Source organism: Pseudomonas koreensis (assembly GCF_012986595.1).
Lineage (GTDB): Bacteria > Pseudomonadota > Gammaproteobacteria > Pseudomonadales > Pseudomonadaceae > Aquipseudomonas > Aquipseudomonas koreensis.
Genome location: NZ_JAAQYM010000005.1, coordinates 114,794 through 172,310, shown reverse-complemented (window position 1 = coordinate 172,310; position 57,517 = coordinate 114,794). Strand labels below are relative to the sequence as shown.

Sequence of the window (57,517 nt, the reverse complement as noted above, 5' to 3'; positions counted from 1 at the left end):
CCTGTACCTGCTGACACAGGATGGCTGTGACCTGCTGCAGGTCGCGCAGCAGCAGATGCTCAACTGGAAGGCTCCAGCCTGAAATCGAGTGATCGTATCGCTCTTATGCACTCCGTGAGAGCGATCAAAAGAACGGTAATCAACCATGGGAGCAACCATGAGCAAATTCTTTGATGAGCTGATGGAAAGCGTTGTCGAGATGGACGAGATCTTACGCAAAAAGCATCGCGATTCAGACTCGAATGCTGATACGAGCGTTTTGACGTTTCAGCAAAAGCAGGCTCATTACGACAAGGTTCGCCGATCAAACTATTTGGCCAGCCTACGCATTGAAGGTTTTGAAACCACCCCTGCCGATGCTGAAAAGCCACTTTCCTCACGCATGCAGGTTCTCGAAAAGTACCGGCAAAAACCGGGCTGACTAAAGGAAGCGCTAACGTTCAAGTGGTAGTATTCTAGCTATATGAACCGAAAACAGATGGAATAATGCCACTTAACTTCGTTTTTCACGGGTCTTACGGCAAACAGCATCCTTCATCTTAAGTGCTATTATTCTGGCAGTTAAGGTTAAAAAATGAAGGAATACTGCCACATGGCCAAGAAAACAGCGCCGCTCTTGCCCTCTACTGCTCGACTTTTGGTCGACCTTGGTGAACGACTGAAGCTGGCTCGCCTACGCCGCAAATTGACGGCCAAGCAGGTCGCCGAAAGGTCAGGCATGTCGCTAACAACCTTGCGCCATCTGGAGTCAGGTGGATCAGGCGTAACCATCGGGGCCTACCTGTCGGTCATGCAAGTGATGGGGCTGGAAAAGGATCTGAACAAACTGGCTGCAGCCGATGAAATGGGTCGCCAATTGCAGGATGCGCAGTTAATGCCAGCAACACGATCCGCAGCGAAAAAGCCCCAGCGAGTACGAGCAGTCAGTGCGGCAAAAAAGGGCGCATCCGAAAACGTCGAGACTTCAAACGTTATCGATGCCGCCACTACCACGAAAATTCCGGCTGACTTCCCATTCAACACACACTCACTCTCCAGCCTTTTGAACAAGAAGAAAAAGGCCGGGCCGCCAACAGGTGAAGAATGACGCTGATTGCTGTTTATGCAGACTGGGAATCCTTGAAAGGCGCCAGACGCCTCGGATTTCTACACGCAAGGAAAACACGCAACACCAACGTGTTCGAATTTGAGTACGACCCTAAGGCGTTGGCCGATCCCGAGTTGAGCTTCATAACTCTAGACCCGCGCATCGGCCCCTTCGAAGGCCGCCAATTCCCCGGCGAACATCAGAGCCGCTTTGGCGTCTTTGCAGACTCAAGCCCCGATCGTTGGGGCCAACTGCTGATGAAACGCCGCTTGGAAAGGGACATTCGCGACGGCTTGCTTCCCAGCAACAGCAAGTTGTTTGAATCCGATTATCTGCTTGGCGTGCACGACCTGTTCCGTGTCGGCGCCCTTCGCTACAAACTCAATGACGAAGGCAACTTCCTCGACGACCGCGACGGCGTAGCCGCTCCACCCTTTGTCGAGCTACGCGCTTTAGAGCAGGCAAGTCTCGCCCTGGAAAACGATAGGGACAACACAGCCATCAATGGCCGCGAATGGCTAAGAATGCTCATCGCACCTGGCGGCTCGCTGGGCGGCGCCAGACCGAAAGCCAGCGTCGTCGACGAGTTCGGTCAAATGTGGATCGCTAAATTCCCAAGTACGAGAGATGACTACGATGTCGGTGGTTGGGAATTTGTAGTAAACGCTTTGGCGGTCAACTGTGGTCTACGCGTTGCGACCGGCATGGCCCGACGCTACGCAAGCGATCACCACTGCTTCCTGGTGAAGCGTTTCGACCGAACCGAACGCGGCGGCCGACATCACTTCGCATCAGCCATGACCATGACCAACCGCGTCGACGGCGACGACGCCTCAACCGGCGCCAGCTATCTAGAGTTGGCGGAAGTAATCATGCAACACGGCTCGGACCCCAACACCGACCTCCGTGAACTCTGGTCGCGAATCGTCTTCAACATCCTGGTCTCCAACACCGACGACCATCTACGAAACCATGGATTTATTCTGGATCCTGGTCGGGGGTGGCGGTTGTCGGCAGCGTATGACATGAATCCGGTGGCGCATGCGGATGGGTTGAAGCTGAACATCACGGACTCTGACAACGCCTTGGATTTGGAGTTGGCGAGGGAAGTGGCGGAGTATTTTCGAGTTAGCCGCTCGGATGCTGAAAGCATCATTAAGCATCTTCAAGAAGTGGTTAGCCAATGGCCGAGATTGGCCGCGGCAATTGGGTTGTCCAGGCAAGAACAGGAAACCATGATGCCTGCATTCAAGAATTGGTGATCTTGATACGAATAGTCGAGCATTCAATTCTATGTAATCCAGATAAAACCTTACGAGTACTTCTAGCCTGAAGAGAAAATACAACCACACTCCTACCAAATACCGCGTCATTAGCTCCATCAGCGATACTGATTGATCATGGCGCGAGCCCTCTCGATCAAACCGCCAGATCACTCATAACGCCAATGGAGCCGATGAATTGACGCTTAACGTGCTCGCGGGAAGAATAATTTCGAATTGGATTTGAGAAAACCGAAATCTATAACTACCTTTAGTCTTAGGAATCAGTCCATCAAGCTTAGCTTTGAATCTTACTGACATTTGAAAAGTGCACTGAAGGTAAATCCACCGAATCATCCATTAGACTTCTGACTTTAATTTAAACCGTTAGCAAAATGGAATTTTGAAATGGCATTTAAAAAACAAACAAATGTAACGCTTTCAGTTACGACGCCTGAGTCAATGCTACATGATATAAGAACAAAAAAGATCGAAGGTCCTTTAGCGAGACAAGCTGATGTTTGGAGGGAATATACAGACAAAGCGCTAGAAAAACCGGACGTAGCTATAAGACTTCCTACCGGCAGTGGGAAAACCTTAGTTGGAATTGTGCTTGCTGAATGGCGCCGGAGAAAATTTCAAGATAGAGTCGTATATTTGTGCCCAACAAATCAATTAGTACACCAAGTAGTCAAACAAGCCCGTGACATTTATGGAATTGAAGTCGCTGAATTCACCGGCGCCAAACAAGACTATTCATTTGAGTCAAAGAATTCGTATCGACGAATCGAAAAAATCGCCATTACATCCTATAGCGCCCTATTCAATACAAACCCGTTCTTTGAAAACCCGGACGTAATAATCCTAGATGACGCCCACTCCTGCGAAAACTATATCTCTTCAATGTTCTCCCTGCTTATCGACAGAAAAAACAACTCGAGCACTTACAACGCTCTAGTAACTTTGCTCGACGGCCACAAAGATACACCCGATCTAACAAGAGCTCAAAGAGAACTAGACCTTCAATCTCTTAGCTGGCTGGAAAAAATACCTACAACTACATTCTACAAGTTAAAAGATCAAATCATAAATCTATTAGATATCGAAACAACGGACAACTCATTATATTATCCATGGTCATTATTAAGAGATCATATTCAAGCCTGCCACTGCTATATTTCAGCAACTCAAATTTTAATTAGACCAATAATTCCTCCAACCCATACTCACGTTCCTTTTAGTAACGCAAAGCAAAGAATTTACATGTCAGCCACCTTGGGGAATGGCGGAGATCTAGAGCGGATAACTGGCAGAGCTAATATTTATAGATTGACTCCAGAATCTCAAACTGATGAACAAGGCATAGGAAGACGCTTCTTTATCTTCCCTGAAGTTTCACATGATGAGACCAAGACAGAAGACTTGATCGAGAAATCTTTATCTATCTTTGGTAGAGCTTTGTTTATAACGCCTAGCGACAGAGCAACCGAAGACAGGAAGCAAAAGATACAAAGACTTGGGAAATACACACTATTCGGTGCAAAAGAGATTGAGGCATCAAAAGAGGATTTTACAAGCTGTACTTTTGCAGCTGCCGTAATTGCAAATAGATATGACGGCATGGATTTCCCTCATGACGAATGTCGTCTGCTAGTGTTAGAGGGACTTCCAAAGTCTGCCAACTTACAAGAAAAGTTCTTAATGTCAAAAATGGGATGTGGCGTACTATTAAATGATCGAATTCAAACTAGGATCGTACAAGCTGTAGGACGCTGCACTAGGGCCAATAGTGATTACGCGGCTGTTGTTGTAAAAGGCAACGAATGGTTAGATTATTTGCTAACAAAGGATAACACCCAATATCTTCATCCTGAAATACAAGCTGAAATTGACTTTGGAGAATTTCAATCATCTGCGGAGATCTCTGACATAGTGGAAAATCTCCTAGCATTTAGATCTCAAAATGATGAGTGGGTTGAAGCGAACGACTCCATCGTTCAAAACAGGAGTAGTAAAACTCGCAAAATTCCCTTAGAAATGGCGGAGCTAGAAAAGTCAGTGGCGTTTGAAATCAAATACTTAAATCATCTATGGAGGGCTGATTATCTTTCTGCATTTGATGAATGTAGGAATATCTTGGGAGTAATAAAACACCCTAACTTAAAGGGGTACAGGGCATTATGGAATTATCTTGCTGGTTCGTGCCTGAGCATGGCATTCGAAGCAAAACAGATTTCTGAAGATACTAGTAAGGATTACTACGCAGAAGCCATGAAAGCGACCATGGCTATTCTATGGCTTGTAGATCTAGCAAAATCCGCCGGAGTAGAACTATCTCAATTCAACACCCAAGATCCTTACCTTCCCAAAACAGTTGAGCGCCTAGAAAATCACCTGCTTAGTTTTGGCGTAAAAAATAACAGTCGATTCAATAGAAAACATTCCGAAATAATAAGTGCCTTGGCAAGTTCGGAAGCACAAAAATTTGAACAAGGTCAATTTGAATTAGGATTAATGCTTGGCTGCGAGGCAGGTAACACTGAACTCAGAGCAGCACCAGATCCTTGGTGGCTGCTTAGCAATGACTTGTGCATCGTATTCGAAGATCATACAAACGCTACTAATGATGTTCTGTCAGTGGAGAAAGCACGACAGGTATTTTGTCACGACAACTGGATTAGAGAAAATGTGGGTGGTGTACACGAAGGGACGGAGATAATAAAAGTACTGATTACGCCCGTGAACTACGTATCGCCCGGAGGGGTTGAACACTTAAAAGATGTTTTCATCTTGAAGCCTGACGCATTCAGGGATTGGGCCGCCCGCGCACTAGGAACCATAATTGAGATTAGAAAATCCTTAAGACAAGAAGGCGACCTAGATTGGCGGGCCCAAACAATGGCTACATTAGAGGCGCAACAATTAACTCCTCTTTCGATAAGAGATTTTTTCAAAACTAGAAAAGCTCAAAGCGAGTTAAAAGAACAATAGTTCCCTCACTTACAAAAAAGCCGCCCCAAGAGGCGGCTTCTTCATTCACGACAGATCTTACAACTTAGGCCCAGCAGCCTTGATCGCGTCGCTCACTTCGAACTTCTTGAAGTTCTCGATGAACAGACCGGCCAGGGCCTTGGCAGCCTCGTCGTACGCAGCCTTGTCAGCCCAGGTGTTGCGAGGGTTGAGCAGGTTGGTTTCAACGCCCGGTACGGCCAGTGGCACGTCGAGGTTGATGGTGTCCAGGTGCTCGGTGGCGGCACCGATCAGCGCGCCGCTCTGGATCGCTGCGATCACTGCACGGGTGGTCGGGATGTTGAAGCGTTTGCCGACGCCGTAGCCACCGCCGGTCCAGCCGGTGTTGACCAGGTAGACCTTGGAGCCGAAACCACGGATGCGCTTGATCAGCAGCTCTGCGTATTCGCCAGCCGGACGCGGGAAGAACGGTGCGCCGAAGCAGGTGGAGAAGGTCGACTTGATGCCGCTGCCCGAACCCATTTCAGTCGAGCCCACCAAAGCGGTGTAGCCGGACAGGAAGTGGTAGGCCGCTTGTTCTTCGTTGAGAATCGACACTGGCGGGAGTACGCCGGTCAGGTCGCAGGTCAGGAAGATCACAGCGTTTGGCTCGCCGCCCAGGTTCTTCTCGGAACGCTTGGCAACGTGCTCCAGCGGGTAGGCCGCGCGGCTGTTCTGGGTCAGGCTGACATCGGCGTAGTCGGCGTGCTTGGCGTCGTCGATGACGACGTTTTCCAGCACGGCGCCGTGCTTGATGGCTTTCCAGATGACCGGCTCGTTCTTCTCGGACAGGTCGATGCACTTGGCATAGCAGCCGCCTTCGATGTTGAAGACAACACCTTCGCCCCAGCCGTGTTCGTCGTCACCGATCAGGTAACGGCTTTCGTCGGCCGACAGGGTGGTTTTACCGGTGCCCGACAGACCGAAGAACAGGGTCACGTCGCCTTCTTCGCCGATGTTGGCAGCGCAGTGCATTGGCAGCACGTCAGCGGCCGGCAGCAGGAAGTTCTGCACCGAGAACATGGCTTTCTTCATTTCACCGGCGTAACGCATGCCGGCAATCAGCACTTTCTTCTGCGCGAAGTTGATGATCACGCAACCGTCGGAGTTGGTGCCGTCACGCTCAGGCACGCACTCGAAGTTAGCCACGTTGAGCACTTGCCACTCTTCACGACCGGCCGGGTTGTACTGGGCCGGGTTGATGAACAGGCAACGACCGAACAGGTTCTGCCAGGCAGTCTGGGTGGTCATTTTCACGGCCAGGTAGTGATCTTCAGCCGCACCTACATGCACATGGGAAACAAAGTGCTCTTGCGCGTTGTTGAACGCCTCGACACGAGCCCACAGCGCGTCGAACTTGTCGGCCGGGAACTTGCGGTTGATCGGGCCCCAGGCGATAGCGGCCTGGGTGGAAGGCTCTTCAACGATGAAACGATCGACTGGCGAACGGCCGGTGCGATGACCGGTGCGAACGACCAGAGCGCCGGTATCGGCAAGCTCGCCCTCACCGCGTTGCAGGGCTTCTTTAACCAGATCATCAACACTCAGATCGGTGTACACGGCGTTATTGGCTTGCGTCATGAGGTTCCCCGTCGGCCAGTGGCCGAGTGTGCTCCAAACGTTTTGTAGTAGAAAGTCGTGCACTACTACCGCGAAAAAAGTGGGCCGGATTATGCCAGAAAAGCCCAAAAAGAGTAGGGTCCTCCCGTCGTAACGGCGAAATTCCGTCGTTACGCAGTGAATTTACCTGCGCTGAACCGTTTTAGTGCCGGGTATCTGACGGCGTGTCGACGCCTGCGCCAGCGAACAATTGAGCAATATCGGCCGCATCGAACAGATAACGCTGGTTGCAGAACTGGCAATCGATCTCGACTTCGCCACCGCGTTCGACCACCAGTGCCTGCGCATCTTCCAGACCCAGGCTGACCAGCGCATTGCCCGAGCGTTCCCGCGAGCAGCTGCAACGGAAGCGCAGGTTCTGCACGTCGAACAGGCGCACCTGCTCTTCGTGATAGAGGCGATGCAGCACGGTTTCGTTGTCCAGGCTGAGCAATTCATCGGCGGTCAGGGTGCTGGCCAGCGCAGTGATGTGCTGCCAGCTGGCGGCGCGCTCTTCTTCATCCTTCAGACGGTCGGCCGGCAACTGTTGCAGCAGCATGCCACGGGCACGACGGCCGTCGGCGAACAGCTTGAAGCGGGTGCCGACCTGTTGCGACATGACGAAATAATTGGTGAAGCATTCCGACAGGGTTTCACCGTCCAGGTCGACGATGCCCTGGTAACGCTGGCCGATCGTCGGATCGACGGTCAGGGTCAGGTCACCGCCCGGCATCAGGTCGGCCAGGGTGGCATCCGCGGCGATCTGCTCGGCGTTGTAACGCGCCAGACCACGGATCTCCCGCTCGCTGGAGCATTCGATCATCAGCAGCGGAATCGGGCCTTCGGAGCGCGCCTGCAAAATCAGCAAACCGTCGAATTTCAGGGTGCCCACCAGCAACGAGGCAGCCGCCATCAGTTCGCCCAGCAACTGCGCGACCGGCTCCGGGTACGGGTGCTTGGCGAGAACTTCGGCGTAGCTGCGTTCCAGCGCCACCAGTTCGCCGCGAGTGTCGCTGTCATCGAAGATGAAGCGTTGGGTGTAGTCGGTATCCGGGAGATCAGTCATAGGTCTGGGTATCTGAATTGATGACAAAATGGTTACAAAAGATGAAAATCCCGCGCTTCTCCGCACCCATTTGGTGCGAAACGTTCAGCCACGGGAGGCATTTTATGAACAATCCGGGTTTGTTCCAATCTAGGTGGAACCTCGGCCGGCTGGTTCTGTGCAATGTAGTGCCGTTGGCGCTACTGGCTTTCTGGTTATGGCCTACGGGCCAGATGCTGTGTGTGATTTTCGACGAGTGGCTGTTCCGCTCACTCAATGCACCGCTAGCCAGCAACCCCATATGGCTCCACATCTGGGCAATTGCAAGTCTGCGTCCGTTCGACATCCTCGTCGGGCTGATCCTTCTGACGCTGCTGATCAAGGGTGACTGGGTGTTCAAGGCGATTGACGTGCGTCGCGCCTTCTTCGGTTTTCTCTCGATTCTGCTGCTGATGGTGGTGATTCGCGCACTGTTTTCCAAATTCGCCGACTACATGGATTGGCAGCACAGCAGTCCATCGATGGTACTGGAAGGCGCGGTGCACCTGAGTGACTACTTCCCGCATCTGGAAAAAGCCTGGGAGCTGAAAGATCGCTCGAGCCAGAGCTTCCCCGGTGACCACGCTTCGGTGCTACTGATCTGGGCGTTGTTCATGGGTGTGTTCAGCCGCACGCTCGGTCAGTTTCTGATCATCTGGGGGCTGGCGCTGCTGTTCATGCTGCCGCGCCTGGTGGCCGGTGCGCATTGGGGCCAGGACGATTACATCGGCGGCATGCTGCTGGCAGTGTGGGCGTTGGGCTGGGGTTACTACACACCGTTTGCCTGTCACGCGGCGAATTTCTGGCTGAAGGTGACCGCCCCGATCTTCGCGCTGCTGGGCAAGTTGCCGGTGGTGTCGCGGATGAGTGTGGTGTCCGCCGCAAACTGACAGTTGTGTGAAGACCTGTGGCGAGGGAACTTGCTCCCGCTTGGCTGCGTAGCAGTCACTGAACCAGTCGACTCGGTTGTACTTTGAAATACATGATCGACTGGGTAGGGAGTCCTTGGGCCTCCAGCGGGAGCAAGCTCCCTCACCACAATGGTTTGCCGTGCTAGTCAATCGCTGTTGCTGCTGCCACGAAACTTGAACAGATCTCGCCGCTGCTTCTTGCTCGGTTTGCCGTCGGTGCTCACGCCCAACGCGCCGGCCTTGCGCATCGCCGCAGCCGCTTCACGCTTGGCTACACTGGCCTCGGTCTCGGTATATAGCGTCTGCGCCTCGGGTGCGCCGCGCCTCACGATCGACAAGGCTTCAACCTTCACCGTGCGCACTTCAAACCCGGTGCGAATCTCGAATTCGTCGCCAATGCGTGGCTCTTTGCCAGGCTTGCAGCGCTCCCCCCGACAATGCACCTTGCCACTCTCGATGGCAGCTTTGGCCAAGGCCCGGGTTTTATAAAACCGCGCCGCCCACAGCCATTTATCGAGACGGACCTTGTCGTCCTCTTCGCTTTTTTGTGCCATGGAATTTCCTCATTCTGAAATATTGATGAACTGTACTACCGTTTCTGTCGTGCCATGAATTACGCCGTCCCGGATTACAATGCGCACCAGCCGACACCCGCTTGAGGCGTCGGCGATCCGGGCCGTAGATATCTGTCGCCTTTTAACCATTATTCTGCGTGAATACCGCGAATTCGGCCGTACGCGGCCCGAGCGGTTTCTGCCGGTTGAGTACCTTTGAAGACATTTGACCATTTGACCGTTGTCGGTCTGCGCGAGTGGGTGGCGCTCCCGGATCTGGGAGTCGCCGGCTTGCGCGCGAAAATCGACACCGGCGCCAGCACCTCCAGTCTGCACGCCACCGACATCGAGCCGTTCGAACGCGACGGCGAGAAGTGGGTGCGCTTCACCGCGCACCTGGGCACGGTGGTGCAGTTGCGTCATCGGCGCTGTGAAGCGCCGCTGGTCACGCGTAAAACCATTAAAAGCTCCAACGGTCATACCCAGGAACGCTACGTGATCAGCACGACGCTGGCCCTGGGTGATCGGGTCTGGCCGATCGAGTTCACCCTCGCCTGCCGCAAGTCCATGCGCTATCGCCTGTTGCTCGGTTCCAAAGCCTTGATCGACGGCCACCTGGTGGTCAATCCAGGCGTCAAATATGTACAAGACAAGCCGGTGTTCCCGGTATCTACCTCCTCCACAGGTGTTGCATGAAGATCGCTGTGCTGTCGCGGAACCCGCGTCTGTATTCCACCCGTCGTCTGGTCGAAGCCGGCACCGAACGCGGGCATGAAATGGTCGTGATCGACACCTTGCGCGCCTACATGAACATCGCCAGCCACAAGCCGCAGATCCACTACCGCGGCAAACCGCTGGAAGGCTTCGATGCGGTGATCCCGCGGATCGGCGCATCGGTGACGTTCTACGGCTGCGCGGTGTTGCGCCAGTTTGAAATGATGGGGGTGTTCCCGCTCAACGAATCGGTGGCCATCGCCCGTTCGCGGGACAAATTGCGTTCGCTGCAACTGCTGTCGCGTCGCGGCATCGGACTGCCGGTGACCGGGTTCGCCCACTCGCCGGATGACATTCCCGACCTGATCGACATGGTCAACGGCGCGCCGCTGGTGATCAAGGTGCTGGAAGGCACTCAGGGTATCGGCGTGGTGCTGTGCGAAACCGCGACGGCGGCAGAGTCGGTGATCGAAGCGTTCATGGGCCTGAAGCAGAACATCATGGTCCAGGAATACATCAAGGAAGCCGGCGGTGCCGACATTCGCTGCTTCGTGGTCGGCGACAAGGTGATCGCGGCGATGAAGCGTCAGGCCAAACCGGGAGAGTTCCGCTCCAACCTGCACCGCGGCGGCAGCGCCAGCCTGATCAAGATCACCCCGGAAGAACGCATGACTGCCTTGCGTGCAGCCAAGGTCATGGGCCTGGCCGTGGCGGGTGTGGATATCTTGCGTTCCAACCACGGACCGCTGGTGATGGAAGTGAACTCGTCGCCGGGGCTGGAGGGGATCGAGACCACCACAGGCAAGAACGTGGCGGGGATCATCATCGAGCACCTTGAGAAGAATGGCGGGCCGAACATGACTCGCACCAAGGGCAAAGGTTAAAAGCAAAAAATCGCAGCCTTCGGCAGCTCCTACAGGGTACGCAATCCCATGTAGGAGCTGCCGAAGGCTGCGATCTTTTTTAGGCTTTAAACCGCGTCCCGCGGCAACATCAACCCCAACGGCAACCTCACTCGCGCCTCCAGCCCTCCCCCAGAACGATTGCGCAGCTCGACATTGCCGCCATGCATCGAAGCAATCCGCTTCACGATCGCCAGGCCCAACCCGGTGCCCTTGCCGCCCCGGGCACGGTCACCACGGGTGAACGGGTTGAAAATCGCCTCCAGCTCCGACGGATCGATCCCCGCGCCACGGTCCATCACGCTCAGCACTACATAGGGCGCGCTGGTGTCACCGGACACATAGGCCGCGACCTCGACACCGCTGCCGGCATGGTTCAAGGCGTTGCCGATCAGGTTATTGAGCAGACGCTTCATCGACACCCGACGCAATGGGAACGGCTGGATCGGCTCCAGGCGCAAGCGCACTTTTTCTTCGCTCTGGTTGTACGGCGCGGCCACCTCACGCACCAGATCGCTCAGGTCCACTTCTTCCACCGACTCGTCGCGACCATCGCGAATGAAGGCGAGGAACTGGTCGAGAATCGCGTCCATGTCTTCGATGTCGCGGACCATATCGTCGGTCAGGTCGTTGCGATCGCCCATCAGCTCCAGCGACAGGCGCAAGCGGGTCAACGGCGTACGCAAGTCATGGGACACCCCCGCCAGCATCAGCTCGCGCTCGCGCCCGGCCTGTTCGACGTCTTCGGCCATCTGGTTGAAGGCGCGATACACCTCGGTCATCTCGCTCGGTGTGTCGCTGATCGGCAGGCGCACGCTGCGACCCTGGCCGAGTTGCCGCGCGGCATACACCAGACGCTTCAAGGGCTGGTTGAGCTGACTGACGAAAATCCACGCGGACGCGGTGGACAGCAAGCCGATGGCGAGGAACCAGCCGAGCACGTTCCAGATTTTCTGGCCGCGCAGCGGATGCGGGTACAGCGGCACTTTCAGCCAGCCATCACCGAGGCTCGGCGCACGCACCCAGAGCGCCGGAGGCGAGTGCATGCGCAAGCGCACTTCGGTGTCGGCACCCAGCTCCGCCTGCATCTGCCGCTGATAGATTTCACTGTACGGCCAGTGCTGTTCGCCTTCCGGCACACCGGCACCGACCACCCGGATCAGGGTCGCGGCATCGGCGATCTTCGCGCGGTTTTCTTCGTCGGCAGCCCAATAGGCGCGCAGCGTCAGGGCGACGCCGTGGCTGTATTGGCGATCGACCAGCACGTCCTCGTTCATCAACAGATAAACCAGGGTCAGCGCCTTGGAAAAAAGCACGACAATGAGCACCAGCCACAGGGTGCGGGAGAAAAAACTTTGGGGGAACCAAACGGGGGTTTTCATCGATAACCGTTACACACTTGCAGGAGCGAGCCATGCTCGCATATTGCGGATTGCGAGTCTGCGGGCAAGGCCATTGGACCACCCTGCAGACCCGCTCCTACAAATCACCGATCACTTGGTGGCAGTGCCATCCGGTACAAACACGTAGCCCACGCCCCAGACCGTCTGGATGTAACGCGGTTTCGACGGATCGGGCTCGATCATCCGGCGCAGACGGGAAATCTGCACGTCGATGGAACGCTCCAGAGCATCCCACTCACGGCCACGGGCCAGGTTCATCAGTTTGTCGCGGGTCAGCGGCTGACGCGCGTTCATCACCAGGGCCTTGAGCACCGCAAACTCACCGGTGGTGAGCATGTGCACTTCGTCGCCGCGTTTCAGTTCACGGGTCGCCAGCGACAAGACGTAATCACCGAAAGTGACATTTTCGTCCTCGCTGCCCGGCGCGCCCGGCACCGGCGCGGCCTGACGACGCAGCACCGCCTTGACCCGAGCCATCAGCTCGTCCGGGTTGAACGGCTTGGCCAGGTAGTCATCGGCGCCGAGTTCCAGGCCTTTGATGCGGCTCATCTCATCGCCTTTGGCGGTGAGCATGATGATCGGAATCTGATTGTTCGCGGCCCGCAGACGACGGCACGCGGTCAGGCCGTCTTCGCCCGGCAGCATCAGGTCGAGGACGACCAGATTGAACACTTCACGCGACAGCAGACGATCCATCTGCTCGGTGTTCGGTACGGTGCGGGCGCGGTAGCCCTTGCTGACGAAAAAACGTTCCAGCAGGCTGCTCAAACCCGGATCGTCGTCAACAATAAGAATTTTTTCGCCTTCAGCATTATTTACAGTGCTGCTCATTGGATGCTCCTTTTAGCTCGGCGCGCATTATGGCGTAGCTGCCGTTATACGCACCGTGTGCATTGTTAGCAGATTTTTCCTTCACTGCCAGAAAACCGGGGTTTATGCCTACAGACTGCAACGCCCCCGAATGACAGAACGCTGGTTATAATGCGCGGCGTTTTGTGCCAGGCAACGTCTGAATCGTTACCGCAGGTGGCCGCGATTTTTTCTGGACCTGCGCAGTAATTGTTCGATTTCACCGGTCAATGGGGAGCCTTTTGACCCAGGCAGCGGCAATTTTCTAGCCGCTCAACCAGACTCCGGGCCTTTATTTCCGTGCCTGCGAGCCTGCTTTCACACTATGTCAGGTGGTTTTATGGACAGCATCAACAGCCGCATCGCCGAGGAACTCGGCGTACGCCCGCAACAGGTCGAAGCGGCCGTCGCGCTACTCGATGAAGGCTCTACCGTTCCCTTCATCGCCCGTTACCGGAAAGAAGTCACCGGCAGCCTCGATGACACCCAGCTGCGTCATCTGGAAGAGCGTCTGCGCTACCTGCGAGAACTCGACGAACGGCGCATCAGCATCCTCGCCAGCATCCAGGAACAAGGCAAACTCACACCGGCCCTCGAGCGCGACATCAAGCTTGCCGACACCAAGACCCGCCTCGAAGACTTGTACCTGCCGTACAAGCAGAAGCGCCGCACCAAGGGCCAGATCGCCCTGGAAGCCGGCCTCGGCGAGCTGGCCGACGGCCTGTTCAACGACCCGAACCTGACCCCGGAAGCCGAAGCCGCACGTTTCGTCGACGCGGAAAAAGGCGTGGCTGATGTGAAGGCGGCGCTCGAAGGCGCCAAGTACATCCTGATGGAACGCTTCGCCGAAGACGCCAGCCTGCTGGAAAAACTGCGCAACTTCCTCAAGCAGGAAGCGATCCTCAGCGCCCGGGTGATTGCCGGCAAGGAAGAAGAAGGCGCCAAGTTCCGCGACTACTTCGAACACGACGAACCGCTGAAAAGCATGCCGTCGCACCGTGCACTGGCGATTTTCCGTGGCCGCAACGAAGGCATCCTCAGCTCCGCGCTGAAAGTCGACGACGAGCTGCCGGGCACCATGCACCCGTGCGAGGGCATGATCGGCCAGCAATTCGGCATCCAGAACCAGAACCGCCCGGCCGACAAATGGCTCGGTGAAGTGGTGCGCTGGACCTGGAAGGTCAAGCTCTACACCCACCTGGAAACCGACCTGCTCGGCGAGCTGCGCGACGGTGCCGAAACCGAGGCGATCAACGTCTTCGCCCACAACCTGCACGACCTGCTGCTGGCCGCGCCGGCCGGCCCGCGCGCCACCCTGGGCCTCGACCCGGGCCTGCGCACCGGCTGCAAGGTCGCGGTGGTCGACTCCACCGGCAAACTACTCGATCACGCCACGGTTTACCCGCATGTGCCACACAACAAGTGGGATCAGACCATCGCCATCCTGGCCGCCCTGTGCGCCAAGCATTCGGTTGACCTGATCGCCATCGGCAACGGCACCGCCAGCCGTGAAACCGACAAACTGGCGATCGAGCTGATCAAAAAATATCCAGCGATGAAGATGACCAAGGTCATGGTTTCGGAAGCCGGCGCATCGGTGTACTCGGCGTCGGAACTGGCGGCCAAGGAATTCCCGGATCTGGACGTGTCGATCCGTGGCGCGGTGTCGATTGCCCGTCGCTTGCAGGACCCACTGGCCGAGCTGGTGAAGATCGATCCGAAATCCATCGGTGTCGGTCAGTACCAGCATGACGTGTCGCAGCTGAAACTGGCGCGCGGTCTGGATGCGGTGGTCGAAGACTGCGTGAACGCCGTCGGTGTCGATGTGAACACTGCCTCGGTGGCACTGCTGGCGCGGATTTCCGGCCTCAATGCGACCCTGGCGCAGAACATCGTGACGCACCGTGACGAACACGGCGCGTTCAAAACCCGCGCGGCACTGAAGAAAGTCGCGCGTCTGGGCGAAAAAACCTTCGAACAGGCAGCCGGCTTCCTGCGCGTGATGAACGGCGACAACCCGCTGGATTCCTCGGCGGTTCACCCGGAAGCCTATCCGCTGGTGCAACGCATTGCTGCTGAAACCGACCGCGACATTCGCTCGCTGATCGGCGATGCCGCGTTCCTCAAGCGTCTGGACCCGAAGAAATTCACCGACGAGACCTTCGGTCTGCCCACCGTCACCGACATCCTGCAGGAACTGGAAAAACCGGGCCGCGACCCGCGTCCGGAGTTCAAGACCGCCGAGTTCCAGGAAGGCGTCGAAGACCTCAAAGACCTGCAATTGGGGATGATTCTCGAAGGCGTCGTCACCAACGTGACCGCGTTTGGCGCGTTCGTCGACATCGGCGTGCACCAGGACGGTCTGGTGCACATCTCGGCGCTGTCGGAGAAGTTCATCAAGGATCCACGCGAAGCGGTGAAGGCCGGTGACGTGGTGAAAGTGAAGGTCATGGAAGTCGATATCCCGCGCAAACGCGTTGGCCTGTCGATGCGCATGAGCGACACCCCGGGCGAGAAGATCGACGGTGCCCGCGGCTCGCGTCCGGGTTCGGCGCCACGCCAGTCTTCGGGCAACGCGCCGCGCAAGGAAACGCCTGCAGCGGCACCGGTGAACAACGCCATGGCCTCGCTGTTCGCCAACGCCAAGCAGTTGAAGAAACGCTGATGGACATTCCCGCCGGGCTCGTCGAGAGCGCGTTTTTCAAGCTGTTGGGCTGCCGCCTGCACAGCCTGGAAACCGGGGTGGCGCAAGTCGCCCTGGCGCTGGAGCCGGAACTGCGCAATCGCGGCGGCAAGTTGCACGGCGGCGCGCTGTTCAGCCTGGTCGATATTGCCATGGGACTGGCCTGTTCCAGCACCCACGGCTTCGATCAGCAGAGCGCGACCATCGAGTGCAAGATCAACTATATCCGCGCCGTGTCTGACGGCGAGGTGCTGTGCACGGCTCGAGTGATTCACCCGGGCCGCCGCACGCTGGTGGTCGAAGCCGACGTGATGCAGGGCGACAAACTGGTCGCAAAAGCGCAAGGCACGTTCGCTGTCCTGTAGCTTGTCGTCATCAATTTGAGTTAATTTCGGCGCTGTGTCTGCGGCGTCGAACTTTTCCGCACGCGCAATAGCCAGATTCAAGGAGTGAAGTTGGCAATCGGCACGGGCCGTCACGGCTCAAAAACCAGGCGAAAACGCCAGTTTCAACTTCACCCTTGTAGACCGTCCTGCCCACCCCCATATTGGGGCGACTGACGCGTGAAGGAATCCAAATTGAGCGAACTTCTCAACCGCCGCCTGGCTCTGCTCGGCGAGCGCGCCAACCTCTCTCTGCTCGAACAGTGCCTCCACGGTATCGAACGTGAATGCCTGCGCGTGACCAGCGAAGGTCGACTGGCGCAAACGCCGCACCCGGAAGCCTTGGGTTCCGCGCTGACCAATGAACAGATCACCACCGACTATTCCGAGTCGCTGCTGGAATTCATCACGCCCGCCCTGCCCGACCCGGCAGACACTCTGGCGAGCCTGGACAAGATTCATCGCTTTGCCTACAGCAAGCTCGGCAGCGAGTACCTGTGGAGTCCATCGATGCCGTGCCCGTTGCCGGCCGAGGAAGACATCCCGATCGCCTATTACGGCACCTCCAACATCGGTCAGCTCAAGTACGTCTACCGCAAGGGCCTGGCCCTGCGTTACGGCAAGACCATGCAGTGCATCGCCGGGATTCACTACAACTTTTCCCTGCCGGAAAAGCTCTGGCCGCTGCTGCGCGAAGCCGAGGGTTTCGTCGGCACCGACCGCGATTTCCAGTCGTCGTCCTACATCGCGCTGATCCGTAACTTCCGGCGCTACAGCTGGCTGCTGATGTATCTGTTCGGCGCCTCGCCGGCACTGGACGCAGGGTTCCTGCGCGGCCGTTCGCACCAATTGGAACAGCTGGACCCGGACACCCTGTACCTGCCGTACGCCACCAGCCTGCGCATGAGCGACCTCGGTTACCAGAGCAACGCCCAGGCCGGCCTGACGCCTTGCTACAACGATCTGGCGAGCTACACCGACAGCCTGCGCAAAGCCGTGGCCACGCCGTACCCGCCGTACGTTGAAGTCGGCACGCACCAGGATGGCGAGTGGGTGCAGCTCAACACCAACATCCTGCAGATCGAAAACGAGTACTACTCCAACATCCGCCCGAAACGCGTGACCTACACAGGCGAGCGGCCAATCCAGGCGCTGATGGCCCGGGGCATCCAGTACGTCGAAGTGCGTTGCCTGGACATCAACCCGTTCCTGCCGATGGGCATCGACCTGACCGAGTCGCGCTTCCTCGACGCGTTCCTGCTGTACTGCGCGCTGAACGACAGCCCGCTGCTGACCAATACGTCGTGCGGCAACGCCACCTCGAACTTCCTCAGCGTGGTCAAGGAAGGTCGCCGTCCGGGCCTGCAGTTGCAACGTGATGGGCAGCCGGTCGAATTGAAGGCATGGGCAGCAGAGCTGCTGGAACAAATCGCCCCGCTCGCCGCGCTGCTGGACCAGAGCCATGGCGGCGATGCGCACAGCAAGGCGCTGGACGCTCAGTTGGCCAAGGTCAGCGATCCGTCCCTGACGCCTTCGGCGCAGGTGCTGGCCGCGATGGCCGAACACAAGGAAAGCTTCGCGCAGTTCTCCCTGCGTCAGAGCCAGGCGCATGCCGAGTTCTTCCGCCGCGAACCGTTGCCGGCGGATGATCAGGCGAAGTTTGAAGAACTGGCGCGTTCGTCGCTGCTGGCGCAGGCTGAGCTGGAGCAAAACGAGGTGGGCGATTTCGACGTGTTTGTCGGGTCGTATCAGGCGAGCATCCTTGCCATCAGCAACTGATCTGGAAGTACACAATCTTGTGTGTGGAAAGAATCCTGTGGCGAGGGGATTTATCCCCGTTGGGCTGCGAAGCAGCCCCAAATCCTGAACACGCGGTATGTCCGACATACCGTGCAGGATGGTTTACGACTGCTGCGCAGCCGATCGGGGATAAATCCCCTCGCCACAAAAGCACCACGTGCCCTGGATCTTGATCATTCCCACATTCTGAGTGGGAACGATCCACTCCCCTCCTTAGATTTTTCCGCTCATAAGCTAAGTCTAAAAAGTTATTTATTTTTAGTTTCTTAGATCATTTAGTCTCCTTTCACGCCGGTCATCGGTTGCCTGATTTGGAGCACTCCCCCATGAAACTGAATTTCCCGCTTCGCCTGCTGGCCGTGGCCTCTCTGGCTGCTGCAAGCTTTCTGGCGCAGGCCGCCGACCTCACCGTCGCTTACCAGACCACCGTTGACCCGGCGAAAGTTGCCCAGGCCGACGGCGCTTATGAGAAAGCCACCAAGGCCGACATCAGCTGGCGCAAATTCGACAACGGCGCCGACATCATCGCCGCCATCGCCTCCGGTGACGTGCAGATCGGCTACCTCGGTTCCAGCCCGCTGACCGCAGCCATCACCCGCAAAGTCCCGGTGGAAACCTTCCTCATCGCCACCCAGATCGGCGCCGCTGAAGCCCTGGTCGCCCGTGACGGTTCCGGGATCAAGACACCGCAGGATCTGATCGGCAAGAAAATCGCCGTGCCGTTCGTGTCCACCGGACACTACAGCCTGCTCGCGGCGCTGAAACACTGGAACATCGACCCGTCGAAAGTCACCGTGCTCAACCTCGCCCCGCCAGCGATCATTGCCGCGTGGAAACGTGGTGACATCGACGCCACTTACGTGTGGGACCCGGCGCTGGGCGTCGCCAAGGAAAACGGCAAAGTGCTGATCACTTCCGGCGAGCTGGCCAAGTTCGGCGCACCGACTTTCGATGCCTGGATCGTGCGCAAGGACTTCGCCGAGAAGCACCCGGAAATCGTCACTGCGTTTGCCAAAGTCACCCTCGACGCCTACGCCGACTACCGCAAGGATCCGCAAGCCTGGCTCGCCGATCAGTCCCATGTCGACAAACTGGTGAAACTGTCCGGCGCCAAGGCCAGCGACATTCCGCTGCTGCTGCAAGGCAACGTCTACCCGTTGGCCGCTGATCAAGTGATCACCCTCGGCGCGCCGACCACCAAGGCCATCACCGACACCGCCGCGTTCCTCAAGGAGCAAGGCAAGGTCGAAGCGGTGCTGCCGGATTACGCGCCGTACGTCAGCGCCAAATACATCACCAACTGATCGGGAGTTAACTGCGATGGCCTTGCTACAGCTGGAGCGCATCAGCGCACAGTATCCCGGCAGCCCTGCACCGGTGCTGGCGGACATTTCCCTGACCCTCGGGCCTCAGCAGTTGCTGGTCGCCCTCGGCCCGTCCGGCAGTGGCAAAACTTCGCTGTTGAACCTGATTGCCGGTTTCGTTGAACCGAGTGCCGGGCGCATCATCCTCGATGGCGTGCCGGTCAAAGGCCCGAGCGCCGAACGTGGCGTGGTGTTCCAGGACGACGCGCTGCTGCCTTGGCAGGATGTGTTGGCCAACGTGGCTTTCGGTCTGGAACTGGCCGGCGTCGTCAGAGACAAACGCGAAAAGATTGCTCGCGAGATGCTCGCGCTGGTTGATCTCACAGGGTTTGAAAGTCGCCGCATCTGGCAGCTCTCCGGCGGCCAGAAACAGCGCGTCGGCCTGGCCCGCGCACTCGCCGCCGACCCGCGCGTGCTGCTGATGGACGAACCCTTCGGCGCCCTCGACGCGTTCACCCGCGAACAAATGCAGGAGCTGTTGCTGCAAGTCTGGCAGCGCACCGCCAAACCGGTGTTCCTGATTACCCACGACATCGAAGAAGCGGTGTTCCTCGCCACTGACCTGATTCTGCTCGCGCCAAATCCGGGGCAGATCGTCGAGCGCCTGCACCTGGATTTCGGGCAGCGTTACGCCGCCGGTGAGTCGGCGCGGGCGATCAAGTCCGACCCGCGTTTTATCGAAACCCGCGAGCACGTGCTGAGCAAAGTGTTCTCGCAACGCAGTGCCGTTCAGCGGCAGGAGCGCGCATGAGCAGTTACGACGTTTCCGCTGCGGCGGTGAAAAGCCCTTCGGTGGTGATTCCCGTGCGCCGCCGCCTCAGCACGCGCTGGATCAGCCTGCTGACCTTGTTCGCTTTGTTGGTGATCTGGTGGGCGGTGACCGCCACCGGTTTGATCGAACCGCTGTTTCTGCCGCCGCCGTCTGCCGTGCTGCAAAAAGGCTGGCTGCTGGCGACCAGCGGCTACATGGATTCGACGCTGTGGCAGCACTTGGGCGCGAGCCTGAGCCGCATTGGCCTGGGCCTCGGTTTCGCGATTCTGACCGCCGTGCCGGTGGGCATTGCCATCGGCGCCAACCGCATCGCCCGTGGTGTGCTTGACCCGCTGATCGAGTTCTACCGGCCTATCCCACCGCTCGCCTACCTGCCGCTGATCGTGATCTGGTGCGGCATCGGCGAGTTGTCGAAAGTGCTGCTGATCTACCTGGCGATTTTCGCCCCGATCGCGATTGCCACCGCGACCGGCGTGCGCACCGTCGACCCGGCGAAACTGCGCGCGGCGCAATCGCTCGGTGCGACCCGCGCACAACTGATTCGCCATGTGATTCTGCCGAGCGCCTTGCCGGACATTCTCACCGGTGTGCGCATTGGTCTGGGGGTTGGCTGGTCGACGCTGGTCGCCGCCGAACTGATCGCCGCCACCAGCGGCTTGGGCTTCATGGTGCAGTCGGCCGCGCAGTTCCTGGTCACCGATGTGGTGGTGCTGGGGATTCTGGTGATCGCGCTGATTGCCTTCGCCATGGAAATGGGCCTGCGCGCCCTGCAGCGCAAACTGGTGCCGTGGCACGGCCAGGCGCACTGAAAATTTTTTTGAATCCCCCTGTAGGAGCTGCCGAAGGCTGCGATCTTTTGATTTTGATCTTCCTGAAAACAAGATCAAAAGATCGCAGCCTTCGGCAGCTCCTACGGGGAGTGATGAACCGAATTGAAGAGAAAGACCATGAGCAGCCTGACCATCACCCCATTAAGCTCGGCCCTCGGCGCACAGATCAGCGGTGTCGATGTCAGCCAGCCGTTGAACCTGGAACAGCGCGACGCCATTGAGCAGGCCTTGCTCAAGTATCAAGTGCTGTTCTTCCGCAACCAGCCGATCGAGCCGCCGCAACAAGCGCGTTTCGCCGCGTACTTCGGCGACCTGCACATTCACCCGATCTACCCGAACGTGCCGGAACAACCGGAAGTACTGATCCTCGACACCGCCGTCACCGACGTGCGCGACAACGCGATCTGGCACACCGACGTGACCTTCCTGCCGACCCCGGCGATGGGTGCGGTTCTCAGCGCCAAGCTGTTGCCGGAGTTCGGTGGCGACACCTTGTGGGCCAGTGGGATTGCTGCGTATGAAGCGCTGTCGGCGCCGATGAAAAACCTGCTCGAAGGGCTGACCGCGACTCACGATTTCACCCGCTCGTTTCCGCTGGAGCGCTACGGCAACACGCCAGAAGCCCTGGCGCAATGGGAAGAGGCACGGCGCAAGAATCCGCCGTTGTCACACCCGGTGATCCGTACCCACCCAGTGAGCGGACGCCGCTCGCTGTTCGTCAACGAAGGCTTCACGTCGAAGATCAACGAACTGTCGGAAACCGAAAGCGAGGCGATTCTGAAATTCCTGTTCGCCCACGCAACGCGGCCGGAATTCACCATTCGCTGGCGCTGGCAGCAGGACGACATCGCGTTCTGGGATAACCGCGTGACGCAGCATTACGCGGTGGATGATTACCGCCCGGCACGGCGGGTGATGCAGCGGGCGACGGTGTTGGGGGATGTGCCTTACTTTTAAGATCAAAAGATCGCAGCCTGCGGCAGCACCTACAGAGGAATGTATTCCAATGCAGGAGTTGCCGCAGGCTGCGATCTTTTGCTTTGCTGATTACTCGGCCGTCGAAGGCTTCTCCCAAAGATTGATCCCGCCCTCCTGGGCAAACCGGTCGATCTCCGCCAGTTCCTCAGCACTGAAGCTCAAATTCTTCAACGCCCCGACGTTCTCGATGATCTGTTCCGGCCGGCTCGCGCCGATCAGTGCCGAGGTCACCCGTGGATCACGCAGGGTCCAGGCCAGCGCCAGTTGCGCCAGGCTCTGGCCGCGACGCTTGGCGATCTCGTTCAGCGCGCGCACATGCGCGATGTTCGCTTCGGACAAGTGCGAAGCCTGCAGCGAACCACCGCCCGGACGATTGACCCGCGCATCCGCCGGCACGCCGTTGAGGTATTTGTCGGTCAGCAGACCTTGCGCCAGCGGGGTGAAGGCGATGACCCCGGTGCCGAGTTCGTCGGTGGTGTCGAGCAGGTCTTTTTCCACCCAGCGATTGAGCAGGTTGTACGCCGGCTGATGAATCAGCAGCGGCACTTTCCACTCTTTGAGCAGCGCGGCGATCTCACGGGTTTTCACCCCGGAGTACGACGAGATGCCGATGTACAAGGCCTTGCCCTGTTGCACGGCGGTGGCGAGGGCGCTGGCGGTTTCTTCCAGCGGGGTGTCCGGGTCGAAGCGGTGCGAATAGAAGATATCCACATAGTCCAGACCGAGGCGCTGCAGGCTCTGGTCGAGGCTGGCGAGCACGTATTTACGCGAGCCGCCGCCCTGGCCATAAGGGCCGGGCCACATGTCCCAACCGGCCTTGCTGGAGATGATCAACTCGTCGCGGTACTGCTTGAAGTCTTCGCGCAGCAAGCGACCGAAATTGATCTCGGCGCTGCCGTACGGCGGGCCGTAGTTGTTGGCCAGATCGAAGTGGTTGATCCCCAGGTCGAACGCGGTGCGCAGCAAGGCGCGCTGGGTGTCGATCGGCGTGCTGTCGCCGAAGTTGTGCCACAGGCCCAGCGACAGCGCCGGCAGCACCAGACCGCTGCGGCCGACGCGGCGGTAAGGGATGGAGTCGTAGCGGTTTTCGGCAGCGGTGTAAGTCATCGAATCCTCTCTTGTTTGATTGACAGCAAATTGAGGGTGAATCCCAACCCTGTGGCGAGGGAGCTTGCTCCCGCTCGGTTGCGCAGCAACCGCAAACCCATCCAGCGCGCCATGCCTGTCTGAATGCGATGGCAGGTTTTGGGTCTGCTTCGCAGACCTGCGGGAGCAAGCTCCCTCGCCACAAAAGTGATCTACACAAATTTGTTTGCGGGCCGGGCCAGGCCCAGGTTCTCGCGCAATGTCCGGCCCTCATACTCGGTTCTGAACAGCCCACGCCGCTGCAGTTCCGGAACCACGCCATGGGCAAAGTCTTCCAGCCCGCCCGGCAAGTGCGGCACCAGCACGTTGAAGCCATCCGCCGCGCCCTGCTCGAACCATTCCTGCAAACGGTCGGCGATCTGCGCCGCAGTGCCGACCAGGCTGTAATGCCCTCGCCCACCGGCAATCTTGCGGCCCAGTTCGGCCAGCGTCAGATGCTCGCGGCCGGCCAGTTCGGTCAGCAGTTTTTGCCGGCTCTGCTGGCCGCTGTCGGTCAGCGGCAACTCGGGCAGTGGCCCGTCCAGCGGGTACTTCGACAAGTCGAAGTTGCCCAGCATACGCCCAAGCAAGGCGACGCCAACCTCCGGTTCGACCAATTGCTGAAACGTTTCACATTTTTCCTGCGCTTCGGCTTCCGTTTGCCCGACGACGACAAAAACCCCCGGCATGATTTTCAGCGAATCGGCACTGCGCCCGTACTTCGCCAGGCGGCCCTTGAGGTCGGTGTAAAACGCCTGCGCGCCGGCCATCGAAGGTTGCGCGGTGAACACCACTTCGGCCGTCTGCGCCGCCAGCTCCCGCCCGGTTTCGGACGAGCCGGCCTGCACGATCACCGGTTGCCCCTGCGGCGAGCGCGCCACGTTCAGCGGGCCTTTGACCCGGAAGTGCTCGCCGACATGATCCAGCACGTGCAGCTTCGACGGGTCGTAATACGCGCCGCTGGCCTTGTCGCGCACAAAGGCGTCGTCTTCCCAGCTGTCCCAAAGCCCGGTGACCACCTGATGAAACTCGCGGGCGCGGCTGTAGCGTTCGGCGTGGCCGATGTGTTCGTCGCGACCGAAATTCAGCGCTTCGGCGGCGTTGTCCGAGGTCACCAGATTCCACCCCGCGCGCCCGCCGGACAGGTGATCGAGCGAGGCGAATTTACGCGCCACGTGATACGGCTCGTTGTAACTGGTGGTAGCGGTGGCGATCAGGCCGATGTGTTCGGTCACCGCGCTCAATGCCGAAAGCAAGGTCAGCGGTTCAAAGTGATCGGAGCGCGCCATGCGGCTGGCAATCTCCTGGGTTGGCGCGGCGACGCTGTCGGCCACGAACAAGGTGTCGAATCTGGCCGCCTCGGCAATCTGCGCCAGCCGCTTGTAATGCGCGAAATCCAGACCGGCGTTGGCCGGCACATCCGGGTGCCGCCACGCGGCGACGTGGTGCCCGGTGGCCATGAGAAACGCGCCGAGTTTCAGCTGTCTGCTCATCTCAGAAATCCTTGCGCAGTTGCACGCCGAAGTAGCGCTCGTCATCCCGTGGCACGGCGCGGTAGATGTAGTTGCCGCCACTGGCGAGCAGCGGTGAGTAGGACTTGTCGGCGAGGTTCTTGCCCAGCAGCGCCACGCGCCAGCCGTTGCTGTAATCGGCCAGCGCGACGCTGGCGTTCCAGATGCCGTAGGCGCCTTGCTTGGTGTCGGCGTTCTGGCTGATGTCGTACTGCACTTCGCTCTGCCAGCTGTAGTCGGTGCCGAGTTCGATATCCAGACCGTTTTCCAGCGGGATGGTGTAGTCGGCGCGCACGTAGCTTTTCCAGTCCGGGCTGAACGGCAGCGGCTTGCCATTGACGTTGCACGAGGCTGCAGCGCCCGCCGGGCAACTGAATTGATCGATGCGTGCGCGGGTGTAGGCCAGGGCCCCGGAGAACTTCAGCTGCTGGGTCGCCTGCAAGGCGTAATCGAGTTCGACGCCTTCGGTGCTGACGCTGCCGGCATTGATCAGGCGCGTCACCACTTGCCCGGCGACAGTGTCGAAAAAGTTCGCCTGATAGTTATCGTAATCGCTGTGGAAAACCGCGAGGTTGGTGGTCAGCCGGTTGTTCCAGCTCGTCGCCTTGATCCCTGCTTCCCAGGTGTTCGAGGTTTCCGGTTTCAGCGCTTCGGTGTCACGCGGCTGCATATTGAAGAACACGTTGTAGGCCGGACCTTTGTAGCCGCGCGAGTAGGTCAGATACGTGGTGACCGCATCGCTCAGGTCGTACTGCACGCCGAGGCGACCGGACCAGCCGTCCTCGTCCACCGAACCGGAGCTGCTGGTCGCCGGTTGAATGCCGCTGACCGTGGTCGCCGAGGTGGAGACGCGGCGGTGATCGTATTCCAGATCATCGTGGGTATAGCGCAGCCCGGCGATGCCGCGGAAATCGGAAGTGAAGTTCAGTGTGGCCTCGCCGAACGCGGCGTAGCTGTCGCTGGTGGTGCTGTAGTCGGCAACGCCTCGGTCGGTGCGCGTGGTGGTGGTCAGTGTGCGCTGATAGGTCTCGTCATCCTTGCCATGCATGTAGAACAGGCCGCCGACGTATTCGAGGAATTCGCCCTTCGGCGAGGCCAGACGCAGCTCCTGCGAGTATTGATCGAAGGCCAGGTCACCCTTGTCGGCGGTGCCGGGGAACGCGGCGGTGATCGTGCTCAGGCGATCGCCGTCCTGATACTGGGTGTTGTCCCAGCCGCGCCACGCAGTGATCGACGTCAGGGTGTAATCGCCCAGTTGCCAGTCGAGCTGGCCGGACAGGCCCTTGTTGGTGTCTTCGACGTGGCTGCGGGTGTCGGTGTTGATGTCGCGGTTGTGGCTGCTGGCAGAGACCGGACTCAGCGCGTTGGCGAAGGCCGGAGTCAGCGACTTGCTGACCACGCCGTTGGGGCCGTCGTCGTGGGACTGCATGTAGTCGGCGATCAGGGTGAACGTGACGTCGTCGTTCGGGGTGAATTCAAGTTTGCCGCGCACGCCGCGATGGTTGTAGCCGTTAACCTCCTGCCCGTTGTATTGGTTATCGACGTTGCCGTCGTAGCTGCCGAACAGGGTGCTGATCGAGCCCTTGAGCGTGTCCGGAATCAGGCTGCCGCCAATGCCGAAGCGGGTGCGGCTTTCGTTGCCGCTGTAGTACGACTGGTCGATGTAACCGTGGGTCTCGTTGGTTGGCGCCTTGCTGGTGATGTTGAGCACACCGGCCGAGGCGTTCTTGCCGAACAAGGTGCCCTGCGGGCCACGCAGCACTTCGACGCGTTCCAGATCCAGCAGGTCGAGGGTGGATTGGCCGGGACGCGCATAGACCACGCCGTCGATCACCGTGGCCACCGTTGGTTCGACGCCGGGTGAGGTGGAAATCGTGCCGACACCCCGCACGAACAACGAGGTGTCCTTGTTCGAGGCGCCGGTACGGAAATTCAGCGACGGCACTTGCTGGACGATGCTCGCCACGCCGTTGCGGTTGTCGCGCTCCAGTTGTTCGCCGTCGATCACCGAGACTGCCACCGGGACCTTCTGCAGCGACTCTTCGCGGCGGGTAGCAGTGACCGTGACGGACTTGAGTGTCGGCTCTTGTTCGCTGCTGTCAGCGGCAAAAGCATTGGGCAGCGGCAACGCCGCCAACCCGGTAAAAATCCAGCCAGCGGCGCGAATCGATTGCGCCAGTGTGTGTGTCGCCCCAGGAATGTTGTGCATGTTTGCCCGCTCGAAATTGGCCCTGAACCGCTGTCGTTCTGCGACGACAGCGCCTGAATCGGTGTCTTGGGCATTCGCTCGAGCGAGTAGCAGACAACGCGCCTTGTTAGCGCTAACATCGCCAGTATTGGCAAGCTGCACATAGAGCGTCCAATACTGAAAAATTACTTTTATATGCGTTTTGGTTTTTAAGAAGGATCGAGACTTGAGCCAGGAAAAGCCCCGCAAGCGCCGTGGCGCCGGACGCGTGACCCTGAATGCGGTGGCGCGCCAGGCGGGCGTGTCGGCGATCACCGTGTCGCGTTACTTCAATCAACCGGAGTCGGTCTCCCCCGAGCGCCGCGAACGGATTGCGGCGGTAGTCGCCGAGTTGGGTTATGTGCCAAACCTGGTGGCCGGCGGGCTGGCTTCGGCGCGGGGCAGAATCGTCGGCATGGTGATCCCGAACATCTCCGGGCCGATCTTTGCCAACACCATTCAGGGCTTCAGTGACACCCTTAGTCGCCACGGTTATCAGTTGTTGCTGGCGTCGAGTTACTTCAGCACTGAACAGGAAGAAAACGCCGTGCGGGCGTTCCTCGGCTGGTCGCCGGCAGCGCTGGTGCTGACCAGCCACTTCCACAGCGCCGGCACGGAAAAGATGATCGCCGAAGCGGATATCCCGGTGATCGAAACCTGGGATTACCAGCCGGATCGCGAGCCGATGCAGATCGGTTTTTCGCATTACGAGGTCGGCGTGACCGCTGCACTATATCTGCATGCCAAAGGCTATCGCCGCATCGCTTTCGTGCAGAACAGCGCCCCCGGCGACCTCAGTGCACTGGAACGCCGCGATGGTTATGCCGCCACCGTGCGCGAGTTAGGGCTGGAGCCGTGGGTGTTCGCCCCCGACGTCGACCGCGCGCCGTTCGAGGCCGGCAAGCAAGCGATGGAAGCGCTGATGAACGCCACACCGCGCCCGGACGCCATCGTCTTCGCCAACGACAACCTCGCCGCCGGCGGCCTGCTGGCCGGGCAACGCGCCGGCCTCAAGATCCCCGAAGACTGCGCCGTACTCGGCTTCGGCGATTACCCGTTCGCCGAGATGCTGTTGCCGAGCCTGAGCACGATCAAACCGCCGGCACTGGAGATTGGCGTGCTGGCGGCAACGCGGGTATTGGAAAGCCTTGGGGTGTTGCCGAGCGATGACGTGCAGCGGCTGAATTTATTGCAGTGCAAGGTGATTGAGCGCGAGAGCACCTGACACACATGCCTCTGTAGGAGCTGCCGAAGGCTGCGATCTTTCGCGTTTCAAAGCCAGAATCAAAAGATCGCAGCCTGCGGCAGCTCCTACAGGTTCTTTGTCATGCCGACAACTCGCGTAACGCAGCTGCGGCCAGAAAACCGGAACGGGAGCTGTAGCGCTGATCACGCCGGACTGTCTGATCGATACGCTCAAGCAGTTGTTCCGGCAGCGTGGCGTTGAAACGTACCGATTTGCCGAAATAGGGCGTGATATCAAAGTCCACCACGCCCCAGATTCCACCCGCGTAATCGGGATTGTCGAGATGAGCATCAATGTCCTGAACTCGAGGCAACGGTGCACCATCTGCCACCAGTCCCTCATAGTGCAAGGCCAGGGCCTCCTGAGTGTTTTCAAACGCTTCGGCTACCGTAGTACCTGCGGAGAAGCACCCCGGTACATCCGGGACAATCACTCCGTAGTCCGAATCGGCATCCTTGTGCAGAACGACCGGGAATTTCATAGACGTGAATCCTTCCTGTGACGTCCTCATAAAAGGACTTTCATTTCCAATCACGGGCCTCATTTCAAACCCGCCTGTTTCAAAATGCTGTTGATCGTCCCTTTGGGAAGATCCGAATCCGGATGCTTGACCGTCACCCGACCCGACTTGCACGGATGCTTGTATTGATGGTGACTGCCCTTCACTGCAACCAGATACCAGCCATCCTCCTCGATCATCCTGATCATTTCCCGACTACGCATTTCCTTCGCCCTATTCGCCAGCAAGAGCAGATCACTTTAGGGCGTGGACAGCAGATTTATACACACGATACACACTAAGACAAATATTAGCTGACCGCCCATGCAGTCGGTTATTGATCAGACCAATGGCCAGCGTGAGCCCGCGAGAAAGTGCCTCGCCTTCCGGATACCTTTGAAGCAGTCGCGAAATGTGTCCGATCGAGAAAGTCAGGCTGGTATCGAGGTGGGCTGACTTGGCTATGCTCTAAAGGACACCGAGTTGGCCCTATCGCGAGCAGGCTCACTCCTGAAAGGAATGAGGTTGACCATGGGATGTGTAGGCAACCGCGATCCGCTGTAGGAGTGAGCCTGCTCGCGATTGCGGTCTTGCAGGCAATACATAACCACCAGGCAGAACCCGCCATGCACACCGCCATCATCATCTTCTTCGGCCTGGTCTTGCTCGCCCTGATGCTCTACATCGGGGAGCGCATCGGCTTCAGCCGGCAGACCATGGCCTACAGCTTCGCCGCGCTGTGGCTGGCGTTGACGGTGATCAATGGCGCGGTGGGGGTGGTGCATGCCGGGCAGCCGCTGGGGTCGGAAATTGCGGTGGGCAGTGCAGTGTTCGGGGTGCCGATGGCTGCGATGGTGTTGTTCATGGTGCTGAGCGCCGAGTCGTAAACGTCTCGACGCCCAGCCGCCGGTCAACGCACCAGATGCAGGAACTGCATGTGGCGTTCGTACTGGTCGAGGATGTCGTTGATGATCTGCTCTTTGGTATAGCCGACCAGATCGTAGTCCTGACTGCCCTCGCTCAAGTGCACTTCAGCGCGGTAGTAGCGACGGTTGTTGAGTTGCTTGGAACCCATGCCGCCACGGGCAAACGACGGCGTGAAGTAGCCGCGCATCTGCACCTGGTAGATGAACGGATGCTGCTCGCCGTGACCGATTTCCAGGCTGATGTTGTCGTGCGCCGGATCCGGCTGCGTGACCACGTTCAAGCCCTTCTCGACGAACACTGCCGTCACCTCTTCGATCGCCGGGCGCACCGTGGTGTCCATGAAGCGGTACACCTCGTCGCGCGACGGGAAGTGCACCGCCTGACTCAGGCGCTGACGCCAGCCACCCGTGCCGCGGCGTGAACCGGAGACCGGCGCCAGCGAATGCAGTTGCGCGATCTGTTTCTGCGACTCCAGATAGAACGCCTTGTGCAGGCCCCACATCATCAGCAACAGGATCAGCGAGAACGGCAGCGAGGTCAGCACGACTGCCGACTTCAGCGCATCGATACTGCCGGAGAACAGCAGCGCACTGGTCACCAGCGCAGTCATCGCGCCCCAGAACACTCGCAGCCACTTCGGTCCGTCTTCGTCCGGGTTGCCGCCCTTGGCCGAGAGGGTCGAGAGCACCACGGTGCCGGAGTCGGCCGACGTGACGAAGAACACGAAGCTGATGAATACCGTCACGGCGATGACGGTCTTGCTCCAGGGGTAGGTTTCCAGCAGCAGATAAAGGCTCATCGACGGATTGTCGAGGGCCGACATGCCCAGTGCCGACATGCCGTGATTGAGCACCTGATCGATGGCGCTGTTGCCGAAGATCGACATCCACGCCAGGGTGAAACCAAGCGGAATCAGCAACACGCCGAAGACGAATTCACGGATGGTGCGGCCACGGGAAATCCGTGCGATGAACAAGCCTACGAACGGCGACCATGCAATCCACCAGGCCCAGTAGAACACGGTCCAGCCGCCGAGCCAGTCGCTTGGCTTGTCGTAGGCGTAGAGGTCGAAACTCTTCATCGGCAAGGCGCCGAGGTAGTCGCCGAGGTTCTGGATCAGGGTGTTGAGCAGGTGCTGGGTCGGGCCGGCGAACAACACGAACAGCAGCAGCGCACAGGCCAGCAGCATGTTGATGTCGGACATCACCCGCACGCCCTTGTCCACCCCCGACACGGCGACGATGATCGCCGCGCCCATCATCAGTGTGATCAGGCCAACCTGAATCCACTGGGTATGGGCGATGCCGAACAGGTAGTCCAGACCGGAGTTGAGGTGCAACACACCAAAGCCCATGTCGGCGCCGAGACCGAACACCGTGGCGATGATGCCGAAGCCGTCCACCGCATAACCGATGGGGCCGTTGATGCGTTTGCCGATCAGCGGGTACAGCGCCGAGCGCAACGCCAACGGCAGGTTATGCCGATAGGCGAAATACGCGAGCGCCATGCCGACGAAGGCAAACACGCCCCAGCCGTGCAGGCCCCAGTGCAGAAACAGGATCTGCATCGCCTGACGCGCCGCATCGGCGGTGCCGGCCTCGCCTTGCGGCGGTTGCAGCATGTGGGTCAGCGGTTCGGACACGCAGAAGAAAAACAGCGTGATGCTGATCCCGGCGGCGAACAGCATGCCGGCCCAGGACAAGTAACTGAATTCGGGTTCGTCGTGGTCGGCACCGAGTTTTATCTTGCCGTAGCCCGATAACGCGGTGACCACCACGAAGACCAGATACAGCGTCATCGCGAGCATGTAGTACCAGCCGACCGTATTGGCCGCCCAGTTTTGTGCAGCCAGCAACCAGGCTCCTGCCTGCTCCGGCATGGCAATGACAACCAGACCAAACAGCAGAATGACCGTCGCGGCGAAGTAGAACACCGGCGGATTCATGCGTACCAGACCGCTGGCGGGGGTAGAAGATGCACTCATGAAGCATGCACCTCGAGGGGTTGAAACGTGGCTGAAATGATCGGACTCAGCAAAGGCAAGCCTCCTGTTGTGAGCGGGCAGCGAACCACCGGTTTAACTTGAATGAACGTTCAAGTTAAACATGGATAGGGCGCCAAGGACTAATCGCACGGCCAAGCGGTAGCTTGTGGCGAGGGGATTTATCCCCGATGGAGCGCGCAGCAGCCCTCCCTGTTCCAGCCTGAAATGGCCCGCTTTACGCTAGTTCAAGGAAGGCTATGACGTGAGGGTTGAGCGATTCGTTCACTGGAGAATTGGCTGAAGGCCATCAACCTGATTCGATGGGCAAATCGTGGCGAGGGAGCTTGCTCCCGCTGGACTGCGCAGCAGTCCCAAAACCTCTTGACGCGGCAGGCCGCACTCGCTGGTTTTAGGACCGCTTCGCGGCCGAGCGGGAGCAAGCTCCCTCGCCACAGGGAACGGCGACGCCACGAACGGGAAATCCTATTTCTGCGTCCCGTCATCATGCTGCAGATTGGCCTGGGTCAGGTTGCTTCCCGCCGGCACACTGCGGGTCAGCCACACATTACCGCCGATGGTCGAACCCTGGCCGATGGTGATCCGCCCGAGAATCGTCGCCCCGGCATAGATCACCACGTCGTCCTCGACAATCGGATGGCGTGGATGGCCCTTCTGCAACTGCCCGTCTTCATCCGCCGGGAAGCGTTTGGCGCCCAGGGTTACCGCCTGGTAGATCCGCACGCGCTCACCGATGATCGCGGTCTCGCCGATCACCACACCCGTGCCGTGGTCGATGAAGAAACTGCGGCCGATCTGCGCGCCCGGGTGAATATCGATACCCGTCGCCGAATGCGCGATCTCCGCGCTGATCCGCGCCAGCAACGGCAACCCGGCGCGATACAGATGGTGCGCCAGACGATGGTGAATCACCGCCAGAATCCCCGGATAGCACAGCAGCACTTCGTCGACGCTGCGCGCCGCCGGGTCGCCGTGATAGGCGGCCAGCACGTCGGTGTCGAGCAGGCTGCGCAGGCCCGGCAAAGCCAGGGCGAAGTCCTGAATGATGCGGATCGCCTGCTTCTCGACGTCGTTGTCGTCCTGGGCGCTGTGCCGGGCGACGTAGCGCAGCTCAAGCCTGGCCTGCGCCAACAAGGCATTCAGCGCCGTGTCGAGGGTGTGACCGACATAGAAGTCTTCACTCTCCTCACGCAGATCCACCGGCCCCAGACGCATCGGGAACAACGCGCCACACAGCGCCTCGAGAATTTCCGCCATTGCCGCGCGGGACGGCAACTCGCGGCCACCCTGCTCGCCGGTGGCCCGGCCATTTTGGGTCCGCCACTGATCCCGCGCACTGCGCAGTTGGCTGACGATGGTCTGCAGTTGCCAATGGCTGGAACGCTCGCTCACGGTAAAGACTCCTCACGGGCGGCCGGACGATCTGGCCGCGTTAACGGCGACTACTTTACGGCATGCCCGCGAGAGCGAATTAAGAACCGATAGTGCTGGCCTAAGCACATTTGGCTATAAGCGATTGACGGTTGCCCCGGTAAAACCGCGTGCCTATAGTCCTTTCATCTTTCTCCGCCAGTACGGGCCCATGATCAAACAACAGCTGGAACGCTTTAACCGTCTCGACCTGCTCGGACACCCCACGCCACTGGAAAAACTCGAACGTCTGTCCACCTGGCTCGGGCGCGATGTGTACATCAAGCGCGATGACCTGACGCCGCTGGCCATGGGCGGCAACAAGCTGCGCAAACTCGAATACCTCGCCGCCGATGCCCTCGCCCAGGGCGCCGATACGCTGATCACCGCAGGCGCCCTGCAATCGAACCACGTGCGCCAGACCGCCGCGCTGGCCGCCAAACTTGGCCTGGGGTGCGTGGCCCTGCTGGAAAATCCGCTGGGCACCGATGACCGCGATTACACCGGCAACGGCAATCGGCTGCTGCTCGATCTGTTCGACACCAAGGTCGAACTGGTCGACAACCTCGATAACGCCGACGAACAACTCGCCGCCCTCGCCGTGCGCCTGCGCAGCAACGGCAAGAAGCCGTATCTGGTGCCGATCGGTGGCTCCAATGCCCTCGGTGCTTTGGGCTATGTGCGTGCCGGTCTGGAGCTGGCCGAGCAGATCAAGGACACCGGCCTCGATTTCGCCGCCGTGGTGCTGGCCTCGGGCAGCGCCGGGACGCACAGCGGTCTGGCGCTGGCCTTGAGCGAAGCCTTGCCGCAACTGCCGGTGATCGGTGTGACCGTCTCGCGCAGCGAAGAAGATCAGCGCCCGAAAGTGCAGGGTCTGGCCGAGCGCACAGCGGACCTGTTGGGCGTGAAATTGCCGGTGAACTTCAAGGTCCAATTGTGGGACGAATACTTCGGCCCGCGTTATGGCGAGCCGAATGCCGGGACCCTGGCGGCAGTGAAGCTGTTGGCCAGTCAGGACGCGGTGCTGCTCGATCCGGTGTACACCGGCAAGGCCATGGCCGGGTTGCTCGACGGCATCGGCCGCCAGCGCTTTGATGAGGGGCCGATCATCTTCCTGCACACGGGTGGGGCGCCGGCGTTGTTTGCCTACAAAGACTCTTTGAGCGGTTGAAGCGCTTTTGTGGCGAGGGAGCTTGCTCCCGCCGGGGTGCGCAGCGCCCCCAAAACCTGCTTCCGCGTTTTTTCAGTTGAACCACGGCGCCAGGTATTGCGGCGGCTACGCAGTCGGGCGGGAGCAAGCTCCCTCGCCACAGGTGAAAACCACATATTCCATATACGAATATCAAATTAGATATTAAGTATTTTCAAGTCTAAAGCAGACACCTTATAGTCTCGCCGCAGGCGAATTTCGGGCAAGACGCATAAGCTGCTTTAGGGCACGATAACGCAGTCGTTCAAATCCCGGATTCGCCAACTTTCCTTAAGCGTCTTCCATAAGAAAACACAGGGGCTTGTCATGAATTTTTCCGCACTACGTCGCAATCTGCTGGTAGGTTCGCTGGGCCTTGCACTGAGCGCCGGCCTGATCAGCCAGGCAACTGCCGGTGAGCAGCTGCAGCAGATCAAGGACAAAGGCGTTATCAACGTCGGCCTGGAAGGCACTTACCCACCGTTCAGCTTCGTTGATGCCGACGGCAAGCTGTCCGGTTTCGAAGTCGAACTCTCCGAAGCCCTGGCGCAGAAGCTGGGCGTCAAAGCCAAGATTCAACCGACCAAGTGGGACGGTATTCTCGCCGCGCTGGAATCCAAGCGTCTGGACGTCGTGGTCAACCAGGTGACCATCTCCGACGAGCGCAAGAAGAAGTATGACTTCTCCGAGCCGTACACCGTTTCCGGGATTCAGGCGCTGGTGCTGAAGAGCAAGGAAGCCGCGCTGAATATCAAGACCGCCGCTGACCTGTCCGGCAAGAAAGTCGGTGTCGGCCTGGGCACCAACTACGAACAGTGGGTCCGCGCCAACGTGCCGGGCGCTGACGTGCGCACCTACGACGATGATCCGACCAAGTTCGCCGATCTGAACAACGGCCGTACCGATGCCATTCTGATCGACCGTCTGGCCGCGCTGGAATACGCCAAGAAAGCCCCGAAAACCGTGGCTGCCGGTGAAGCCTTCTCCCGTCAGGAATCCGGTATTGCCCTGCGCAAAGGCGAGCCTGAGTTGCTGGCGGCAGTGAACAAGGCCCTCGACGAGCTGCGTGCCGATGGCACCCTTGAGAAGCTGTCGAAGAAATACTTCAACGCTGACGTCACTAAATAATGGAAGCAGGTTTTCAGTTCGGACTGGACTTCCCGCAGTTGAGCCAGCAAATCGCCGAAACCACACAGCTGTTGGTGGACTCCGCGCCCTTCCTGTTCAAGGGCGCGTATTTCACGGTCATCCTCAGCCTCGGCGGGATGTTCTTCGGGCTGCTGCTGGGCTTCGGCCTTGCCCTGATGCGCTTGTCGCGCTTCAAATCGGTCAACTGGCTGGCCCGCGTCTACGTGTCGTTCTTCCGCGGCACGCCGTTACTGGTGCAGCTGTTTGTGATCTATTACGGCTTCCCGCAACTGGGGGTGGAACTCGATCCACTGCCAGCGGCCCTGATCGGCTTTTCGCTGAACATGGCCGCCTACGCCTGTGAAATCCTGCGCGCCGCGATCGGTTCGATCGAGCGCGGCCAATGGGAAGCCGCTGCGAGCATCGGCATGACCCGCGCGCAGACCCTGCGCCGGGCCATCCTGCCGCAGGCGATGCGCACGGCGTTGCCGCCGCTGGGCAACAGCTTCATTTCGCTGGTCAAGGACACGGCACTGGCCGCCACCATTCAGGTGCCGGAACTGTTCCGTCAGGCGCAGCTCATTACCGCCCGGACTTTCGAAGTCTTCACCATGTATCTTGCCGCCGCGCTGATCTACTGGATTCTGGCCACGGTGCTTTCGCACTTCCAGAACAAGCTGGAAGAGCGGGTCAATCGGCACGACCAGGAGTCCTGACCCATGATTGTCGTGGAAAAACTGACCAAGCAGTTCAAGGGTCAAGAGGTGCTCAAGGGCATCGATCTTGAGGTGAAAGAAGGCGAGGTCGTGGCGATCATCGGCCCCAGCGGCTCGGGTAAAACCACGTTCCTGCGTTGCCTGAATTTCCTTGAAGAACCCACCAGCGGCCGGATCAAGGTCGGCGATATCGAAATCGATACCCGCCGCCCGCTGAACCAGCAGCAAAGTCTGGTGCGCAACCTGCGCCAGCACGTGGGCTTCGTGTTCCAGAACTTCAACCTGTTCCCCCACCGCACCGCACTGGAAAACGTCATCGAAGGACCAATCGTGGTCAAGAAGATGCCGCGCGAGCAAGCCATTGCCCTGGGCATGAAGCTGCTGGCCAAGGTCGGTCTGGCCGGCAAGGAAGATGCGTATCCGCGTCGTCTGTCCGGCGGTCAGCAACAGCGCGTGGCGATTGCCCGGGCGCTGGCGATGGAGCCGGAAGTGATCCTGTTCGACGAGCCGACTTCGGCCCTCGACCCGGAGCTGGTTGGCGAAGTGCTGGCGACCATTCGCGGCCTGGCTGAAGAAAAACGCACCATGGTCATCGTCACTCACGAAATGGGTTTTGCCCGCGACGTGGCCAACCGCGTGGTGTTTTTCGACAAGGGTGTGATCGTCGAGCAAGGTGAAGCCAAGGCGTTGTTCGCCAACCCGAAAGAAGAACGCACCCAACAGTTTCTCAGCAAGTTCCTGAATCACGCCTGAGAAACTTGATACACGAGCATTAACTTCCACGGATGGAAGTTACACTCCCCCCTCCCGCCAAAACATTAAAACCGCCCCGCTTCAAATCTTTCCAAAACTACATATATATGTTCTGCAACAGATACGCTCAGTTCAGACACATCTGTTCATCGGCAGAATGGGTTAAACAGGCTGACCCGAAAACCGCTAAAAATCCGCAGAAACCGTAGTTCCATTCCCCAATCCAGCTAGGCAGTCTGCCTCAACAGCGTAGGAAGCTTCTGATTAATTCGTAATTCACGGATTAACTAAGCGCGGGCATTGACACTCTTTCCCGCACACTCTTATCTAGTCGGCAACCGGCACTACTTAGTTGAATCGATCCGTACTCAGCCTGAACAAAAGTTCACGGTTGTATTACCGATTCACTACCCCTTTTTGTTTTTTTCAAGAAACGGAATTCGCCGCAAGACTTCAAGGAGAGAACCCGATGACCCGAACTTCGCCTACCCCCGAACTGGCAGCGCCGAACCTGGCCTGCGCGCAAAAGAACGCCATCAATCTGGCCGCGGCGGCTCACCTGCTGATCGATGTCCTGCCCTACCCGGGCATGGACACCGGCGATCTGATCGAACTGTTCTGGAACAACTGCTACGTCGCCTCCCGGGTGCTGACCAGCGAAGACCTCGGCGCCTCGGTCAGCCTGCGGGTTCCGGAGAGCTTCATCGCCAGTGGCACCGCACGCATTCACTACCGGGTCATGCAGGTGGGTCAGGGCCCGGCGCTGTCGGCGGCAACCCGCGTGCAGGTGAAGCTCGACTGCCCCGGCGGTCAGCCGTCAGCGTTATGCAGTGACGAAAATCAGCAACTGGCGCCCGTCACGCTGCCCGAGGCCATCCGCCGTCAGGGGGTCAATCCCAACCAGATCAAACGCGGCGTGCCGCTGACCATCGAGCCCTACCTGAACATGGCCGAGGACGACGAAATCACCTTGCGCTGGGGCGATGTGCGCATGGACCTGCCCAGGATCACCGCGGCGGATGTCGGCAAGCCAATCCATGTCTGGGTGCCGCCGACGATCATCGTCGAGGGCGGTGAAGACCTGCGTCTGGATGTGACCTATTGCGTCCTCGACTGGGTCGGCAACAACTCTCGCTGGGCACCGCCACGGACACTGAAGATTGGCTGCGTGAATCCTTATCTGAAGGTGCCGCTGCGGCCGGAGCTAAAGGCCGCTGAATCGCGCAAGCAAGAACTCTGAGCCTTTGTGGCGAGGGAGCTTGCTCCCGCTGGGGTGCGAAGCGCCCTCCAAACTGCAGCCCGTATTCTTTCAGTTGATAGGTGGGGTCAGGTTTTGCGGTTAACCAACCCGACCATCACCCCTTCTATGCATATTCCTAAAAGTTAGTTTATTTAATATTTATACACGCTTAGGGTATATGAACCGGACCACCGGACATTCTTTCGTTCGCCGCACTTTTGCGGCGTTTTTCATGAGATGTGAGGTAGGTAGTATGGTCCGGAACACAATCACCCCAGTGCAGATCGCCAGGGCATTGCGTGCAGCCAAGGAGTGGCATTGATGTCCAGTCTGGCAGACGCAACCGTCCAGTCGGATCTGGACATCGCCCCGTTATTGTTGCCTGCGCAGGTCTTGCGCAACGACGCCCAAGCCATCAAGGCCGCCCACGATCTGGCGCAAGTCGCCCGCGTGCAGGCTGCCAAACGTGACCGCCAGCGCAAGCTGCCGTGGTCGGAAATCGAACAGTTCACCCGCAGCGGTTTAGGCAGCATCGCCATACCCCGCGAGTACGGTGGCCCGCAGGTTTCATTCGTCACCCTGGCCGAGGTGTTCGCGATCATTTCTGCCGCAGACCCGGCGCTGGGACAGATCCCGCAGAACCAGTTCGGCATCATCAATCTGGTGCTCGGCAGCGCCACCGAAGCGCAGAAAAAACAGCTGTTCCAGAGCGTTCTGGAAGGCTGGCGCATCGGCAATGCCGGCCCTGAACGCGGCACCAAAAACACCCTGGAACTGAAAGCGCGAATCACCGCCGACGGTGACGACTACGTGATCAACGGCCAGAAGTTCTACTCCACCGGCGCGCTGTTCGCGCACTGGGTCGCGGTCAAGGCGCTCAACGATGACGGCAAGCAAGTGCTGGCCTTCGTCCGCCGGGGTACGCCGGGGCTGCGCATTGTTGATGACTGGTCGGGCTTCGGTCAGCGCACCACCGCCAGCGGCACGATTCTGTTGAACAACGTGCGCGTCGAATCGAGCCTGATGGTCGACAACTGGAAGATCAACGAGAAGCCCAATACCCAAGGCGCGGTGTCGCAACTGATTCAGGCGGCGATCGACGCCGGCATCGCCCGTGGCGCCATCGACGACGCTATCGAATTCGTCAAAACCCGTGCCCGACCGTGGATCGACGCCAAGGTCGAACGCGCCAGCGATGACCTCTACGTGATCGCCGACATCGGCAAGCTGAAAATCGAACTGCACGCCGCCGAAGCGCTGCTGCGCAAGGCCGGGCAAGTGCTCGATCAGGTGCATGCCGCGCCGCTCACCGCCGAGTCCGCCGCCCGCGCCTCGATTGCCGTGGCCGAAGCCAAAGTGCTGACCACCGAGATCTCGCTGCTGGCCAGCGAGAAACTTTTCGAGCTGGCCGGCAGCCGCGCGACCCTCGCCGAATTCAACCTCGACCGCCATTGGCGCAACGCCCGGGTGCACACCCTGCACGACCCGGTGCGCTGGAAGTATCACGCGGTCGGCGCCTATCGCCTGAACGGCACTTTGCCGGCTCGCCATTCCTGGATTTAACGACCGCACACTTTTGACCAGATCTCTGGAGAAACACATGACTTATTCTCATCACGTCGCGGTCATCACCAGCGATGAGCAAGCCCTGATCGTTGCCAGCGACCTGGCCGAAGATTTCAAACGCGACAGCGCCGTGCGCGACCGTGAACGGCGTCTGCCGCTACCGGAACTCGACGTGTTTTCCCGCTCCGGCCTGTGGGGCATCAGCGTGCCGAAAGAATACGGCGGCGCCGGCGTATCCAACGTGACCCTGGCCAAAGTCATCGCCCTGATCGCTCAGGCCGACGGCTCCTTGGGACAGATTCCGCAGAACCATTTCTATGCCCTCGAAGTGTTGCGCGTGAACGGCAGCCACGAGCAGAAACAACGCCTGTACGCCGAGGTGCTGGCCGGCCAGCGCTTCGGCAACGCACTGGCGGAACTGGGCACCAAAACCGCCCACGACCGCGTCACCAGCCTCAAGCGTGACGGCGACGGTTATCGCATCAACGGCCGCAAGTTTTATGCAACCGGGGCGATCTACGCCCAGCGCATCCCGACCTCGGTGGTCGATGAAAACGGTGTGCAGCAATTGGCGTTCGTTCCGCGCGACAGCAAAGGCCTGACCGTGATCGACGACTGGAGCGGCTTCGGCCAGCGCACCACCGGCAGCGGTTCGGTGGTCTTTGAAGATGTTTACGTCGCTGCCGAAGACGTGATCCCGTTCCAGAGTGCTTTCGAGCGCCCGACCACGGTCGGCCCGCTGGCGCAGATCCTTCACGCCGCCATCGACACCGGCATCGCCCGCGCCGCCTATGAAGACGCCCTGCACTTCGTGCGCAGCAAGACTCGCCCGTGGATCGACTCCGGCAACGACAAGGCCACCGAAGATCCGCTGACCCTGAAAAGCTTCGGCCATTTGAGCATTCGCCTGCACGCCACCGAAGCGCTGCTGGAGCGCTCTGGCGAATACCTCGACAAAGCCCAGGCCGAGACCAACGCCGAAACCGTCGCCGCCGCGTCGATTGCCGTCGCCGAAGCGCGGGCGATCAGCACCGAAATCTCCCTGACCGCCGGCAGCACGCTGTTCGAACTGGCCGGCAGCCAGGCGACGCTGATCGAGCATGGCCTCGACCGCCACTGGCGCAACGCCCGGGTGCACACCCTGCACGACCCGGTGCGCTGGAAGTATCACGCGGTGGGTAATTACTACCTCAACGATGAAAAGCCGCCACTGCGGGGCACTATCTGATGAGCAAGAAAAAGATCCTGCTCAACGCGTTCAACATGAACTGCATCGGTCATATCAACCACGGCTTGTGGACGCATCCGCGCGATACCTCGACGCGCTACAACACCGTTGAATACTGGACCGAACTGGCGCAGTTGCTGGAGCGCGGGCTGTTCGACGGCCTGTTCATCGCCGACATCGTCGGCGTGTACGACGTCTACCAGAACTCGGTGGATGTCACCCTGAAAGAGTCGATCCAGTTGCCGGTCAACGATCCGCTGCTGCTGGTCTCGGCCATGGCGGCGGTGACGAAAAACCTCGGTTTCGGCCTCACCGCCAACCTCACTTACGAACCGCCGTATCTGTTCGCCCGGCGGATGTCGACGCTCGATCATTTGAGCCGTGGACGCGTGGGCTGGAACATCGTCACCGGTTACCTCGACAGCGCCGCCAAGGCCATGGGCCTGAGTGAGCAGGTCGAGCACGACCGCCGTTACGATCAGGCCGATGAATACCTGGAGGTGCTCTACAAACTCTGGGAAGGCAGTTGGGAAAACGGTGCGGTGCTCAATGACCGTGAGCAGCGGATCTACGCGCAACCGGAGAAAGTGCACAAGGTCGAGCACAAGGGCGAGTTCTATCAGGTCGAGGGTTATCACCTCTGCGAACCGTCGCCGCAACGCACGCCGGTGCTGTTTCAGGCGGGCAGTTCTGATCGCGGTTTGCTGTTCGCCGGACGTCACGCCGAGTGCGTGTTCATCAGCGGCCAGAACAAACCGTCGACCAAGGTGCAAGTGGACAAGGTGCGCGCCAGCGCCGTCGAGGCCGGGCGCAATCCCGAGGACATCAAGGTGTTCATGGGCCTCAACGTGATCGTCGGCGAGACCGAAGAAGCCGCGTGGGCCAAGCACGCCGAGTACCTGAGCTACGCCAGTGCCGAAGCCGGCGTGGCGCATTTTTCGGCGTCCACCGGCATCGACTTTTCCCAGTACGAAATCGACGAACCGATCCAGTACGTGAAAAGCAACGCCATCCAGTCCGCGACCAAAAACCTGCAGAACAACGACTGGACCCGGCGCAAATTGCTCGACCAGCACGCCCTCGGTGGTCGTTACATCACCGTGGTCGGTTCGCCCGAGCAAGTGGCGGACGAGCTGGAATCGTGGATCGCTGAAACCGGCCTCGACGGCTTCAACCTGACCCGCATCGTCACCCCGGAAAGCTATGTCGATTTCATCGAACTGGTGATTCCGGAGTTGCAGCGGCGCGGGTCGTACAAGACCGCGTATGACAGCGGCAGCTTGCGCGAAAAACTGTTTCACGGCGAAGCGCAGCTCCCCGAGCAACACACCGGAGCCTCGTTCCGCCACTGATCCCTGTGGCGAGGGAGCTTGCTCCCGCTCGACTGCGCAGCAGTCGCAACCTGTAGCCAGAGTGTCAGGACATAACTCACTGGCAGTTATGGGGCTGCTTCGCAGCCCAGCGGGAGCAAGCTCCCTCGCCACAAAACACGTGCAGACCTTCAATACTTGACTGGAAAAACCACTATGACCCAGAAATTCCTGTCCCACCCAGTCAAAGCACTGGCCCTGGCCTTCGGCCTGTTCAGCTCGGCGGTGTTCGCTGCCGACGCGCCACTGAAAATCGGCACCACCGCCGCCTTCGCCATTCCGCTGGAAGCCGCTGTCGAAGAGGCTTCCAAACAGGGCCTGAAAGTCGAGCTGGTGGAGTTCACCGACTGGATCGCGCCGAACGTCAGCCTCGCTGCTGGTGACATCGACGTGAACTACTTCCAGCACATCCCGTTCCTCGAAAACGCCAAGGCCGCCTCCGGTTTTGACCTGGTGCCGTTCGCCCCGGGGATCATCAACAACGTCGGTCTCTACTCGAAGAAATACAAAAGCTTCGACGAGTTGCCTGAAGGCGCCAGCGTCGCCATCGCCAACGACCCGATCAACAGCGGTCGCGGTCTGCAACTGCTGGCCAAGGCCGGGCTGATCACGTTGAAGCCGGGGGTCGGCTACAAGGCCACCGAAGACGACATCGTCGCCAACCCGAAGAAAATCAAAATCCTCCAGGTCGAAGCCGTGCAACTGGTGCGCGCCTATGACGACGCCGATCTGGTCCAGGGCTACCCGGCCTACATCCGTCTGGCGAAGACCTTCGATGCCGGCTCCGCGTTGCTGTTCGACGGCCTCGATCACAAGGAATACGTGATTCAGTTCGTGATCCAGCCGAAGAGCAAGGACGACCCGCGCCTGATCAAGTTCGTCGACATTTACCAGCACTCGCCGGCCGTTCGCGCGGCGCTGGATAAAGCCCACGGCAAGCTCTACCAGGCCGGTTGGGAAAGCTGAGGATGACGGCCGCGATCCAACGGCGACTGGAGACTCCAGAGCCAAAAAATGCTGAACAAACCGAACTGCACCCCGAGCTGAATCGCGCCCACATACGCTTCATCGGCCTGGGTAAAACCTACGACGGCCGGCAAGGACCGGTCGCCGCCCTGCAAGGCATCGATCTGGCGATTCAGCGCGGTGAAGTGTTCGGCATCATCGGCCGCAGCGGTGCCGGCAAGTCGTCACTGATCCGCACCATCAATCGCCTAGAGCAACCGACTTCGGGCCGGGTGCTGATCGATCAGGTCGACATCGGCGGGTTCGATGAGGATCGTCTTGTTGCGCTGCGCAGACGGATCGGCATGATCTTCCAGCACTTCAACCTGATGTCGGCCAAGACCGTGTGGCAGAACGTCGAGCTGCCGCTGAAAGTCGCTGGCGTGCCGAAGGAACAACGGGAAAAAAAGGTCCGTGAACTGCTGGAGCTGGTCGGCCTGCAAGCCAAGCACAAGGCTTATCCGGCGCAGCTGTCCGGCGGGCAGAAACAGCGTGTCGGCATCGCCCGCGCGCTGGTGCATGACCCGGACATTCTGCTCTGCGACGAAGCCACTTCGGCGCTTGATCCCGAGACCACTCAGTCGATCCTCGGCCTGCTGCGCGAGATCAACCAGCGCTTGGGCCTGACCATTGTGTTGATCACCCACGAGATGGCAGTGATCCGCGAAATCTGCGACCGCGTGGTGGTGCTGGAGCACGGGCGGATCGTCGAGCAGGGCCCGGTCTGGGAAGTGTTCGGCAATCCGCAGCACGAGGTCAGCCAGACCTTGCTCGCGCCGCTGCAACACGCCTTGCCGCAAGAGCTGCAAAGCCGCCTGCACAGCTTACCGCCCTCCTCCGAGGCGGCGGTGGTGCTGCGTTTGCAATTCACCGGCAGCGCCAGCGACGAGCCGGATCTGGCGGCATTGTTCGCCGCTCTCGGTGGTCGAGTGAAGTTGCTGCAGGGCGGTGTCGAACGGATTCAGGGCCATGCGCTGGGGCAACTGCTGCTGGCCGTGAGCGGGTCGGCGGCGAGCGCCGAGCAATTGCGCGAGCGTGCCGGGCAATGGGCGCAACGGGTGGAGGTGCTGGGTTATGTGGTTTGATCGTTTGCTACAGGGTTTCATCGACACCTTTCTGATGGTCGGCGTGTCGTCGTTGATCGCGCTGTTGGTGGGGATTCCGATGGCGGTGATTCTGGTCACCAGCGACAAGGGCGGGATCTACGAAGCGCCCGTACTCAACAAAGCGTTGGGCGCATTCGTGAACCTGTTTCGCTCGATCCCGTTTCTGATTCTGATGGTCGCGCTGATTCCGTTCACCCGGCTGATTGTCGGCACCACCTATGGCGTGTGGGCGGCCGTGGTGCCGCTGACGATTGCGGCGACGCCGTTCTTCGCGCGGATTGCCGAAGTGAGCCTGCGTGAGGTTGACCACGGCCTGATCGAAGCGGCGCAAGCCATGGGCTGCCGGCGCTGGCACATCGTCTGGCATGTGCTGTTGCCTGAAGCACTGCCGGGGATTGTCGGGGGTTTCACCATTACTCTGGTGACGATGATCAACTCCTCGGCCATGGCCGGGGCGATTGGGGCCGGCGGTTTGGGCGATATCGCTTACCGCTACGGTTATCAACGCTTTGACAGCCAGATCATGTTGACCGTGATTGTGTTGCTGGTGGCGCTGGTGGCGGTGATTCAGTTGGGTGGCGATCGTCTGGCGCGGGGGCTGAACAAGCGCTGATTTCAGCACGGCTCATTCGACGCTTTTGAAACCGCTTTCGCGAGCAGGCTCGCTCCCACAGGGGAACGCATTCCAAATGTGGGAGCGAGCCTGCTCGCGAATGGCTGCGCAGCAGCCCCAGACCTGATGGCGTATATTCGGCAAATCCTCATTGCCCGCGCAGCCCTCGACCATGAAGCAAACCCCCACCGATCTGGAACAGATCACCGCCACCACCCTCGGCCATTACAACTCGGTGGCCGAAGACTTCCGCGAAGGCACCCGCGACCACGATGTCAGCCAGAACATCGACGCGCTGCTGCGGCACCTCCACGGCACGGCGCCGTTCACGATTCTCGATTTCGGCTGTGGCCCGGGGCGGGATTTGCAGACATTCACTCGCCTGGGCCACATCGCGGTCGGCCTCGATGGTGCGGAAAACTTCGCGCAGATGGCGCGGGCAGATAGTGGCTGCGAAGTGTGGTGTCAGGACTTTCTGAAACTCGATCTGCCGGCCGAGCGCTTCGACGGGATTTTCGCCAACGCGGTGCTGTTTCATGTACCGCTGCAGGAGTTGCCGCGAGTGCTCAAACAGCTGCACGGCACGCTGAAACCGGGTGGGGTGTTGTTCAGCTCCAATCCGCGCGGGGATAACCGTGAGGGCTGGAACGGGCCACGGTATGGCTCGTATCACGATTTTGAGGCGTGGCGCGGGTTGCTGACGGCAGCGGGATTCGTCGAGCTTGAGCATTACTACCGACCGGCGGGGCTGCCACGAGAGCAGCAGCCTTGGCTGGCCAGCGTTTGGCGTAAAGTTGCGTAGACCGTTCTGACGCCATCGCGAGCAGGCTCACTCCTACCGTTGGAATGCGCTCCCCTGTAGGAGTGAGCCTGCTCGCGATGAGTGCGCAGCACTCGCTTTTAGCGGGTCTCTTTCTTCGGCTCGCGAATCTTGTACCAGGCCACATACAGCGCCGGCAGAAACAGCAGCGTCAGCAGCGTCGCCACCACGATCCCGCCAATCATCGCGTACGCCATCGGCCCCCAGAACACTTCCCGGGCAATCGGGATCATGCCCATGCTCGCCGCCGCCGCGGTCAACAGGATCGGCCGACGCCGGTGTTCGGTCGCCTCCACCACTGCATCCCACGGCGCGGAGCCGTTGCGCTCGAATTCATCGATCTGCGTCACCAGAATCACCGAGTTGCGGATGATGATGCCGATCAGCGCCAGAATCCCCAGGATCGCCACGAAGCCCATCGGCGTGCCCGTCGGCACCAGCGCCAGCACCACGCCGATCAGCCCCAGCGGCGCGACACTTGCCACCAGGAACATCTTCTGCACGCTGTGCAGCTGGATCATCAGGAAGGTCGCCATCAAAAACAGCATCAACGGCAGCACCTTGGCGATCGGCCCCTGGGCCTTGCCGCTTTCCTCGACCGTACCGCCGGTGGCGACCTTGTAGCCGACCGGCAGTTTGTCAGCGAAGGCATCGATCGACGGTTTGAGGAGTTTCACCAGATCGGTGGGCTGAATTTCGTCGCGCACCGACGCTTTGATGGTGATGGTCGGCAAGCGATCGCGACGCCACACCAGCGGCTGCTCCAGTTCATAACGCACGGTAGCGAACGCCAACAGCGGGATCGACGTGCCGTTGGGCGTGACGATCTGCAGGTTCTGCAGGGTCTCCGGCGTGCCGCGCTCGGAGCTCACCGCACGGCCGACCACGTTGATCAGGTAGATGTCATCGTTGACCTGGGTCAGCGGCGCACCACTGACGATGCTGTTCATCAGTTTCGCCACGTCTTCGGACGACAGCCCGAGCTGGCGCGCCTTGTCCTGAGCGATGTCGATGCGCAGGACTTTGCCCGGCTCGTTCCAGTCGTAAATGATCTCGCCGATGTGCTCGTTCTTGTCCAGCTCGGTCGCCAGGTCGATGGCGTGCTTGCGCACTTGATCGATGTCCTTGCCGCTGACCCGGTATTGAATCGGACGCCCTACCGGCGGGCCCATTTCCAGTGCCTGCACGTAACTGCCGATGCCGACGAAGTCTTTGTGCAAGCGCTCACGCAGGCGCTGGCTCAACGCCTCGCGGGCCTCGAAGTTTTTGCTGACGATCACCAGCTGCGCGTAGTACGGGTTCTGCAATTGCTGATCGAGCGGCAGGTAGAAACGGATCGCGCCCTGACCGATGTAGGTGCTCCAGCGCACGATGTCCGCGTCGCCCTTGAGCGTCGCTTCGAGCTTGTCGACGGCCTTGCGGGTTTCGTCGATGGAAGCGTTTTGTGGCAGGTTCAGGTCGACGAGGATTTCCGGACGGTCCGACGACGGGAAGAACTGGTTCTGCACAAAACGCATGCAGAACACCGCCAGCACAAACAGCAGCACGGTGATGCCGATGGCCCACCAGCGGTTGCGCATGCACCACAGCAAACCGCCGTTGAAGGCTCGACCGATGCGGCCCGGCTCGGCTTCATGGGGTTTCACGTTGGTGCTGAGGATGTGCACGCCGATCACCGGCGCGAAGAACACCGCCACCACCCACGACACGAGCATTGCCACCGCGATCACTGCAAACAGGGTGAAGGTGTACTCACCGGCGGAGCTGGCGTTGAGGCCGATCGGCACGAAACCGGCGACCGTCACCAGCGTACCGGTGAGCATCGGGAACGCCGTGGAGGTGTAGGCGAACGTGGCCGCCTGCTCCTTGGTCTCGCCCATTTCCAGGCGCGTGACCATCATCTCCACGGTGATCATCGCGTCATCCACCAACAGGCCGAGGGCGATGATCAGCGCACCGAGGGAAATCCGCTGCATGGTGATGCCGCTGTATTCCATGAACACGAACACCATCGCCAGCACCAGCGGGATCGAGCACGCCACCACCAGCCCGGCGCGCACGCCAAGGCTGATGAAGCTGACCACCAGCACGATCACCACCGCTTCGAACAGCGCGCTGGTGAACCCGCCTACCGCCTCTTCCACCACCACCGCCTGATCGGACACCGTGTGCACGCCGACGCCCACCGGCAGGTCAGCGGTGACCTGGTCAATACGCGCGTGCAATGCCTTGCCGAATTCCTGGACGTTGCCGCCCTTCTGCATGGCAATCGCCAGACCGATCGCCGGCTTGCCGTTGAAACGGAATTCCGGGGTGGCCGGGTCGACGTAACCGCGGCTGATGTCGGCGATGTCCGCCAAGCGGTAAAAACGGTCATTGAGCTTGAGATTGACTTCGGCGAGGTCTTTTTCCGAAGCGAACTGCCCCGAGGTGCGCACCGAAATGCGCTCCGGACCGGCCTCGATCACCCCCGCCGGGGTCACGGCGTTCTGCGATTGCAGGCTCTGCACCACCTGACGCTGATCGATGCCCAGCGCGGCGAGTTTGCGGGTGGAGAAGTTCAGGTAAATCACTTCGTCCTGCTGGCCGATCATTTCGATCTTGCCCAGCCCCGGGACGTTGCGGATCTCGGCGCGGGCCTGCTCCACGTAGTCGCGCAATTGGCGCATGGTCAGACCGTCGGCGGTAAACGCGTAGACCGAGCCGTACACATCGCCGAACTCATCGTTGAACCCCGGGCCTTGAATGCCTTGGGGAAACTGGCCACGAATGTCGTCGATCTTCTTGCGCACCTGGTACCAGATTTGCGGAATGTCCTTGGCGCTGGTGGTGTCGCGCAGGTACACGTACACCGTCGACTCGCCGGGGCGCGTGTAGCTTTTCACGTAGTCGAGAGAGTCGAGCTCTTCGAGTTTTTTCTCGATGCGGTCGGTGACCTGCTTGAGGGTTTCCTCCTGCGTCGCGCCCGGCCATTTGGTCTGGATCACCATGGTCTTGATGGTGAACGAGGGGTCTTCTTCACGCCCCAGATTGAAGTACGAAAACACCCCCATCAGCAGCGCGACGAACATCAGGTACCAGACGAACGACTGATGCTTGAGGGCCCATTCGGAGAGATTGAAAGAGCCTTTCATTGACTGTCCTCGTCGAGTTTCACGGCTTGTCCGGGTTTGAGACTGTTGACGCCAGCGGTGACCACCTGCTCGCCGGACTTGACCCCGCCGGCCAGCACCACCGTGCCGTCGGTACGGCTGATCACGCTGACGTCACGGGGTGCGACGGTTTTGCTTTGGGTATCGATCACCCAGATGCGGGTCTTGCCATCAGCTTCCTGCAGGGCGGTCGCGGGCAATTCGATGCGCGGCTTGATCGCCGAACTGAGGGTCACGCTGATCGCCGTGCCAAGGCGGAAACCGTCCGGCGTATTGGCCAGGGTCAACCGCGCACGGCGAGTGCGCGTGGCGCTTTGGGCCTGCGGTTCGATCTCGCGAATGGTCGCCGTGGTGTTGATGCTCGGATCGAGTTGCCCGGCCACCAGAAACACCACGTCGGAGGGAATCTCATCGACCAGCGTGTCCGGCAGGTCGATCACGGCTTCCTTGATGTCCGGTTGCGCCAAGGTCACCACCTGTTGACCGGCCGTCACCACTTGCCCGGCTTCGGCGTTCCATGCGGTGACCACGGCTTTGTGGTCGGAGCGCAGTTCGGTGTAGCTCAGTTGATCCTTGCTTTGATTGACCGCCGCCCGCGCCTGATCGAGCGACGCCTGGGTGGTCTTCAGGTCGGTGGTGGCGATGTCCAGTTGCGCCTGCGCGCCAACTCCACGATCGAACAGCGCCTGCTGCCGCCGAGCGTTGGCCTGGGCGTTGATCAGTTGCGCCTGGACCTTGGCCAGATCGCCCTGGGCCGAACGCAACTGGTTCTGCTGATCGGACGGGTCGAGCGTCGCCAGCAGCGTGCCCTTTTGCACCTCAGCGCCGACATCGACGTTACGGCTGGCGATACGTCCGCCAACGCGGAAACCGGTATTGCTCTCATAACGCGCCTGAATGCTGCCGGCGAAGCGCCCCAGGGTTTCCTCGTTCAGTGCCTGGACCTTGATCGACAGCACCGGTCGCACCGGTTCCGGCGGTGGCTCGCTTTTCGAGCAGGCGGCCAACAACATCGCCATGGACAACAGCCCCAGTTGCTTCATGGCTGTGCTCCCGGTTGCAGATCCTTGTAGGTGTTTTCGGCAATCTCGACTTTCATGCCCGGGTGCAACAATTGCCCACCCGCGACAATGACTTTTTCCCCACCCTTGAGGCCGTCGCTGATGATGACCTTGCCAATCAGGTAGCGGCTGACAGTGACGTTGTGCAACTGCGCTTCGCCCTTGTCGTCGACCATCCACACCGCCGCATCGCTGATGTTTTTGGTCAGTGCCGACCACGGCAACTCCACTGCCGTTTTCCCGCTGCCCTTGGCCGTGGCGCTGACCACCGAGCCCAACTGCATGCCCTGGGGCAGGCTGTCGAGGCTGACTTTGACTTGCACCGTGCCGGACTGCGCCGACACCGCCGGGGTGATTTCACGCACCGTGCCGGTGGTCTTGATCGCGGGGTTATCAAGCAGGCTGACGACAATCGAACGGTCCGCCGGGCGCTCGGCCAGCAGCGACTCATAAACGTTGAATACGGCATCGCGCTCGCCATCGCGGGCCAGCGAGAAAATCGGCGCGGTGGCCTGCACCACTTGACCGACTTCAGCCTGACGCTCGGTGATCACCCCCGGCGCATCGGCGATCAGCGAGGTGTAGCTCAACTGGTCCTTGGCGTTGGCCAGTTGCGCCTGCGCCGCGCTCAGGGCGCTCTGGCTGCTGCGCAAGGCGGCCTGGGCGGAATCGTATTCGCTCTGGCTGGTGTAACCCTTGGGCAACAGTTTTTGCTGACGCACGAACGCTGCCGCACTCTGCTTGACCCGTGCCTGCTCGGCAATGACCTGGGCTTGCGCGGAGTCGACGTTGGTCTGCAGGTCCTTGGGATCGAGTTTGGCCAGCACCTGTTTGGCGCTGACCCGGTCGCCGACATCCACCATGCGCTGGATGATCTTGCCACCGACCCGGAACGACAGTTCGGTCTGTACGCGTGCCTGCACATCGCCAGTAAGGGTCACGGCAGCGGCGTAATTGGCCGGTTTGACCTCTTGCACGAAGACCCGTGGCAGGTACGCCGCCGGGGCTTCTTTCTTGCCGCAAGCGGTCAGCAACGTGAGCAGGCTCAGCACGACAACTGTTTTCAATCCGGGACTCGCCATGCAGACTCCTTCCTGTGTACGAACGTGCAAGTGACGATACGACTGTGAGCTTAGAACAGGGTTCAACGTTCGCTCGCGGGAATAAGGCATTTTTCGACAATGATTTCTGTGGCGAGGGAGCTTGCTCCCGCTCGACTGCGAAGCAGGCGCAAACCTCTCGAATCGGGGGTTGGGGCCGCTTCGCAGCCCAGCGGGAGCAAGCTCCCTCGCCACAGGGGTACAGGCACGGCACACTATCGGTTCCGGCAGAAGGAAACGCCCATGCTCAAGACCCTCGCGGTAGCCAATTACCGCTCGATCAACAAACTGGTGATTCCGCTGGGCCGGCTGAACCTGATCACCGGCCCCAATGGCAGCGGCAAGTCCAATCTCTACCGCGCCTTGCGCCTGTTGGCGGAGACCGCTCAGGGTGGCGTGGTGAATGCCCTGGCCCGCGAAGGCGGGCTGGATTCGACGTTCTGGGCCGGCCCGGAAACCATCAGCCGCCGCATGCGCAGCGGCGAAGTGGCGGTCGAGCCGACGGTGCGTCACGGCGTCAAACGGCTGCGCCTGGGTTTTGCCGGGGAAGATTTCAGCTACGCGATAGCCCTCGGTTTGCCGGAACCGAGCCGTTCGTTCTTCTCCCTCGACCCGGAAATCAAGAAAGAATGCATCTGGGCCGGCCCGCTCTATCGCCCGGCCAGCCTGCTGGTGGATCGCCACGGCCCGATGATCCGCGCCCGCGAAGGGCGCAGCTGGGACGTGCTGGCGCAGCACACACCGAACTTCGACAGCTTGTTCGATCAGGTCGGCAGTCTGCGCAGTTCGCCGGAAGTGTTTCAGATGCGCGAGTTCATCCGCCGCTGGCGCTTCTACGATCACTTTCGCAGCGACGCCGACGCCCCGGTGCGCCAACCGCAGCTGGGCACCCGCACGCCCGTGTTGCACCACGACGGTCGCGATCTGGCGGCAGCGTTGCAGACCATCATTGAAATCGGTGATCCCGAGGCGTTGCAAGCCGCGATCAGCGATGCGTTTCCCGGCGCACGGCTGAACATCGAGCCGCTGCCCGGTGGACGCTTTGCCATCGAGTTTTATCAGGAAGGTTTGCTGCGGCCGCTGTCAGCGGCGGAGCTGTCGGACGGGACGTTGCGCTATCTGCTGCTGGTCGCGGCCCTGCTGACACCGAGGCCGCCGACGCTGATGGTGCTGAACGAACCGGAAACCAGTCTGCATCCAGACCTGCTGCCAGCACTGGCACGCTTGATCATTCGTGCATCAGAAGAATGTCAGGTGTGGGTGGTGTCCCATGCGCGGCGGTTGATTTCGGCGTTGCAGGAAGATCCCGAATGCAATTGCATCGTGCTGGAAAAAACGCTGGGCCAGACCGCAATTGTCGGGCAGCGGGTGCTGGATGAGCCAGCGTGGAACTGGCCGGATTGAGCGGCACCTGAGCGAGCAGGCTCGCTTCCACAGTTGGAATGCATCCCCCTGTGGGAGCGAGCCTGCTCGCGAAGAGGACCTTCAGGTCACCGCAGATTTAACGGCCGATCACCCCTGCCACTTGCCACCTTCAACAATCACACTCTCAGGCCGGGTGTCATCGCTCAGTTCTTTACGCACATACTGGTCGTACAGCTTGAGCAGATACTTTTCCTCACCCAGCTTCGCCAGCTCGGTATTCACCCAGTCTCGCAACTCGATGTTGCCCTTCTTCACTGCCGGGGCAATCGGTGCTTCGGCGCCGAGCTTGTCGTCCAGCACGCGGTAGCCCGGGTTCTGCTTGGCCCAGCTGAACAGCACCAGGTTGTCCTGCGCGTAGGCATCACCACGACCGTTGGCCAGTGCTTGCAACGACTCGGAATTTTTCTCGAACTTCAGCAGTTTCCAGTCCGGATGATTCTTGGTCAGCCAGATGTCTGCAGTCGTGCCGGTGGTGACGATGGTGGTGCGGGTCGCCAGGTCATCGAGTTTTTTCACCGAGCTGTTCTGCGGTACCAGTGCCTGCACCGCGACCTTGAGGTTCGGGTTGGTGAATTCCACCGCTTCCTTGCGTTCCGGGGTCACGGTCATGTTGGCGAGGATCAGGTCGACCTTGTCGCTTTGCAGGAACGGAATGCGGCTCGCCGGTTCCACGGCAACGAACTCGACCTTGTTTTCATCGCCAAGCAGATCCTTGGCGAAACGCCGACCGATGTCAGTGTCGAAACCGACGTAGCGCCCGGCCTCATCGACGAAGCCGAATGGCGGCTTGTCGGTGAACACGCCGACGATCAGTTTGTCGCGGGCCTTGATCTTGTCCAGGTAACCGGCCGGCGCGGCGCTTTCGCTGGCGACTTTCGGCTGGGTCGGTTCTTCGGATTTGTTGCAGCCGGCAAGCAACGCCAGGCCAAGCAGTGGCAATAAAAACAGGGATGATTTGGCAGTTTTCATAGCGGTTCCAGTTCCTTTGTCGGATTCGTTTTTGGCAGTGTTGCAACGAAGGAGAACTTCTCCAGGAACTGCTGCGCGCGTGCGGTTTGCGGGTTCGTAAAGAAAATCTCGGGCGGGTTCTGTTCAAGGATGCGCCCGGCATCCATGAACACGATGCGGTCGGCCACCGCGCGGGCGAAAGCCATTTCGTGGGTGACGATCAGCAGGGTCATGCCTTCGCGGGCCAGGCCCTGAATCACTTGCAGCACTTCCTTGACCATTTCCGGGTCGAGGGCGGCGGTGACCTCGTCGAACAGCATGACCCGCGGGTTCATGCACAACGAACGGACGATGGCGATGCGTTGCTGCTGGCCGCCGGAGAGCTGGCGTGGAAATGCATCGCGCTTGTCCGCCAGGCCCACGCGTTCGAGCAGGGCTTCGGCTTGTTGCTGCGCTTCACGGCGCTGACGCTTCTGCACCTTGAGCGGGCCGAGCAACAGGTTGTCGAGCACGCTCATGTGCGGGAACAGGTGATAGCTCTGGAACACCATGCCGATCTGCTGGCGCACTTCACGCCAGTCGGTGGCCTTGTCCAGCAGCTCGCGTCCGGCGAATTTCAGGCTGCCGCTGTGCGCGCTTTCCAGGCCGTTGAGGCAACGCAGCAGGGTGCTTTTGCCGCAACCGCTGGGGCCAAGAATGACGATCACTTCGCCGCTGCGCACTTGCAGGTCGATGCCCTTGAGCACCTGCTGCTCGCCATAGAATTTGTTGAAACCCTGAAACTCGATCAATGCGCTCATGCTTGCGTCCAGCGCCGCTCCAGCACACGCGAGGCGGCCGACAGCGGGTAGCAGATAAAGAAGAAAAACAGGAACAGCGCGCCGTAGATCAACACTGATTCGTAGGTGCGCTCGATGATCTGCTGGCCGACCTTGATCACATCGACCACACCAATCAGCACCGCCAGCGAACTGGTCTTGATGATCCGCGTGTAGACGTTGATGGTCGGTGGCGTCATGCGTTTCAGCGCTTGCGGCAGCAGCACGTAGCCGTAGAGCTGCGCAGCGTTCAGGCCGATCGACAGCCCCGCCTCACGCTGCCCGCGCGGTAATGAATGCAATGCACCGCGTGCCACTTCGCCGACCTCGCTGGCGCCCCACAGCGACAGCACCAGCACCGCGCACCAGAAACCGGGCAGGCTCAGGCCGAAAAAAATCGGCAAGCCGAAAAACAGCAGGTACAACCAGACCAGCACCGGGATGGCCCGGAACAACTCCAGATAGACCCGCAGGATCGCGTTCAGCCACGTCACGTTGAGCGTACGCAGCACGCCGTACAGCACACCGCCGACGGTGCTGATGGCGATGCTCAGGAACGAGATCGACAGGGTTTGCCCGGCGCCTTTTGCCAATTGCGGCAACGACACCCAAAGCAGTTCAAGACCCGAACTGGCCATGCTGGAGCCTCCTTTCCAGACGGCTGAGCAATAGCGACAGCGGCAAGAACAGCAACACACAGATCAGCGTCAGCACGGCGAGCATTTCGTAGGTTTTGTAGTAGAGCGCGATGTAGCTCTTGGTGGTGTAGAGGATTTCCGGCACCGCCACCGCCGAGACCACGGTGGTTTCCTTGAGCAGGAAAATGAAATTGGCGAACAGCGACGGCAGGCTGAGGATCCCCGCTTGCGGCAGGATCACGTAGCGCAGCAACTGGCCGTGCGACAGGCCGATGGAACGCCCCGATTCCAGTTGCGCCTGCGGCACGGCATCGACGCCGGCACGCAGCACCTCGGTGAGGTAGGCGCCACCCAGAAAAGTCATGGTGATGATCGCGGCGGTGAAACCGGACACCTTGATGCCGATGGCCGGCAAGGCGAAGTAGACGAAGAACAGCTGGATCAGCAGCGGCGTGTTGCGCGCCAGCTCCACATAGAGGCCGACAGCGCGCTGCAGATAAGGGGTGCGAAACACCAGGATCGTCGCATTGAGCAGCGCCACCAGCAGCGAGGTGCCGATGGCGATGAAACCGACCTGCAACGTCACGCCCACGGCTTTGAGAAACGCCGGCAGCGTGCTGAGGATAAACGCGTAATCGAAAGTCATGAGCATCCTGGACGTCGCTCGGTAAGCGACGGTCATGCAGTCCATGGGCAGTGGGTAACTGTCCGGCAGGCAGTGACTTTATAGGTATAAAAACAAGAATTTAAATACCGTTAAAGCATATTGATATCACCCAAAAAACTATCTTGTGGGTTTGCCGGGAAGGAATAAGAAGGCTATTTTCCCTTGCGCTGTAGGAAGGGTCTTTTTTGCATGAAGGCCCTCCAAGGACGAACAGCTTTTGGCCAGACTCCCCCGGCCAAACCATTACAAGGAAAGACCACATGGACGTAAAAGTGCCTCAGCGACTGGATCCGCAGGACATCGTGAAATTGCTCGTGGCGTTGCGCCGGGCGTTGAAGACTCAAGTGGCCTGAGAAGATCAAAAGATCGCAGCCTGCGGCAGCTCCTACAGAAGATCGCGTTCCCCTGTAGGAGCTGCCGCAGGCTGCGATCTTTTGCCTCTGGCTTTAGATCTTGTGGCAATCCCACAAATCGAGCACACAAAAACGCCGATGACTATCGCTAGCCATCGGCGTTTTCACACCTTGAAGGGGGGTGCGTTACCGCGTCGGATCAGAACGCCGGCAGTACCGCGCCGTTGTACTTCTTCTCGATGAACGCTTTGACTTCCGGGCTGGTCAGGGCAGCGGCCAGTTTCTTGATGGCGTCGCTGTTCTTGTTGTCCTCACGGGCGACCAGGAAGTTCACGTAAGGCGAATCGGCACCTTCGATCACCAGCGCATCCTTGGTCGGGTTCAGCTTGGCTTCCAGCGCGTAGTTGGTGTTGATCATGTCCAGATCCACTTCCTTCAGCACGCGCGGCAGCAGGGCCGATTCCAGCTCCTTGAACTTGAAGTTGTGCGGGTTCTTGGCGATGTCTTTCGGGGTCGCCAGGGCGTTTTTCGGATCTTTCAGCTCGATCAGACCCGCCTTCTGCAGCAGGATCAGGGCACGGCCGCTGTTGCTGCCTTCGTTCGGGATGGCGATGGTAGCGCCGTCCGGCAGTTCAGCCAGGGTCTTGTACTTGCTCGAGTAGCCACCGAACGGTTCAACGTGCACGCCTTGCACAGTCACCAGGTACTTGGACTTGTCGTCCTTGTATTTGCCAGCGTTGAAGCTGTCCAGGTAAGGCTTGGTCTGGAAGTAGTTGGCGTCCAGGCGCTTCTCGCCCACTTGCACGTTTGGCTGCACGTAGTCGGTGAAGACTTTGATTTCCAGATCCACGCCTTCTTTGGCCAGGGTCGGTTTGATCAGCTCAAGAATTTCAGCGTGCGGCACCGGGGTCGCTGCCACGACCAGTTTCTCACCGGCCTGGGCCAGCGAAGCAGTCAGAGCAGCCGCCAATGCGGTAAACAACAGAACCTTTTTCATGCAGTGTCCTTATCGAGAATCACGGTCGCGAATGGCGACGGCTATTAATACGAGTGCCAGTGAAGTGCTATCTCTGGCGTGAAGCGGACAATACCGGGATTTTTTATTCCCGGACAATAACGTTTATTCACTTTGATATTCCATTTTGTTCATGCAGAACAAAACGGTCACAGCCGCTGACTCAAACCAATCAGCAAATCTTTCAAAGCCTTACGCTCGTCAACGCTGCCGCCGATGTTGATCTGCGCCACCAGCCGTTCGATCTGCAGGTGCGGGCCAGACACTTCGGGCAGGTTCAGGTGTTCCGGGAGGATTTCATCGCCGGTGCTGACCAACAGCGCAAAGTGAATGACGTTTTCCAACTCGCGGGTGTTGCCCGGCCAGCTGTGCCGCTCCAACAGGTGTTGCGCCGCTTCGCTGATCAACGGCACCGGCAGGTCGAGGCGCTGGCTGTAAATGCCAAGGAAATACTCGGCCAGTGACAGGATGTCGC

51 protein-coding genes (2 of these 51 cut by a window edge) are annotated in these 57,517 nt (G+C 59.7%); 30 read left to right on the top strand and 21 right to left on the bottom strand.

What is annotated here, in order from left to right; genetic code table 11:
- The 5 genes from HBN98_RS16695 to HBN98_RS16675 form a co-directional block, all read left to right on the top strand.
- A protein-coding gene (locus tag HBN98_RS16695; RefSeq protein ID WP_083367322.1) for a hypothetical protein crosses the window boundary here: on the top strand, window positions 1-82 show its 3' end. 218 nt of this gene lie to the left of the window's left edge; the window shows 82 of its 300 coding nt (coding positions 219-300); its start codon lies off the left edge, out of view; its stop codon occupies window positions 80-82.
- A 177-nt stretch (window positions 83-259) separates the two neighbouring features.
- Window positions 260-421: a YhfG family protein gene (locus HBN98_RS16690; RefSeq protein WP_225919987.1), complete on the top strand. Its 162-nt coding sequence runs from the start codon at window positions 260-262 to the stop codon at window positions 419-421.
- 171 nt (window positions 422-592) lie between these two features.
- Window positions 593-1,087 (top strand): helix-turn-helix domain-containing protein, encoded by a 495-nt coding sequence (locus HBN98_RS16685; protein ID WP_083367323.1) that lies wholly within the window; start codon window positions 593-595, stop codon window positions 1,085-1,087.
- Window positions 1,084-2,349, top strand: a complete 1,266-nt coding sequence (locus HBN98_RS16680) for a type II toxin-antitoxin system HipA family toxin (protein WP_083367324.1) — start codon at window positions 1,084-1,086, stop codon at window positions 2,347-2,349. Before HBN98_RS16685 ends, HBN98_RS16680 begins: the two co-directional genes overlap by 4 nt.
- A 408-nt stretch (window positions 2,350-2,757) precedes the next feature.
- Window positions 2,758-5,340, top strand: coding sequence for a DEAD/DEAH box helicase (locus HBN98_RS16675; protein ID WP_083367325.1), 2,583 nt, complete (start codon window positions 2,758-2,760; stop codon window positions 5,338-5,340).
- A 57-nt stretch (window positions 5,341-5,397) separates the two neighbouring features.
- On the opposite strand, the gene HBN98_RS16670 is transcribed toward HBN98_RS16675, so the two are convergent.
- Window positions 5,398-6,939 carry a phosphoenolpyruvate carboxykinase gene (locus HBN98_RS16670; protein ID WP_007964688.1) on the bottom strand — a complete coding sequence of 514 codons (1,542 nt, stop codon included), beginning with the start codon at window positions 6,937-6,939 and terminating at the stop codon, window positions 5,398-5,400.
- Between the two features lie 181 nt (window positions 6,940-7,120).
- Window positions 7,121-8,023: an Hsp33 family molecular chaperone HslO gene (hslO, locus tag HBN98_RS16665; protein WP_064585487.1), complete on the bottom strand. Its 903-nt coding sequence runs from the start codon at window positions 8,021-8,023 to the stop codon at window positions 7,121-7,123.
- A 104-nt stretch (window positions 8,024-8,127) separates the two neighbouring features.
- On the opposite strand from hslO, the gene HBN98_RS16660 reads away from it, so the two are divergent.
- Window positions 8,128-8,931 carry a phosphatase PAP2 family protein gene (locus tag HBN98_RS16660; protein WP_064585486.1) on the top strand — a complete coding sequence of 268 codons (804 nt, stop codon included), beginning with the start codon at window positions 8,128-8,130 and terminating at the stop codon, window positions 8,929-8,931.
- Window positions 8,932-9,098: 167 nt separating this feature from the next.
- Here the strand turns inward: HBN98_RS16660 and HBN98_RS16655 are convergent, their stop codons facing one another.
- Window positions 9,099-9,506 (bottom strand): RNA-binding S4 domain-containing protein, encoded by a 408-nt coding sequence (locus HBN98_RS16655; protein WP_083367326.1) that lies wholly within the window; start codon window positions 9,504-9,506, stop codon window positions 9,099-9,101.
- Window positions 9,507-9,722: 216 nt separating this feature from the next.
- Here HBN98_RS16655 and rimB point away from each other — a divergent pair, with 216 nt between their 5' ends.
- The gene (rimB, locus tag HBN98_RS16650; protein ID WP_064585485.1) at window positions 9,723-10,202 is read left to right on the top strand and encodes a retropepsin-like aspartic endopeptidase RimB; all 480 of its coding nucleotides are present in this window, start codon (window positions 9,723-9,725) and stop codon (window positions 10,200-10,202) included.
- A complete protein-coding gene (gene rimK, locus HBN98_RS16645; RefSeq protein WP_007949201.1) occupies window positions 10,199-11,104 on the top strand; it encodes a 30S ribosomal protein S6--L-glutamate ligase in 906 nt (301 codons plus the stop codon). Before rimB ends, rimK begins: the two co-directional genes overlap by 4 nt.
- Window positions 11,105-11,190: 86 nt before the next feature.
- Here the strand turns inward: rimK and HBN98_RS16640 are convergent, their stop codons facing one another.
- Window positions 11,191-12,504 (bottom strand): ATP-binding protein, encoded by a 1,314-nt coding sequence (locus HBN98_RS16640; protein WP_027611205.1) that lies wholly within the window; start codon window positions 12,502-12,504, stop codon window positions 11,191-11,193.
- Window positions 12,505-12,615: 111 nt separating this feature from the next.
- Window positions 12,616-13,356, bottom strand: coding sequence for an osmolarity response regulator transcription factor OmpR (ompR, locus tag HBN98_RS16635; RefSeq protein WP_064585484.1), 741 nt, complete (start codon window positions 13,354-13,356; stop codon window positions 12,616-12,618).
- 358 nt (window positions 13,357-13,714) lie between these two features.
- On the opposite strand from ompR, the gene HBN98_RS16630 reads away from it, so the two are divergent.
- The 7 genes from HBN98_RS16630 to tauD all read left to right on the top strand — a co-directional run bounded on the left by HBN98_RS16630 (window position 13,715) and on the right by tauD (window position 22,163).
- Complete coding sequence (locus HBN98_RS16630) at window positions 13,715-16,039, top strand: Tex family protein (RefSeq protein WP_083367327.1); 2,325 nt, start codon at window positions 13,715-13,717, stop codon at window positions 16,037-16,039.
- Window positions 16,039-16,422, top strand: coding sequence for a PaaI family thioesterase (locus tag HBN98_RS16625; RefSeq protein WP_064585482.1), 384 nt, complete (start codon window positions 16,039-16,041; stop codon window positions 16,420-16,422). The genes HBN98_RS16630 and HBN98_RS16625 overlap by 1 nt, the downstream gene beginning before the upstream one ends.
- A 213-nt stretch (window positions 16,423-16,635) precedes the next feature.
- Window positions 16,636-18,219 carry a glutamate--cysteine ligase gene (gene gshA / locus HBN98_RS16620; RefSeq protein WP_083367328.1) on the top strand — a complete coding sequence of 528 codons (1,584 nt, stop codon included), beginning with the start codon at window positions 16,636-16,638 and terminating at the stop codon, window positions 18,217-18,219.
- Window positions 18,220-18,566: 347 nt separating this feature from the next.
- The gene (tauA, locus tag HBN98_RS16615) at window positions 18,567-19,544 is read left to right on the top strand and encodes a taurine ABC transporter substrate-binding protein (protein WP_064585480.1); all 978 of its coding nucleotides are present in this window, start codon (window positions 18,567-18,569) and stop codon (window positions 19,542-19,544) included.
- 16 nt (window positions 19,545-19,560) lie between these two features.
- On the top strand, window positions 19,561-20,355 hold the full coding sequence (gene tauB, locus HBN98_RS16610; RefSeq protein WP_083367329.1) for a taurine ABC transporter ATP-binding subunit: 795 nt from the start codon (window positions 19,561-19,563) through the stop codon (window positions 20,353-20,355).
- Complete coding sequence (gene tauC / locus HBN98_RS16605) at window positions 20,352-21,185, top strand: taurine ABC transporter permease TauC (protein WP_083367330.1); 834 nt, start codon at window positions 20,352-20,354, stop codon at window positions 21,183-21,185. Before tauB ends, tauC begins: the two co-directional genes overlap by 4 nt.
- Before the next feature lie 138 nt (window positions 21,186-21,323).
- On the top strand, window positions 21,324-22,163 hold the full coding sequence (gene tauD / locus HBN98_RS16600; RefSeq protein ID WP_083367331.1) for a taurine dioxygenase: 840 nt from the start codon (window positions 21,324-21,326) through the stop codon (window positions 22,161-22,163).
- Between the two features lie 90 nt (window positions 22,164-22,253).
- On the opposite strand, the gene mgrA is transcribed toward tauD, so the two are convergent.
- The 3 genes from mgrA to HBN98_RS16585 form a co-directional block, all read right to left on the bottom strand.
- A complete protein-coding gene (gene mgrA, locus HBN98_RS16595) occupies window positions 22,254-23,291 on the bottom strand; it encodes an L-glyceraldehyde 3-phosphate reductase (RefSeq protein ID WP_007917913.1) in 1,038 nt (345 codons plus the stop codon).
- A 191-nt stretch (window positions 23,292-23,482) separates the two neighbouring features.
- On the bottom strand, window positions 23,483-24,802 hold the full coding sequence (locus HBN98_RS16590; RefSeq protein ID WP_083367332.1) for an LLM class flavin-dependent oxidoreductase: 1,320 nt from the start codon (window positions 24,800-24,802) through the stop codon (window positions 23,483-23,485).
- A 1-nt stretch (window position 24,803) separates the two neighbouring features.
- Complete coding sequence (locus HBN98_RS16585; RefSeq protein ID WP_083367333.1) at window positions 24,804-27,029, bottom strand: TonB-dependent receptor; 2,226 nt, start codon at window positions 27,027-27,029, stop codon at window positions 24,804-24,806.
- A 205-nt stretch (window positions 27,030-27,234) separates the two neighbouring features.
- On the opposite strand from HBN98_RS16585, the gene HBN98_RS16580 reads away from it, so the two are divergent.
- Window positions 27,235-28,272 carry a LacI family DNA-binding transcriptional regulator gene (locus HBN98_RS16580; protein ID WP_083367334.1) on the top strand — a complete coding sequence of 346 codons (1,038 nt, stop codon included), beginning with the start codon at window positions 27,235-27,237 and terminating at the stop codon, window positions 28,270-28,272.
- Between the two features lie 100 nt (window positions 28,273-28,372).
- Here HBN98_RS16580 and HBN98_RS16575 read toward each other — a convergent pair whose 3' ends face one another.
- Window positions 28,373-28,837, bottom strand: a complete 465-nt coding sequence (locus tag HBN98_RS16575; RefSeq protein WP_169844064.1) for a type II toxin-antitoxin system HicB family antitoxin — start codon at window positions 28,835-28,837, stop codon at window positions 28,373-28,375.
- A complete protein-coding gene (locus HBN98_RS16570) occupies window positions 28,834-29,016 on the bottom strand; it encodes a type II toxin-antitoxin system HicA family toxin (RefSeq protein ID WP_064585473.1) in 183 nt (60 codons plus the stop codon). The genes HBN98_RS16575 and HBN98_RS16570 overlap by 4 nt, the downstream gene beginning before the upstream one ends.
- Window positions 29,017-29,418: 402 nt before the next feature.
- Here HBN98_RS16570 and HBN98_RS16565 point away from each other — a divergent pair, with 402 nt between their 5' ends.
- The gene (locus HBN98_RS16565) at window positions 29,419-29,679 is read left to right on the top strand and encodes a hypothetical protein (RefSeq protein WP_083367335.1); all 261 of its coding nucleotides are present in this window, start codon (window positions 29,419-29,421) and stop codon (window positions 29,677-29,679) included.
- Between the two features lie 23 nt (window positions 29,680-29,702).
- On the opposite strand, the gene betT is transcribed toward HBN98_RS16565, so the two are convergent.
- Window positions 29,703-31,664, bottom strand: coding sequence for a choline transporter BetT (betT, locus tag HBN98_RS16560; protein WP_169842759.1), 1,962 nt, complete (start codon window positions 31,662-31,664; stop codon window positions 29,703-29,705).
- A gap of 522 nt (window positions 31,665-32,186) precedes the next feature.
- Window positions 32,187-33,113, bottom strand: a complete 927-nt coding sequence (gene epsC, locus HBN98_RS16555; protein WP_083367336.1) for a serine O-acetyltransferase EpsC — start codon at window positions 33,111-33,113, stop codon at window positions 32,187-32,189.
- Between the two features lie 190 nt (window positions 33,114-33,303).
- Between epsC and HBN98_RS16550 the strand changes: the two genes are divergently transcribed.
- The 12 genes from HBN98_RS16550 to HBN98_RS16495 all read left to right on the top strand — a co-directional run bounded on the left by HBN98_RS16550 (window position 33,304) and on the right by HBN98_RS16495 (window position 45,847).
- Window positions 33,304-34,302 carry a D-cysteine desulfhydrase gene (locus tag HBN98_RS16550; protein ID WP_083367337.1) on the top strand — a complete coding sequence of 333 codons (999 nt, stop codon included), beginning with the start codon at window positions 33,304-33,306 and terminating at the stop codon, window positions 34,300-34,302.
- Between the two features lie 345 nt (window positions 34,303-34,647).
- Window positions 34,648-35,448 (top strand): cystine ABC transporter substrate-binding protein, encoded by an 801-nt coding sequence (tcyJ, locus tag HBN98_RS16545; RefSeq protein ID WP_064585468.1) that lies wholly within the window; start codon window positions 34,648-34,650, stop codon window positions 35,446-35,448.
- Window positions 35,448-36,164, top strand: coding sequence for a cystine ABC transporter permease (gene tcyL / locus HBN98_RS16540; RefSeq protein WP_099093326.1), 717 nt, complete (start codon window positions 35,448-35,450; stop codon window positions 36,162-36,164). The genes tcyJ and tcyL overlap by 1 nt, the downstream gene beginning before the upstream one ends.
- Before the next feature lie 3 nt (window positions 36,165-36,167).
- Window positions 36,168-36,917, top strand: a complete 750-nt coding sequence (tcyN, locus tag HBN98_RS16535) for an L-cystine ABC transporter ATP-binding protein TcyN (RefSeq protein ID WP_064585467.1) — start codon at window positions 36,168-36,170, stop codon at window positions 36,915-36,917.
- A gap of 469 nt (window positions 36,918-37,386) precedes the next feature.
- Window positions 37,387-38,157 carry a hypothetical protein gene (locus tag HBN98_RS16530; protein WP_083367338.1) on the top strand — a complete coding sequence of 257 codons (771 nt, stop codon included), beginning with the start codon at window positions 37,387-37,389 and terminating at the stop codon, window positions 38,155-38,157.
- 321 nt (window positions 38,158-38,478) lie between these two features.
- Window positions 38,479-39,720, top strand: coding sequence for an SfnB family sulfur acquisition oxidoreductase (locus HBN98_RS16525; protein WP_083367339.1), 1,242 nt, complete (start codon window positions 38,479-38,481; stop codon window positions 39,718-39,720).
- Between the two features lie 37 nt (window positions 39,721-39,757).
- Entirely contained in the window at window positions 39,758-40,951 is a 1,194-nt protein-coding gene (locus HBN98_RS16520; RefSeq protein WP_083367340.1) for an SfnB family sulfur acquisition oxidoreductase, read from the top strand.
- On the top strand, window positions 40,951-42,303 hold the full coding sequence (locus HBN98_RS16515) for an LLM class flavin-dependent oxidoreductase (RefSeq protein WP_083367341.1): 1,353 nt from the start codon (window positions 40,951-40,953) through the stop codon (window positions 42,301-42,303). The genes HBN98_RS16520 and HBN98_RS16515 overlap by 1 nt, the downstream gene beginning before the upstream one ends.
- A gap of 174 nt (window positions 42,304-42,477) precedes the next feature.
- A complete protein-coding gene (locus HBN98_RS16510; RefSeq protein ID WP_083367342.1) occupies window positions 42,478-43,287 on the top strand; it encodes a MetQ/NlpA family ABC transporter substrate-binding protein in 810 nt (269 codons plus the stop codon).
- Window positions 43,288-43,289: 2 nt separating this feature from the next.
- On the top strand, window positions 43,290-44,411 hold the full coding sequence (locus HBN98_RS16505) for a methionine ABC transporter ATP-binding protein (protein WP_064585461.1): 1,122 nt from the start codon (window positions 43,290-43,292) through the stop codon (window positions 44,409-44,411).
- Window positions 44,401-45,045 (top strand): methionine ABC transporter permease, encoded by a 645-nt coding sequence (locus HBN98_RS16500; protein ID WP_003220597.1) that lies wholly within the window; start codon window positions 44,401-44,403, stop codon window positions 45,043-45,045. The genes HBN98_RS16505 and HBN98_RS16500 overlap by 11 nt, the downstream gene beginning before the upstream one ends.
- Window positions 45,046-45,217: 172 nt before the next feature.
- Window positions 45,218-45,847, top strand: a complete 630-nt coding sequence (locus HBN98_RS16495) for a class I SAM-dependent methyltransferase (protein ID WP_083367343.1) — start codon at window positions 45,218-45,220, stop codon at window positions 45,845-45,847.
- Window positions 45,848-45,945: 98 nt separating this feature from the next.
- Here the strand turns inward: HBN98_RS16495 and HBN98_RS16490 are convergent, their stop codons facing one another.
- The 3 genes from HBN98_RS16490 to HBN98_RS16480 are packed head-to-tail and all read right to left on the bottom strand — an operon-like array spanning window position 45,946 to window position 51,160.
- Window positions 45,946-48,999 (bottom strand): efflux RND transporter permease subunit, encoded by a 3,054-nt coding sequence (locus tag HBN98_RS16490; protein WP_064585459.1) that lies wholly within the window; start codon window positions 48,997-48,999, stop codon window positions 45,946-45,948.
- The gene (locus tag HBN98_RS16485) at window positions 48,996-50,060 is read right to left on the bottom strand and encodes an efflux RND transporter periplasmic adaptor subunit (protein WP_083367344.1); all 1,065 of its coding nucleotides are present in this window, start codon (window positions 50,058-50,060) and stop codon (window positions 48,996-48,998) included. The genes HBN98_RS16490 and HBN98_RS16485 overlap by 4 nt, the downstream gene beginning before the upstream one ends.
- Window positions 50,057-51,160, bottom strand: a complete 1,104-nt coding sequence (locus HBN98_RS16480; protein WP_083367345.1) for an efflux RND transporter periplasmic adaptor subunit — start codon at window positions 51,158-51,160, stop codon at window positions 50,057-50,059. Before HBN98_RS16480 ends, HBN98_RS16485 begins: the two co-directional genes overlap by 4 nt.
- A 261-nt stretch (window positions 51,161-51,421) precedes the next feature.
- Here HBN98_RS16480 and HBN98_RS16475 point away from each other — a divergent pair, with 261 nt between their 5' ends.
- Window positions 51,422-52,582 (top strand): AAA family ATPase, encoded by a 1,161-nt coding sequence (locus HBN98_RS16475; RefSeq protein WP_064585456.1) that lies wholly within the window; start codon window positions 51,422-51,424, stop codon window positions 52,580-52,582.
- A 108-nt stretch (window positions 52,583-52,690) separates the two neighbouring features.
- Here the strand turns inward: HBN98_RS16475 and HBN98_RS16470 are convergent, their stop codons facing one another.
- From HBN98_RS16470 to HBN98_RS16445, 6 genes are all read right to left on the bottom strand, one after another.
- Complete coding sequence (locus tag HBN98_RS16470) at window positions 52,691-53,572, bottom strand: transporter substrate-binding domain-containing protein (protein WP_083367346.1); 882 nt, start codon at window positions 53,570-53,572, stop codon at window positions 52,691-52,693.
- Entirely contained in the window at window positions 53,569-54,351 is a 783-nt protein-coding gene (locus HBN98_RS16465; RefSeq protein WP_083367347.1) for an amino acid ABC transporter ATP-binding protein, read from the bottom strand. Before HBN98_RS16465 ends, HBN98_RS16470 begins: the two co-directional genes overlap by 4 nt.
- Window positions 54,348-55,007, bottom strand: a complete 660-nt coding sequence (locus HBN98_RS16460) for an amino acid ABC transporter permease (RefSeq protein ID WP_083367348.1) — start codon at window positions 55,005-55,007, stop codon at window positions 54,348-54,350. Before HBN98_RS16460 ends, HBN98_RS16465 begins: the two co-directional genes overlap by 4 nt.
- Entirely contained in the window at window positions 54,988-55,653 is a 666-nt protein-coding gene (locus HBN98_RS16455; RefSeq protein WP_064585453.1) for an amino acid ABC transporter permease, read from the bottom strand. The genes HBN98_RS16460 and HBN98_RS16455 overlap by 20 nt, the downstream gene beginning before the upstream one ends.
- 573 nt (window positions 55,654-56,226) lie before the next feature.
- Window positions 56,227-57,024, bottom strand: coding sequence for a MetQ/NlpA family ABC transporter substrate-binding protein (locus tag HBN98_RS16450; protein WP_064585452.1), 798 nt, complete (start codon window positions 57,022-57,024; stop codon window positions 56,227-56,229).
- A 167-nt stretch (window positions 57,025-57,191) separates the two neighbouring features.
- Window positions 57,192-57,517 carry the 3' end of a sigma 54-interacting transcriptional regulator gene (locus HBN98_RS16445; RefSeq protein ID WP_064585451.1) on the bottom strand. The gene runs 607 nt beyond the window's last position, so 326 of the gene's 933 nt are visible here — the last part of the coding sequence; the start codon falls outside the window, past its right edge; it ends in the stop codon at window positions 57,192-57,194.

Bases quoted from the DNA above. Each gene is read 5' to 3' on its own strand.
- hslO (WP_064585487.1), bottom strand. From the start codon at position 8,023: ATGACTGATCTCCCGGATACCGACTACACCCAACGCTTCATCTTCGAT.
- HBN98_RS16680 (WP_083367324.1), top strand. From the start codon at position 1,084: ATGACGCTGATTGCTGTTTATGCAGACTGGGAATCCTTGAAAGGCGCC.
- tauC (WP_083367330.1), top strand. From the start codon at position 20,352: ATGAGCAGTTACGACGTTTCCGCTGCGGCGGTGAAAAGCCCTTCGGTG.
- HBN98_RS16485 (WP_083367344.1), bottom strand. From the start codon at position 50,060: ATGAAGCAACTGGGGCTGTTGTCCATGGCGATGTTGTTGGCCGCCTGC.
- HBN98_RS16565 (WP_083367335.1), top strand. From the start codon at position 29,419: ATGCACACCGCCATCATCATCTTCTTCGGCCTGGTCTTGCTCGCCCTG.
- mgrA (WP_007917913.1), bottom strand. From the start codon at position 23,291: ATGACTTACACCGCTGCCGAAAACCGCTACGACTCCATCCCTTACCGC.
- HBN98_RS16590 (WP_083367332.1), bottom strand. From the start codon at position 24,802: ATGAGCAGACAGCTGAAACTCGGCGCGTTTCTCATGGCCACCGGGCAC.
- HBN98_RS16675 (WP_083367325.1), top strand. From the start codon at position 2,758: ATGGCATTTAAAAAACAAACAAATGTAACGCTTTCAGTTACGACGCCT.
- HBN98_RS16455 (WP_064585453.1), bottom strand. From the start codon at position 55,653: ATGACTTTCGATTACGCGTTTATCCTCAGCACGCTGCCGGCGTTTCTC.
- HBN98_RS16550 (WP_083367337.1), top strand. From the start codon at position 33,304: ATGATCAAACAACAGCTGGAACGCTTTAACCGTCTCGACCTGCTCGGA.
- tauA (WP_064585480.1), top strand. From the start codon at position 18,567: ATGAAACTGAATTTCCCGCTTCGCCTGCTGGCCGTGGCCTCTCTGGCT.
- HBN98_RS16470 (WP_083367346.1), bottom strand. From the start codon at position 53,572: ATGAAAACTGCCAAATCATCCCTGTTTTTATTGCCACTGCTTGGCCTG.
- HBN98_RS16465 (WP_083367347.1), bottom strand. From the start codon at position 54,351: ATGAGCGCATTGATCGAGTTTCAGGGTTTCAACAAATTCTATGGCGAG.
- HBN98_RS16585 (WP_083367333.1), bottom strand. From the start codon at position 27,029: ATGCACAACATTCCTGGGGCGACACACACACTGGCGCAATCGATTCGC.
- HBN98_RS16450 (WP_064585452.1), bottom strand. From the start codon at position 57,024: ATGAAAAAGGTTCTGTTGTTTACCGCATTGGCGGCTGCTCTGACTGCT.
- HBN98_RS16490 (WP_064585459.1), bottom strand. From the start codon at position 48,999: ATGAAAGGCTCTTTCAATCTCTCCGAATGGGCCCTCAAGCATCAGTCG.
- tcyJ (WP_064585468.1), top strand. From the start codon at position 34,648: ATGAATTTTTCCGCACTACGTCGCAATCTGCTGGTAGGTTCGCTGGGC.
- HBN98_RS16685 (WP_083367323.1), top strand. From the start codon at position 593: ATGGCCAAGAAAACAGCGCCGCTCTTGCCCTCTACTGCTCGACTTTTG.
- HBN98_RS16515 (WP_083367341.1), top strand. From the start codon at position 40,951: ATGAGCAAGAAAAAGATCCTGCTCAACGCGTTCAACATGAACTGCATC.
- tcyL (WP_099093326.1), top strand. From the start codon at position 35,448: ATGGAAGCAGGTTTTCAGTTCGGACTGGACTTCCCGCAGTTGAGCCAG.
- HBN98_RS16630 (WP_083367327.1), top strand. From the start codon at position 13,715: ATGGACAGCATCAACAGCCGCATCGCCGAGGAACTCGGCGTACGCCCG.
- HBN98_RS16660 (WP_064585486.1), top strand. From the start codon at position 8,128: ATGAACAATCCGGGTTTGTTCCAATCTAGGTGGAACCTCGGCCGGCTG.
- rimK (WP_007949201.1), top strand. From the start codon at position 10,199: ATGAAGATCGCTGTGCTGTCGCGGAACCCGCGTCTGTATTCCACCCGT.
- HBN98_RS16500 (WP_003220597.1), top strand. From the start codon at position 44,401: ATGTGGTTTGATCGTTTGCTACAGGGTTTCATCGACACCTTTCTGATG.
- HBN98_RS16640 (WP_027611205.1), bottom strand. From the start codon at position 12,504: ATGAAAACCCCCGTTTGGTTCCCCCAAAGTTTTTTCTCCCGCACCCTG.
- betT (WP_169842759.1), bottom strand. From the start codon at position 31,664: ATGAATCCGCCGGTGTTCTACTTCGCCGCGACGGTCATTCTGCTGTTT.
- HBN98_RS16495 (WP_083367343.1), top strand. From the start codon at position 45,218: ATGAAGCAAACCCCCACCGATCTGGAACAGATCACCGCCACCACCCTC.
- ompR (WP_064585484.1), bottom strand. From the start codon at position 13,356: ATGAGCAGCACTGTAAATAATGCTGAAGGCGAAAAAATTCTTATTGTT.
- tauB (WP_083367329.1), top strand. From the start codon at position 19,561: ATGGCCTTGCTACAGCTGGAGCGCATCAGCGCACAGTATCCCGGCAGC.
- HBN98_RS16480 (WP_083367345.1), bottom strand. From the start codon at position 51,160: ATGGCGAGTCCCGGATTGAAAACAGTTGTCGTGCTGAGCCTGCTCACG.
- HBN98_RS16520 (WP_083367340.1), top strand. From the start codon at position 39,758: ATGACTTATTCTCATCACGTCGCGGTCATCACCAGCGATGAGCAAGCC.
- HBN98_RS16670 (WP_007964688.1), bottom strand. From the start codon at position 6,939: ATGACGCAAGCCAATAACGCCGTGTACACCGATCTGAGTGTTGATGAT.
- HBN98_RS16575 (WP_169844064.1), bottom strand. From the start codon at position 28,837: ATGAGGCCCGTGATTGGAAATGAAAGTCCTTTTATGAGGACGTCACAG.
- HBN98_RS16655 (WP_083367326.1), bottom strand. From the start codon at position 9,506: ATGGCACAAAAAAGCGAAGAGGACGACAAGGTCCGTCTCGATAAATGG.
- tcyN (WP_064585467.1), top strand. From the start codon at position 36,168: ATGATTGTCGTGGAAAAACTGACCAAGCAGTTCAAGGGTCAAGAGGTG.
- HBN98_RS16475 (WP_064585456.1), top strand. From the start codon at position 51,422: ATGCTCAAGACCCTCGCGGTAGCCAATTACCGCTCGATCAACAAACTG.
- HBN98_RS16570 (WP_064585473.1), bottom strand. From the start codon at position 29,016: ATGCGTAGTCGGGAAATGATCAGGATGATCGAGGAGGATGGCTGGTAT.
- HBN98_RS16505 (WP_064585461.1), top strand. From the start codon at position 43,290: ATGACGGCCGCGATCCAACGGCGACTGGAGACTCCAGAGCCAAAAAAT.
- HBN98_RS16525 (WP_083367339.1), top strand. From the start codon at position 38,479: ATGTCCAGTCTGGCAGACGCAACCGTCCAGTCGGATCTGGACATCGCC.
- HBN98_RS16530 (WP_083367338.1), top strand. From the start codon at position 37,387: ATGACCCGAACTTCGCCTACCCCCGAACTGGCAGCGCCGAACCTGGCC.
- HBN98_RS16625 (WP_064585482.1), top strand. From the start codon at position 16,039: ATGGACATTCCCGCCGGGCTCGTCGAGAGCGCGTTTTTCAAGCTGTTG.
- HBN98_RS16460 (WP_083367348.1), bottom strand. From the start codon at position 55,007: ATGGCCAGTTCGGGTCTTGAACTGCTTTGGGTGTCGTTGCCGCAATTG.
- HBN98_RS16510 (WP_083367342.1), top strand. From the start codon at position 42,478: ATGACCCAGAAATTCCTGTCCCACCCAGTCAAAGCACTGGCCCTGGCC.
- tauD (WP_083367331.1), top strand. From the start codon at position 21,324: ATGAGCAGCCTGACCATCACCCCATTAAGCTCGGCCCTCGGCGCACAG.